This window comes from Thalassomonas sp. M1454, from assembly GCF_007097525.1.
Taxonomy (GTDB): Bacteria; Pseudomonadota; Gammaproteobacteria; order Enterobacterales; family Alteromonadaceae; genus Thalassotalea_A.
In genome coordinates, this window is sequence record NZ_VKDD01000003.1 from 1 (window position 1) to 57,671 (window position 57,671).

Here is a 57,671-nt window from a genome sequence, read left to right on the forward strand (position 1 = left end):
CGTTCGTTTATAACAAGAGCAAGTCGCATTCGCTTAACTCTTATTGCTTGTAGCTAACGTTGCCGTTTGCCCGAAGCAGGAGGCGCATTATAAGCACCTCAGTTAGGAAGTCAACAGCTTTTCAAAAAGAATTTTAAAAAATTTTTGTTGGCGTTAAATACTAAGTAATTCTTAACATCTAACCTTCTAACCGTTCTTTGGGTTGCCCCGAAGAAGTGGAGCGCATTTTATAGATTTGCAGGTGAAGATCAACACCTTTTTTCAAAAAACTTAAGATAAATGAACTGTTCGATTATTAAATAACCAATATCAATCGATATGTTCAATTGCTGTACAAATATTAGCGATTATATGAGCTGGTATAGATCCGTCATCTGAGTATTTACCAGATAAAAGTATACGATTATGAATACCAGCATTTTGTGCAGCTTTTATATCAGCGGCTTTATTGCCTAAATAGATACTTTGTTTCAAGTCTAACTTATGTTTTATGGCTGCTTTTAAAATCATACCTGGTTCAGGTTTGCGGCAATCACATTCAACTTTATATTGTTCCTTACCTTTTGTTGGATGATGCGGGCAATAAAATACATCAGTAATAATTATTTTTTCTTTTAAGAATTCATCTTTCATCCATGTAAATAATGTTGAAAGTTCTTTCTCAGTAAATACACCGCGGGCAATGCCGTGCTGATTAGTAGTTACGATCAATTGGTAACCGAGTTCTTGTGCAAAGCGACAAACATCAAAAATACCATCAACAAACTCAAACTCTTGGCTTTTATAAACATAACCACGGTCTATATTAATAACGCCATCGCGACTGAGGAAAAGAGCTTTATTCATTATGATGCCCTGCCATTATTGTTTTGCTTTTCTAGATTTTGATCTATAAAAACCAAAAAAGCGAGCTAAGCTCGCTTTAATGTAGTTTTACGGCGTTTAATAAAACTTAACCGTAACTAATAAGCAATTACATGCTTAAGCCACCATCAATTTCTACAACTCGGCCTGTAAAGAAATCATTTTCAAAGATGTACTGGGCAGTATGTGCTATTTCTTGGGCAGTACCTAGACGTCCTACTGGTTTCATTTTTTCTAAACGCTCACGCATTTCTGGTTTCATGCCATCTGTCATTGCTGTTTTGATCACACCAGGAGCAATTGCGCCAACACGAATACCATGGCGACCTAATTCACGTGCCCAAGTAGTTGTCATCGCTACTACGCCAGCTTTTGCTGCTGCATAGTTAGTTTGTCCCATATTACCGTTACGAGCGATTGATGACATGTTGATAATAACACCTTTATTACCATGCTTAATCATTTGCACTGCAGCTTCTCGGCCACATAAGAAAACACCAGTTAAGTTAACGTCGATAACTGATTGAAATTGAGCAAGTGACATTTTGCTTACGATCTCACCTTCTTTTACCTTAACGAAAAGGCCGTCTCGTAAAATCCCTGCATTATTAACTAAACCGTCAATACCATTAAAGTCGTTAGCGATAGTTGCAAACGTTGCTTCTACTTCTGACTCTACAGCTACGTTAGCAATATAGTATTTTGCTTTGCTACCAGTTGCTTCAACTAGCTGGACAGTTTCTGCAAGTAACTCTTCACCTAAATCTATCAACGCAATGTTTGCACCTTTTTTGGCAAACTCAATCGCCATAGTGCGTCCTAAACCTTGACCACCACCAGTAATTACGATTGTTTTATCTTGGAAATTCATTATTTTTCTACCTTATTGAACATATTAAATATACTTGAGAAATCTTTACCGCCATTACCTGCACCGGCATGGAGTGCAAATAAATTACGGGCTAGTGCGCCCATAGGTGTTGACGACTGGCTTTGTACCGCGGTATCCATGGCTAAACCTAAATCTTTAGCCATTAAGTCAACCATAAAGCCACCTTCATAGTTATTTGACGAAGGCACATTTTCGGATACATTAGGACATGGATTATACACTTCCAAAGTCCAGTTTTTGCCTGAACTTTGTAACATAATTTCAGATAATACTTTTGGGTCTAAGCCATTACTAATACCTAACTGTAATGCTTCAGATGTGCCAGCCATAAGTACAGCTAGCAGCATGTTATTACATACTTTAGCTACTTGCCCTGCACCATGGTCCCCAGCATGAAATATGTTTTTACCCATATTATCTAACACAGGTTTAGCGTTATTAAAATCTTGTTCGCTACCGCCAACCATAAAACTTAGTGTGCCAGCAGTTGCGCCGCCAACGCCACCAGATACAGGAGCATCAATAAAGTTTATTCCTGCAGTGTTTAATGCGCTAGCTACTTTTATTACTGTTTCTTTATCTATTGTTGAAGAGTCAATAACCAAAGCACCTTTAGCTATATGGTTAATTAAACCATTATCACCAAGGTATAAACTTTCTACATGTTTACCAGCAGGAAGCATTGAAATAATGAAATCGGCACCGGCAACACATGCTGCAACATCAGGTTTAGTTGTAGCACCTTGTGCAACAACACTTTCAACAGCTTGTGGAAATAAGTCAAATACACACACTTGATGACCAGCGTTAACTAAGTTTGTAGCCATAGGGCCACCCATGTTTCCTAGTCCAATAAAAGCTATATTCGCCATATCTAATTCTCCAATAATTTATTTTAATTTAACAATGCTAAAGGGTGCTCTGGTGCAAGCCATTTTGAGGTAATAAACCAATCTTTAGTTTCTTTGTCTATGTCACTTACAGAGGCAAATTTCCAAGCAGGACTATTGTCCTTCTCAATTAGCAAGGCTCGAACGCCTTCTTGAAACTCTCCAAACTTCCCACATTTTACCGCGGCGTTAAGCTCTAGTTGTAGGCATTGGGCTAAAGATAAACCTTTAGCTTTGTTTATTAACTGATGCGTGAGCCAAACACTCAATGCGCTGCCATGAGCAAGGGATTTTTGTGCTCGGTTTAACCACTTATCATCAGTTTTTAACTGCGCAATAGCAGCAACTATGTCTTCTAGTTTGCTAGAGTCAGTAACTTGGTCAATCAAAGCTTTGTGCTTATGTACATTTGATAATGGCATATGAACCTTACTTTTTTGCTCAAGCTTTTTCATTAACGATGTTAATTTTTCATTATTAAGGGCTATCGTATCCCCCCAACTAATTTGCTGTATTTCCTCGATAAATAATGATTTATCAGCATTAGATATAAAGTGATCTGCTAAGTTAATAAATTTAGCATCTGCGGCATTAATGGCAGCGCCAGTTAACCCTAAAAATAAACCACAATTATCAGGCATTCGATTTAAGAAATAACTACCGCCTACATCAGGAAATAATCCTATGCTTATTTCGGGCATTGCAATACGAGATGATTCAGTTACCACCCGGTGACTTGCTCCCGCCATCAGGCCAAGACCGCCTCCCATAACAATACCACTACCCCAAACAACAAATGGCTTGCTGTAGCTATGAATGAGATGATCAAGCTGATATTCATCGGTAAAGTATGACTCTATTGATGCAGAATATTCACCTGGGCATGCAGCCATATTTTCATATAAATTAACTATATCGCCACCGGCACAAAATGCTTTTTCACCTGCGCCTTGTAATAACACTAAAGCGATATTGCTATCTTCTTGCCACGCTACTAACTGTGGATAAAGCAGCGCAACCATTTCATGGCTCAAAGCATTAAGAGAACGCTCTGAATTTAATGTTGCTATAGCAATTTGTTTTCCTGATTGAGTTTTTAGTAACTCAAATAACACGACTTCTGACATGTAAAAACCTAATATTTTCTGAAAAGAATTACAGAAGCTGCCCTGCACCTTCAGTTAATAATCGTCTGGAAATAATCAAACGCATAATTTCGTTTGTTCCTTCCAAAATTTGATGAACACGTACATCACGGAAATGGCGTTCAATTGGATATTCTTTAATGTATCCGTAGCCGCCATGGATCTGCAGAGCGGCATCACACACTTTAAATCCTACATCGGTGGCAAATTGTTTTGCCATGGCGCAATAGGCCGATTTTTCAGGATCATTAGAATCGAGTTTAAATGCAGCTAAACGCACCATTTGACGAGCAGCAACAAGTTCAGTCGCCATATCCGATAATTTAAACTGCATGCCTTGGAATGCCGCAATTGGTTTACCAAATTGTTCCCGCTCTTTCATATAGCTAATGGCAGTATTAAGTGCTTGCTGCGCAGTACCAATAGAACAAGTAGCGATATTTATACGACCGCCATCAAGACCTTTCATAGCAATAGCAAAACCTTCACCTTCATTACCTAAAAGGTTCGCAACAGGAATACGTACATCTTCAAATGTAATTAATCTTGTTGGTTGCGCATTCCAGCCCAACTTTTCTTCTGCTTTACCGTAAATTACGCCAGGAGTGTTAGCCGGAATAACAACAGCCGAAATACCTTTAGCACCTTCGCCGCCAGTCCTCACCATAGCAACTAATACGTCAGTTTCACCGGCACCAGAAATAAACATCTTTGAGCCATTAATAACGTATTCTTCACCGTCTTTTTTGGCAGAGGTTCTAAGGGAAGCAGCATCAGAGCCTGCTCCGGGTTCAGTTAGACAATAAGAAGCGAGTTGTTGACCGCTAACTAACCCTTCACACCACTGGTTTTTTACTGTATCAGTACCCCATGTTGCTAACATCCAAGTAGCCATGTTATGGATAGTGATCATTGCCGTAGTTGCTGTACAGCCCATAGCAAGTTGTTCAAATATAATGGAAGAGTCTAAACGTGATAAACCAAGGCCACCAGCTTCTTCGGGAGAGTACAATCCACAAAAGCCTAATTCACCCGCTTTAGCAATCACATCTTTTGGGAAGATATGCTCGCTGTCCCATTTAGCTGCATTGGGAGCGAACTCAGCTTGAGAAAATTGGTTTGCCATATCAGCAAACATGGCTTGATCTTCAGATAAATTAAAATTCATGACTGTTCCATTAAGTTGATAAGCAAATGGTTATAGCATTTCGATAGCAACGGCTGTTGCTTCACCACCGCCAATACATAAAGTTGCTAGGCCTTTAGATAAACCTCGTTGTTTCAACGCATGAATTAATGTCACCATAATTCGTGCACCACTTGCGCCAATAGGATGACCTAACGCACAAGCACCACCGTGAACATTAACTTTTGATTCATCAAGTTCAAGTTCTTTAATAGCAAGCATAGTTACCATCGCAAAAGCTTCGTTAATTTCAAATAAATCAACATCTTCTTTGGTCCAGCCGATACGAGAGAATAACTTATTTACTGCACCAACAGGGGCAATAGTAAATTCACTTGGTTTTTGTGCATGATTAACGTGTCCAATAACTTTACAAATTGGTGTTAGACCGCGTTTTTGTGCTTCTGATGCACGCATCATAACCATAGCAGCAGCACCATCTGAAATGGAGCTAGAGTTAGCAGCAGTAATGGTACCGTCACGCTTAAACGCAGCTCTAAGTGTTGGAATTTTCTCAGGGCGAGCATTACCAGGTTGTTCATCAGTATCAACAACTACTTCACCTTTACGTGTTTTAATAGTTACAGGTACAATTTCATTACTAAAGTTACCTGATGAAATAGCCATATTTGCTTTAGTTAAAGAGCTGATAGCAAACGCATCCATATCTTCACGGCTAAATGCAACGTCATCAGCAGTATCTTGTGCAAAACAGCCCATAGAAATACCATCATAAGCATTTTCTAAACCATCAAGCATCATATGATCAATAACTTGACCATGTCCCATACGCATGCCAGAACGAGCTTTAGGTAGTAAATATGGTGCTTGTGACATACTTTCCATACCACCGGCAACAGCAACATCGATGCTACCTGCGGCTAAAGAGTCATAAGCATTCATTGTTGCTTTCATACCTGAACCACATACTTTACTCACAGTAGAACATACCGTAGATAATGCTAACTCTGCACCTAATGCAGCTTGGCGTGCAGGTGCTTGTTTTAAACCAGCAGCAAGTACACAACCCATAATAACTTCATCAACTTGATCGTTGGCAATTCCTGCTTGCTCTACAGCACCACGAATAGCTTGTGCACCAAGCTCTGGAGATGGAACATCAGATAAGCTTCCCATAAATCCTCCCATAGGAGTTCTTACTGCGGAAACAATTACGATAGGATCGGATAATGACATTGATTGTACCTTTATTTTTCTAAACTAATTTTGCAGTTAGGTTACATCAAAACATTTGTTTACGCCAACGTAAAGCAATGCAAAAGATAACTACAAGTGTACAGATTGCTAAACAAACCAGTAAATAAAAGCGATACAGACGAATTACCATAAAAGTACTTTTTCATTACCATTTGCATAATGAGTACATTATAGGGAAAAATGGACATTAAAAGTTTACCTTTACGTAAACTTCAACCTTAGTTATACTCAATGAAAATTTAATATGTAAAAAATAAAAAACTATGGAATCGACGAAAACTGCAACCTTCTCAATTGGTGATTTATCTCGTGAATTTGATATTACGACTCGTAGTATTCGATTTTATGAAGACCAAGGGTTGATTACGCCAACTAGAAAGGGCCAAACAAGAATATACAATCGTCGTGACAGAGTTCGATTAAAACTAATTTTACGAGGTAAACGTTTAGGCTTTTCATTAGCTGAAACCGGACGTTTATTTGAGCTCTATGACGCTGATAAAACTAGCACTAATCAATTAGAAACAATTAAACAATTGATTGCCGATAAAAAAACAGCGCTAACTCAGCAACTAGATGATATCAAAGTTGTGTTAATGGAATTAGATACGCTCGAACAACGCTGTGAAATGGCGCATAAAGAACTAACCCAGTCGGTAAATTAAATAAACATTAAGGCAGGTTCACAAAGATGCTTGCTTAAATAATAAATTAAATATTAAAGGTACTACCATGATTTCTACATTTTCTTCATTAAACTTCAATTTAGGCGAAACCGTGGACATGATCCGCGATACAGTTAATGCATTTGCTCGCGATGAAATAGCACCAAGAGCAGAAAAAATTGACCAAGACAATGAATTCCCTATGGATTTATGGCGTAAGTTTGGAGACTTAGGCCTACTTGGTATGACTGTAGATGAGCAATATGGTGGCTCACAATTAGGTTATTTAGAACACGTTGTGGCAATGCAAGAGATCAGCCGAGCTTCAGCTTCGGTTGGTTTAAGTTACGGTGCATGTTCAAATCTTTGTTTAAATCAATTAAATAAGAATGGCTCACATGAACAAAAACTAAAATACCTGCCAAAACTTTGTACTGGTGAACATATTGGTGCACTTGCAATGTCTGAACCAAACGCAGGCTCTGATGTGGTAAGCATGAAATTACGCGCAGACAAAAAAGGCGATAAGTACATTTTAAACGGTAACAAAATGTGGATTACTAATGGTCCAGATGCTCACGTTTATATTATCTATGCAAAAACTGATACATCAGCCGGTTCAAAAGGGATAACAGCCTTTATCGTTGAACGTGATTTCCCTGGTTTTAGCCGTCATCAAAAGCTAGATAAGTTAGGTATGCGCGGCTCAAATACCTGTGAATTAGTATTTGAAGATTGTGAAGTACCTGCAGAGAACATCTTAGGTGAAGAAGGACGTGGCGTTAAAGTATTAATGTCAGGTTTAGATTATGAACGTTTAGTTTTATCAGGTGGTCCGTTAGGTATTATGGACGCAGCGATGGATTTAGTCGTTCCTTATATTCACGATCGTAAACAGTTTGGTCAATCAATTGGTGAGTTCCAATTAATCCAAGGCAAGATTGCTGACATGTATACACAAATGAATGCAGCAAAGTCATACGTATATATGGTAGCGCAAGCTTGTGACCGTGGTGAAACCACTCGTAAAGATGCCGCAGCCGTTATTTTATACTCTGCCGAGCTTGCAACAAAAATGGCATTAGATGCAATTCAATTACTTGGTGGTAATGGCTACATCAATGAATTCCCTGCGGGTCGATTATTACGAGATGCGAAACTATATGAAATTGGCGCCGGTACTTCAGAAATTCGCCGTATGTTAATCGGTCGAGAGCTTTTCAACGAGTCAGTATAAAGCGTTAAAAACGATAAAATTTTGATGAATTCATCTTTACAAGATAACTACTTAGAAGGTTAGCAACGTGGCTAAAATAACGAGTAAAATTAATGTCCGCAGCCAAGATTTTTCTGATAATGCTGCTTATATGCAAGTACAGGTTGATGACCTGACTGAAAAACTAAATACAATTAAATTAGGTGGGGGAGAAAAAAGCCGAGAGCGCCACTTAAGCCGAGGTAAATTATTACCTCGTGATCGAGTTTATAACTTATTAGATGCCGGCTCACCTTTTCTTGAGTTTTCACAATTAGCTGCCGACGATGTATACCCAGATAATGTACCTGCAGCAGGTATTATTACAGGTATTGGCCGTGTTGGCGGTCAAGAGTGTTTAATTATTGCTAATGATGCAACAGTAAAAGGTGGTACTTATTACCCACTAACGGTAAAAAAACATTTACGTGCCCAAACGATAGCTCAAGAGAATAATTTGCCCTGCATCTATTTAGTTGATTCAGGTGGCGCAAACCTGCCAAATCAAGATGATGTATTTCCAGATAAAGAGCATTTTGGTCGTATTTTCTTTAACCAAGCGAATATGTCAGCACAAAATATCCCACAAATAGCCGTTGTTATGGGATCTTGTACTGCAGGAGGTGCATATGTACCAGCTATGGCCGATGAATCGATTATTGTTAAAGAGCAAGGGACTATCTTTTTAGCTGGCCCTCCTTTAGTTAAGGCAGCTACCGGGGAAGTTGTGAGCGCTGAAGATCTTGGCGGTGCCGACGTTCACTGTAGAACCTCTGGTGTTTCAGATCATTATGCACAAAATGACCACCATGCGCTGCAACTGGCAAGACAAGCAGTAAGTAATTTAAACCGAGTAAAACCGGTGCAAATGAAAATTGAACAAGTACAAGAGCCAGCATACGATCCAAAAGAGATCTACGGCATTATTCCAAAAGATCCTCGCCAACCTTACGATGTAAGAGAGGTTATAGCTCGCGTTGTAGATGGTAGTGAATTCGATGAATTTAAAGCCCTTTATGGCTCAACCTTAGTCTGTGGTTTTGCCCGTATTCATGGCTACCCTGTTGGAATTGTTGCCAACAACGGTATTTTATTTGGTGAGTCAGCCGAAAAAGGTGCTCACTTTATAGAGCTTTGTGCACAACGAAAAATCCCATTAGTATTTTTACAAAATATCACTGGTTTCATGGTTGGTAAACAATACGAAGCTGGCGGTATTGCTAAACATGGCGCGAAAATGGTGAATGCTGTCGCTTGTGCGAAAGTACCTAAGTTTACCGTATTAATTGGCGGTAGTTTTGGTGCAGGTAACTACGGCATGTGTGGTCGAGCTTACGACCCTCGCTTCTTATTTATGTGGCCAAATGCTCGTATTTCAGTAATGGGCGGCGAACAAGCAGCTGGCGTATTAGCACAAGTTAAACGCGACCAAAAAGCTAAAAATGGTGAAGATTGGTGTGAAACTGACGAAGCCAACTTCAAAAAACCAATTATTGATGTGTATGAAAAGCAAGGTCATCCATATTATGCCTCTGCCCGCCTTTGGGACGATGGCGTAATTGACCCAAGTGAAACTCGACAAGTATTAGGTTTAGCTATTTCTGCATCATTAAATAAAGAAATCGAAGAAACACGCTTCGGTGTCTTTAGAATGTAGAGGTGATTATGTCTTTAGAGCAAACAAAGCAAAATAAAGTACTAGTAGATATTAACGCTCAAGGTGTTGCTATCGTTACTTTAAATAACCCTGATAAGCATAATGCGTTTGATGATGAAGTCATCAGTCAACTCACAGAAATATTCACTACTATTGCCAATAACGAAAACGTGCGAGTGATGGTATTAGCATCAAATGGTAAAAGCTTTTCTGCAGGTGCTGACTTAAATTGGATGAAGCGCATGGCAGGATATTCTTATCAAGAGAATCTGCAAGACGCCAATGCCTTAGCCAACATGCTAAAAATACTAAACTTTTTACCTGTAACCACAATTGCTAAAGTTCAAGGTGCTGCTTTTGGCGGCGCTGTTGGCTTAGTAAGTTGTTGTGATATTGCCATAGCAAGTAGCAAAGCGAGCTTTTGCTTAAGTGAAGTAAAGCTAGGCTTAATACCGGCAACCATTAGTCCGTATGTAGTTAATGCTATGGGCTTAAAAGCGAGCCGTCGTTATTTTCAAACAGCGGAGCGTTTTTTTGCTGATAAAGCTCAACATATTGGTTTAGTTGATGAGGTCTGTGACCCACAAGAGTTAGATTTAGCAGTAGATAAAGTAATAGCTACGTTACTGCAAAATAGTCCTGCTGCAGTAAAGCAGGCAAAACAACTTGCTTTCGATGTTGCATACCAACCAGTTAATGATGATTTACTAGCAGAAACGTCAAAGCGCATTGCCGCTATTCGCGTATCAGATGAGGGCCAAGAAGGTTTAACTTCATTTTTTGAAAAACGCCCTGCTGCTTGGATAAATAAATAGGAACACAAAAAGATGTTTACTAAAATACTAATTGCAAACCGTGGTGAAATTGCTTGTCGCGTAATTAAAACGGCTCAACAAATGGGCATTCTAACTGTCGCGGTATACTCTGACGCCGACGCTGACTCTTTACATGTTTCTATGGCCGATGAAGCCATATACATTGGCGGGTCGCCATCTCGAGAAAGTTACCTTTTAGGCGATAAGGTAATTGAAGCAGCTAAACGAACCGGTGCACAAGCAATACATCCGGGTTATGGTTTTTTATCTGAAAATGCTGATTTTTGTCGCAACTGTGCCAAAGAAAATATTGTATTTATTGGCCCACCAGTACCTGCGATTGAAGCTATGGGCTCTAAGTCTGCAGCTAAAGTTATTATGGAAAAAGCCAATGTACCTTTAGTACCTGGCTACCATGGTGAAGATCAATCACCGGCAATAATCAAAAAAGCCGCTGATGATATGGGATACCCAGTTTTACTTAAAGCGACCGCTGGTGGTGGCGGTAAAGGTATGCGCCAAGTATGGTCTGCAAGCGAGTTTGACGAAGCATTAGCTGCAGCTAAACGAGAGTCACTATCATCATTTGGTGACGACACTATGCTTGTTGAAAAGTACTTAACTCAACCACGCCATGTTGAAATTCAAGTGTTTTGTGATAATCATGACAACGCAGTATATTTATTTGAACGTGACTGTTCAGTTCAACGCCGCCACCAAAAAGTTATTGAAGAAGCACCTGCACCAGGCATGACTGCAGAGCTACGTAAACAAATGGGCGAAGCAGCAATTCAATCTGCAAAAGCTATTGGTTATCAAGGTGCTGGTACAGTTGAGTTTTTATTGGATGTGGATGGCTCATTTTACTTTATGGAAATGAACACACGCTTACAAGTAGAGCATCCAGTAACCGAGATGATCTCCGGCCAAGATTTAGTTGAGTGGCAATTACGCGTTGCTGCTGGTGAAGTACTGCCATTAGCGCAAGATCAATTAAAACTTAATGGTCATGCTTTTGAAGCTAGAATTTATGCTGAAGACCCAAACAATGACTTCTTACCAGCAACAGGTAAATTAAGTTACTTACAAACACCTATTGAAAGCGAGCATGTACGAATAGATACTGGCGTGCGTCAAGGCGATGAGGTAAGTGTCTTTTACGACCCTATGATTGCGAAATTAATCGTTTGGGGTGAAAATCGCGAAAAAGCCTTACAGTTATTAGCTAAATCTTTAATGGAATATCGCATTAAAGGTGTCACTACTAATATAGACTTCCTTTATAACCTAGCAACCGCTAAGCCGTTTGTTGAAGCAGACTTAGATACAGGTTTTATTGAAAAGCACCATGACTTAATATTCCATGAAGATGAACAAACTTTAGCGGATGAATTGCCAATTGCAGCCTTGTATTTAGTATTGGCTCAAGCAGAAGCTGCAAAAGTACAAGCACAAACAACCAATGACCCGCACTCGCCATGGAATGCAACCAATGCATGGCGCTTAAATGAGGCCGATGTTCATACCTTCGAACTTGAACATAACGACGTAATTTATCCGGTACAAGTTGAAGAAAAACGTAAAGGTAGCAGCACTTACTACCTGATCAGCGTTGCCGGTAAAACTACAGACTGCCAAGGTAGAATAGAAGGAGATACATTATTTGCTAATGTAAACGGCTATCGTTTTAGTGCTAGTGTCGGAGAAAACCAAGGCCAATACAGTTTATTTAGACAAACTGGGGTTATTCATTTTTCTAAAGTAATTCCTGATTATGGAGATGCCGGAGCAGATGATGCTGCGGGTGGTTTAACCGCACCAATGAACGGCACTATGGTTACTTTATTATGTGAAGTAGGCGAAGCAGTTAAAAAAGATCAACCATTACTTATTATGGAAGCAATGAAAATGGAGCATACCATTCGTGCGCCAAGCGATGGTAGTGTCAGCGAGTTTTATTTCAATGTCGGTGATATGGTTGATGGTGGTGCTGAGCTATTAGCATTTTCGGAGGCTTAAATGGCGTCATTATTACCAAAGCAAGTAAAGATTGTTGAAGTTGGGCCACGCGATGGCCTGCAAAATGAGGCAACATTAATTAGCGCCGATGACAAAATATCCTTAATTGAACAACTTGCTAACGCAGGTGTTAGTTACATTGAAAGCGGTAGCTTTGTATCACCTAAGTGGGTGCCGCAAATGGCTACATCAACAGATGTCTTTAATGGTTTAAAGCGCCAACAAGGTGTTACCTACGCAGCGCTTACCCCTAACCTAAAAGGTTATGAAGGTGCTGTTGCAGTCAATGCTGATGAAGTAGCTATCTTTGGCGCAGCGTCAGAATCGTTTAGCCAAAAGAATATTAACTGCTCAATTGATGAGTCCCTAGAGCGCTTCATTCCAGTTATAGAAGCGGCAAAAAAACAAGGTTTGAAAGTTCGCGGTTATGTATCTTGTGTCGTTGGCTGCCCTTATGAAGGTGATATTGAACCTAAGCAAGTAGCAAAAGTTGCTAAGCAATTATTTGATATGGGCTGTTATGAAATATCTCTTGGCGACACTATAGGTGTTGGCACGCCAGATTCTGTGCAAAAAATGCTAACTGCAGTAAGCAAAGAAGTGCCTATGGCTAAGCTGGCTGTACATTTTCACGATACCTACGGACAAGCATTAACTAACATATATGCAGCACTTAACTTAGGCGTAAGCGTAATTGATAGTGCGGTAGCTGGTTTAGGTGGTTGTCCGTATGCTAAAGGGGCATCAGGTAATGTCGCTACCGAAGATGTAGTTTACCTATTAAATGGTTTAGGTATAGAGCACGGCATCAATTTTAATAAGCTATTAGAAGCCGGTTGGTTTATTGCTGATAAATTAGGTAAAGCACCTATTTCTAAAGTATCAAATGCCATACGCGCAAAACAATAGTTCACCATTAAGTTCATAATCTAAGTAGAGGGAAGTATTTACTTGCCTCTACTTTTGTCTAATTTCCAAGCTAGCGCTTTACATAAAATCGAATATCTATCATTATTAAACTATAGGTAAAAATAATTCTATAAAGTTGTTAGTAGATGGTTGTAAAGAAAAGCTACAAAGGATGTAAAACGGCACTATTACTTACCGGTGGTGGCGCAAGTGCGGCTTATCAAGTTGGTGTGTTAAAAGCCATAACCAAGTTTATGCCTCGCAATCATGGTATTCCCTTCCCTATTATTTCTGGTACTTCTGCAGGAGCAATTAATGCAACCACTTTAGCCTGCTATGCCTCTTGCTTCCATTTAGGTATGCGCCGTTTGGAGTATATTTGGAACAACCTCCATACTGATCAAATTTATGATAGTAGTAGTAGCAAGGTTTTTGGCCATATTATTAAAAGTATTTTAGGCAGTTATCAAGCTGGCTACGCTGCAAAAAAACCGGCTAGTTTATTAAATAACGACCCTTTACGCCGCTTATTAACGCAAGTGGTCGATTTTAAAAGAATAGATGGCAATATAGCCAATGGCTATTTATCTTCAATTGCAATTACTGCGGCAAGTTATACTAGCGGAGACTCGATAAGTTTTTACCAAGCGGATAAGTCTATTGCCCCTTGGCAACGTTCCAAACGCCGAGGTATTCAAACTCAGTTAAATACTGAACATTTAATGGCATCTTCTGCCATACCATTTATATTTCCTTCAGTAAAAATCAAAAAAGAACACTATGGCGATGGCTCAGTAAGTCAATTATCACCTCTAAGTACCCCTATTCATTTAGGAGCGGAGAAGATCTTTATTATTGGTGTTGAGCAACCGAGTCAGCAAATTCACCATGCGGTAGATTTTCATAAACCACCAAGTAGTGCATCAATTGCGGGTCATTTAATGGATACCGTATTTACCGAAGCGCTTAATAGTGATTTAGAAAGAATGCATAGGGTCAATGACACCGTTAAGTTAATTGATAAGGACGTTCTAGCGCAGCAATCAACACTTAAGCAAGTTGACAGTTTTGTATTAAACCCTACTAAGAATTTTCATGTATTGGCCAATGATCATTACGATGAATTAACTTGGGCCCTGCGCTTAATATTGAGAATGATGGGCGCAAAGAAAGACGCTGAAACAACGCTCACCTCATACATAATGTTTGAAAAAAATTATTGTAAAAAGCTTATTGCCGCTGGATTTGATGATGCAATGGAGCAAGAAAGCCAAATAAGAGAATTCTTGAATATTTAATAATCAGGCGTTTATCATCTTAGCGGCATAAAATCTTGATAGCATGTAAGTGCTAGTCTTGTTCAACTAATATTATCTCATCAGTATCAAAGCCAATAGATTTGGACATTGCCATAAACTTATCTAACACTTTTGGTGATACCTTAGATGTGCGTGATAATAACCATAAATAGTCTAAATTAGGGCCCGAAACAAACGCATATTGATAGTTTTCATGCTCTAATTCAAAAACTATATAAGAACCATAAAACGGACCAAAAAAAGAAACCTTTAAATAACCTTGATCGCTTTGGCCAACAAAAGCAGCTTTGCCTTCGGCTTCTTGCCATTCTTCATCATCATAAGAGTAACCACGATTAACGACTTTTACGCCACCATCTTCTTTAAGGCTATATTGAGCTGTTACCTTACTTAGCCCCCTTTCAAAAGAATGGTCCAAACGGGCAATTTCATACCAAGTCCCTAAATATCTACTCAGCTCAAAGTTTGAAACAGGCTTTACACCTTTAGGTATTCCTACGCAGCTACAAAGTAACAAGAGACTTGATAGAAATAAGACACGTTTAAAGTTAATCAATTAAGGCCCCTCCTGCAGATAACGCTCTATACGCTCAACCCGTCTTGGTTTACCTTGTAAAATTACCGTATCTTGAGCTTGTAAAACAAAACTTGGATGAACTTCATTAAATTCATCATCCCCTCGACGTATTGACGCTATATCAACCCGTCTTCGAGTGATATCAAGGTCCTTCAACGCTCGGCCATTTGCCCAAGCATCGTCGGTTAAAAGAATTGCATGCACAAATTCACGTTGCTCTATTGCATCAGCGCTCATATCAGTATCTACACCAGGATAAAAACCATGTAGTCTATGGTAATGACTTTTACGTTCAGTTTGGATCCTGCGAATAACTCGAGAAAATGGCACTCCAGTTAGATTCAATACTTGTGATACAAGCATCAAGCTACCTTCTAAGGATTCAGGAACAACTTCATTAGCGCCAGCTTCTTTTAAAGCAACTAACGCATCATCATTGCGTGTTCTTACTAGGATTTGTACATCTGTTGAGATCGAGCGAACTTTTTGTACCACATCAAGTGATTGCTCCGCCGCTCCGTATGAAATAACCACTAACTTAGCTTCTTTCAAATTGGCTGCAGCAAGTATCTCCGTTTGACGAGCAGAGCCAAACAATACATTTTCGCCGGCCTCCCTAGACTCACTTACGCGTAGGGGATCAATATCGATAGCAACAAATTCTATTTTTTCTTGCTTTAAGAATCGACTAACCGTTTGCCCTACTCGGCCAAAACCACAAATAACAACATGATCAGATAAATTTTTACTAACGTTTTGTTGCTCTAAATCGATCTCTTGTTGCTTACCATCATAAGATAAAGAAACGGCCCACTTACGTGCGTTCTTGATCATATACGGCGTTAATGCCATTGAAATAATACCAGAGCCTAATAGTATAGAAGTTACTTCTGTGGTTAAAACATCGACATTGGCAGCTAAAGAAATTAATACAAAACTAAATTCGCCCATTTGCGCCAGCATAAAAGCCGAAGCCCAAGCATCTTTAGATGACTCACCTGCCTTTACTGCTAAATAACGAATAATCGCTATTTTTATTAACATAAAGCCAATCACTAAGATTGCTATTGTACCTGGTGAAGTGATTAATAAACTCGGATCAAGCTTCATCCCTACCGTAATAAAAAACAAGCCAAGTAGAATATCTCTAAACGGTCTTATATCAGCCTCGAGTTGGTGCTTATATTGACTTTCACCTAGCATCATCCCAGCTAAAAATGCACCAAGAGCCATTGATAACCCGAAAAACTGAGTAAGTGCTGCTGCCATTAAAGTAACAAGCAAGGTTGACAATACAAAGAGTTCATCGGTGCGTACTTGCGCTATTTGATTAAACAATCTAGGTAGTAACCATTTACCCACAGATAATAATAAGGCAACAACAAACACACCTTTGAGTAAGGCAAAAAGTAATGCCAATAGCATTGAGCTATCACCATTATCAGATAAAAATGGAATGATAATTAATAAAGGTACAACGGCGATGTCTTGAAATAATAAGATAGCAACAGATATTTGCCCCGACTTTCTCTTGATTGAACCTGAGTCATTAAGTTGTCTGATAACAATAGCCGTTGACGACAAAGCTAATGCGCCACCAATAACCAATGAAACCTCAATACTAAAACCTAGAAGTAGAGAAATGACTAAAAAAGCGAGTAGAGTCAGAAGAAATTGTTTTGAGCCAACCCCCATAACTAAATGCCGCATGGCAAGCAGTTTTGGTAAAGAGAATTCCAAACCTAAGGTAAATAATAAAAACACTATGCCTAGCTCAGCAAAATGTTCATAGTTAAGGTGATTACCCGTTAAGCCAAGTCCGTATTCGCCAACAATAGTACCCGCAACTAAGTATGCAAGAATAGCTGGTAAGTGAAGTTTCCTGAATATCCAAACGGTAAAAACAGCGGCAACAAGAATAGCAAGAATTTCAAAAAAATGGCCCACAACATCCCTTAAATATAATTAAATACAAAAAATCGTCTTAAGTTAGCTTTATTGTGCAGGAGCACAAAAAAAACAACAACATCCTATTAACAATTTTACTTTATCATTTTTGCTGATAAATCTCATAAAATTCTTTAGAACATTAGCGAATTAGCTAAACACATTCCATACTGAATGAATGTACAAAAAAATATATCGTTAATTGGGAACACTGAAGTGAACTATGCCAGAGTCTAAAGATAAAAATTTAGATACTCATAATAAAGCCAACAATAAGAAAGCAACCATCAGGGTCCCCCCTCAATTTCATAAGGGATTTGCTTTAGGTAATATTGTTGTTGAACCAGATTTAGGCGTTATTATCAGAGATAATGAACGCTACCATTTGGCACCTAAAGCTATGGAAATTTTATTATTTCTGGCATCGGCAGATTGTGAAACGGTCACCAGAGATCAAATATTAGAGTTTGGTTGGGGAGATTTAAACGCATCTAGAACCAATATAACGCACATCATCAGTGAAATTAGACACGCTTTAGACGACCATAAGGAATGTCCTACTTACATTCAAACCATACCAAGAAAAGGTTATAGAATGATGCAGCCAACGGCTGCAAAACCGAGTAAAGGTTTCTTTGATTTCCAACAAGACCCTGAAGTATTTGAAACTAAACATCCCCGCTGGCATTTATCAATTGCAATATTAAAAAGCAGCCGCCTCTTTAAAGCAAGTGTGGGTTACTTGGTATTTTCCTGGGTTCTGCTACAAGTGCTAGCGATTGTATTACCTATATTTAATGCGCCTAGCTGGGGAATAAAGTTTTCCACTTTAGTGTTAATGATAGGTTTTCCGGTTGTGCTCGGGCTGCAGTGGATAAAAGAGTTAAAAATTAAGCGTGAAAAAGTAAAGTCCAAAAAACAAAAGAAATTATTTTATTACCAACAACTTTCCATTGACTCAGTTTTTGTATTGTTAATTATTGGCTGTATTTATTATCTATCAACGCACTTAATTACTTTTATTGAAAATGATAGCGAACAAGTTGTTCTGCAAAAAGTTGAAATCCCCTCTGTTAACGTCGTTGCAAATTCAATTGCTGTTTTACCTTTTAGCGTACAGGGAGACAATAGCTCCCCTTCCTATTTAATTGAAGGTTTACAAGAAGAGTTAATCAGCTTTTTAACCCATAAACCAGATATTAAAGTCGCTTCTTTGCGAGCAACGAAAGCATTAAAAGAGAATTCAAACATAGATGAAATACAGCAGCGCTTAGGCGTAAACTTTATTTTAGAAGGTAGCGCTAAGATAATAGCTGGAAAGATAGATATAACCGCTTCATTAATTGACACAACAACAGGTTTCCAAGTTTGGGATGCTGAATTTACTGGTAGCCCTTCACAAGCTCTTAAGCTTTTCGAGGAGATATCAAGAAAGTCTTTAAGTGCTCTGAATCTTTTAATTCCGGATTTAAGAACATCTAATAATAACGGCAAAGCGCCAACAACTAGCTTTGAAGCTTATGATGCCTACTTACATGGTAAGAGTGAGTATCGTCAGAGTAAAAGCATTCAATCTCTTAAAAAAGCTGAAACTCTCTACCTTAAAGCATTATATTTAGATCCTAAGTTCACGTTGGCATCAGGTGCACTGTGCACAACGTATATGGATTTATACCTTTTAACAAACGATGTTGAGCAATACCAAAAAGGTTTACAAGTTTGCGAATTAACCGCCAGTTACAAGGATGTAGGTATCGAAGGTTATATCGCATTAGGGCAACTTTATTTAACTAACGGTCGTTACCAAAAGGCTAAAGCTAATTTAGAAAAAGCCATTGTTATGGATCCTGACAACCCAATACCGTTACAACTGATGGCCAACGTCTATATAAAGTTGGAGCAAGTTGAGTTGGCTGAAAGTTTATTGCTAAAAGCTATCGAAATTGAGCCTGCCTATTGGCGAAATTATTATCAATACGGCATATATTTTCATCTAATTGGTCAATATGAAAAGGCAATACCATTATTTCAAAAGGTAAACTTATTAAATGACAATATTGCAGCATCATATAATGCCTTAGGCGCTTCCTACTATTTAATTATGGACTGGGATAATGCAATTATTGCATGGTCAAAATCATTAGCGATTGAGCCTTCAGCGCTTACCTATTCAAACCTAGGCACAAGTTTATTCTTCACTCGACAATTTGATAATGCGGTCGAAATGTATCAAAACGCCGTTAAAATGACTCCTGAAGATAATATAGTATGGGGCAACCTAGGCGATGCCTTAAAATTCTCAGCCAGCTATTCCTATGAAGACGCATTAAATGCTTATAATCAAGCCTTAATCCTGGCCAATAAGCAAGAGCAAATCAACCCTAATGACATAAGTCTAAAAGCACAAATAAGCAGGTATTATTCTGAATTAAATCAATGTGATAGTGCCAACTCATATAAAAAATCATCGCTAGCAATACAATCGCAAGATCCTTATCTTTATTATGATTTAGCTATCGTTGATTTAAACTGCAAACAGTTATCACAAGCCGACATCATGCTAGAAAATGCAATAAAATATGGCTACGAAAAAGAGCTGTTATTGGTAGATCCACAATTTTTGGTCTATAAAGAACAACTTAACCAGCTTTAAAAGTTTATACAAACTGATACCAATCTAGTTGTCTGGTATGAAAACTAAACAGTATCTTTGATACTCGTTCAACCCAAGTACAACAACTCATAAGGAATCACGTATGTACTTTATAGCCAAAAATAATAAGATGTTAAAATCAGCTACTGCAATTCTAATTTTAAGTTTCAGCTCTTTTTTTGTAAATGCGCAGCAAACCACAGAGGATAAATTTAAAGATCAATCCTTATCCGTTGCCATCAACGATAAAAGTTGTGCAAAGGGCGTGACAATCACCAGCCCTGATAACTGTAAAGCTGAATTTGGCGAAGGTAGAGGAGCTTGTGGTACTAAAAAAGATTGTGTCTGCAGCAAAAAAGATAAAACCATTACTTGGACACCAGATAAAAATAAAAAGATAGAAATAAAATTTACTACTGCGGCCACGCCATTTAAAGCGGACTGTGCGTTAAAGTCAGGAACAAGTGGCAAGGTGAGCTGTAAAATTAAAAACAAAGGCACGTTTGATTATGACGTTTATGTTGAAGGCTGTGCCGGCAAACCTTACGATCCAAGGATCGTAGTTCAATAAACAGCTATTAACTAAGCTCTTTTAGGGCTGCACGCTTTTCATTTGGCGTGTGGCCTATATAAAGTCGGCAAAATCTTATGGCATAGGCAAATCGGTCAATGCCCACTATTTTTACTACTTGTAATAAAAACTCTTTATCGAGACCATAAGTTGCAACATAAAAGTCGATTGCTTGGTATATATCGGTGTAACTGACACCATCAAAGATAAACTCTTTACCTTCGGTAATATTTTCTATCTGCTCGCCGTTACACCACAGCGGCCAACCTGAAAAATTAACTCTATCGCGAGCAACCTCAAAAACAAACCAAGCACTTTTAGCAAAACCGGCAAAATTTCCCCCTTCAAATTCACTATTAGCAAGCTCTTCTTGAGTCCAGTTTTTACCTATAGCTAAATCTTTACGGTACCTCTTCATTAAAGATTTTTTTACTGACTCTCGGCAAGTCCAAATAGAGTGTGCGTCGCTTTGTCTGGCAAAACGCTTACATTCATCACAGCAAGGTAATGAAATGGCCGGATGGGGACAGTCAATTAATAGCGATTTTTGTGAAGGGAAGTTTAGTTCCGCTGCAGCGGGTTCATTACAAAACCAACAGCAATGGCGAAAATGAAATGGTACATCGACGGCTTGATGTTCAAATTGCATAACGTGTTAGCTGAATGGTTATTTAACGAGATTGGTATTATTACAGTAGATAATAAAAAGCTAAAGTAAAAAATCACTTTAGCTTTTTATAGTGTTGTTTATTATAGGTTTATTAAAGGCTTATGATGAATATCGGCTTTTACGAGGTGCTTTGCCTTTAGTTTTAGCTTTATTCTTTTTAGCTACCGCACGGTTTTTAACTTGGGTAGCTTTATAACGATTCATCTTAGGTGCTTCTTTTGCTGCTTTTTTCTCAGCTTTAGAAGCGTAGTCTAGCGGATCAAAGGCATAAGCTTTTAGCTTAACTTGCTCTATTTGATAGCCAACAACTTCTTCGATATTAGCTAAGAAGCGGTTATCTTTTGGAGATACTAACGAAATAGCAGTTCCAGATTTTCCTGCACGGCCGGTACGACCAATACGATGTACGTAATCTTCAGCAAGGAAAGGTAAGTGATAATTAACCACATACGGTAAATCTGGAATATCTAAACCACGGGCAGCAACGTCGGTTGCAACTAGCACTCTTACTTTACCAGATGAAAACTCTTCTAAAGCACGGTTGCGATTACCTTGTGATTTATCACCATGGCAGATAGCTGTTTTTATGCCATCAAGCTTAAGCTCTTTAGCTATATCATTAGCACTTTCTTTGGTACCGGCAAAAACAAGCACCTGCTGCCAGTTATTAACGCCAATTAATTCTGCAAGTAACTCACTTTTGCGATGTTCTTCTACCGGGTAGACATAGTGACGAACTTTCGATGCAGTGGCATTTTGTTTCGCCGTTTCAATAACTCGTGGAGAAGTTAAAAATTCATTAGCTAAACTACGCACTTTATTTGAGAACGTAGCCGAAAATAATAACGTTTGATATTTATTTTTAGCACTGGCTATGATGTTTTCAATATCCGTTAAAAAGCCCATATCAAGCATACGATCGGCTTCATCTAACACTAAAAACTTCATTTGTGATAAAGATACAGAATGTACCGTTAGATGATCACGTAAACGCCCTGGGGTAGCGACTAAGATATCAACACCAGCCTTAAGCTGTTTCTCTTGGCTTGCTGTACTCGTACCACCATAAACAACGGCAGTTTTTAATTCTGTAAACTGAGTATATTCACGGATATTTTCAGCAATTTGCACGGCAAGCTCACGCGTTGGCGTTAATATTAACGCTTTAACTACATGCTCACCTGACATTTTACCCTTAAGTAATTGTTCAATAATTGGCAATGCAAAAGCAGCGGTTTTACCTGTACCCGTTTGTGCAGAGGCAAGTACATCTTGCCCGGTGCGAACAGCGGGAATAGCTTGCTGCTGGATTGGCGTCATGGTTTTATAACCACACTCTTTTACTGCTTTTAATAAGTCTTGTGGAAGGCCTATTGAATCAAAACTCATGGTATGTCCTAAAATAAGATACCTAGTATTAGGTAATTGCGCGGATAATAGCAAAATTAGCGATTAATACCAAACCCATTAAGCTAAATCAATTTGTTAATAACCACAGTTGTGCGCTATCAATATCATCATAGTTAAACCATTTAATTTCACTATGAACAAAGTGTCCCGATAATAAACTAGCAAAGTTTCCCAAGACCGAATCGGTAACAATAGCAATTCGCGAGACAAACTGATGGTGCTCTTTAATAAATTCCATATGCGAAGCCATTGCACTAAATGACTCCCAACCGGGAAAATCTTTACTAAAAATTAAAATGCCATTTAAGTAGCCATTAGCTTGCATGTAGGGATCGATAATACTTGCTGCATGAATAAAATCATCTTGAGTTAATGCACCTACAGGCTCCAACACCGCAATTGCATTTGCTCTTTGGATTGACACATTTAACATAGTTACCGCCTCTAATAACGCAACTAGACTCATTAAACTTAGTAGTTAGTTGATAATAAATAAAGAAAAATGCCTATCAAAGATAGGCATTTAAGCAATATAAATTAAGGTAGCTTTGTATTTTCTTCAGACCAAATACCTGGGGTAAGATTCATTTGCTTTTCTTGCTCTGGCGTTGCAATAAATCTTGGAATTTCATTTTGGTCTATATGTCTATTGTAATCTTTAGCAATAGTAACAAGGTGCTTAGTTAATAAAACGATTGCAACAACGTTAACGACAGTCATTAACGCTACAGCTAAATCAGCTAAAGCAATAACTTGACCTAGAGTTGCAATTGAACCGTAAAAAATCATACCAAGGAAAACCGATACAAAAATGATTCGGCCTACTTTATTATCCATTTTAATAAAGCTTAAGCTATTTTCCGCGTAGGCAAAGTTTGCCACCATAGAAGTAAAGCCAAAGAAAAATATCGCTAAAGAAATAAAATCGCTGCCCCAAGTACCTACTTCACCGGCTAACGCTTGTTGGGTTAATTCAATACCAACTTCTTGGTTTAAATCGACACCACTTAATAAAATAATCATCGCGGTACAGGTACATAAAACGATAGTATCGAAAAATACACCTAACATTTGCACATAACCTTGTGATGCCGGGTGTGGTGGATAAGGTGTTGCTGCAGCCGCCGCGTTTGGCGCACTACCCATACCCGCTTCGTTTGAATATAAGCCGCGTTTGATACCTTGCATAATTGCCGCGCCAACCATACCCGCGCCCGCTTCTCTTAGGCCAAGAGCAGAAGATACAATATCAACAAACACAGCTGGAATAGCACTTAAGTTAGTGATAATTACCCATAATGCTACTAAGAAATAAGCCAAGCCCATAAATGGTACAGTTATTTCAGCAAAGCGAGCGATTTGTTTTAAACCACCTAAGATAATCACACCGGTAAATATTGTTAAGAAAACACCAGTGTACATAGGGTCAAGATCGAAAGAATAAGAAAATGCTTCAGCAATAGAGTTTGCTTGAGGTGCACTAAAGATAATGCCGTAACCAATAAATAAACACACTGAGAAAATAACAGCTAGCACTGGGCTTTTTAAGCCTTTAAGCATGTAAAATGCAGGACCACCTCGGTACTCACCATCTGCATTTTCTTGCTTATAAAGCTGTGCTAATGCACTTTCGGCAAACGCCGTAGCCATACCAACTAAAGCAATCACCCACATCCAAAAAATAGCGCCGGGACCACCTAATGAAATAGCAACAGCTACCCCCATTAAATTACCAGTACCTACTCGAGCAGCAAGGGTTGTACAAAGAGCTTGAAAAGAAGAAATACCGTGACCGTCAGTTGAACGGCTATGCTTCATTACCGAGAACATATGAGTGAAATGGCGAAATTGTATACCTGCAAGTCTAAAAGTGAACCAAATTCCAGATAGGATCAATAAAGGAATTAAAATATTCCCCCATAACAACCCATTTAACCAATCAACTATATCGTATAGCACTATGTATTCCCGTTTTATCTAATTAAATAAAATACTTATAACAATTTGATTAAATCACCATAAGTATAAAGCTAGATAGTATTCTAGCATGTTAATAATAAGGGTACTGTGCTTTAAATAATATTTAACTTTTGTTGTTAAGTGTAATTAAGCGTTTCAACTCTGCTATTTCGCTCTGCAGTTGTTCTATTTGAGCCCTACTTGCTGGCTCTGCTCCCTCTGCAGTTTCACCATGAGATTGTGCACGTTCCTTTTCATGTTCTTGTGCCATTACCTCTAACACCGTACCAACCATCATATTTAAAAACACGAATGCGGTTAAAAAGATAAACGTAAGGTAGTAAATCCAACTTAATGGATGTACTTCCATAGTCTCGTACATTACATCAGTCCAATCTTCAAATGTGGCAACACGAAACAGTGTAAGTAATGAAACCGATACATCGCCCCAAAGGAATTCATTAATTTGATGGAATAAAATACTACCGATAGCGGCATAAATATAAAAAATCACAAACATTAATAAAGCTATGTAGCCCATTCTTGGTATGGCTTTAAGTAATGCATTAATTAACATTCTTAATTCTGGCACCATAGAAACAAGGCGCAGTACTCTAAATACCCTTAATAAGCGTGCTAATAATACGCCAGAGCCACCAGCAGGAATTAAGCTACCAACAACAATAAGAGTATCGAAAATATTCCAGCCATCTTTAAAAAACTTCTTAGGATCATTAGTGGCTAAAAATCTAATACTGATCTCAACCGCAAAAAATATAGTAATAGCAAAATCTAAGACACCAATGACAGTAACAAACTGACTTGGTAAATCATGAGTTTTTGCACCTATAAGTAACGCTGAAATAAGAATAACTGCAATAACAACACCTTGGAAAAGGTTACTAGAATCAAGACGTTTTAATTGCGTTTGCAAAAAGGGAATTGTTGCCATCATAAATATTTTGCCACTGTAAATAATAATATTAACTTTCTGATATTGGTCTGATTACGAAAATATCAACTATTTGACAAAAATACTTACAATTGAGCTGAGCTAGTGGTTTACTATAAAACACATAACTTAAATACTTTCACATTCATGACATTACCCCATTTATTTCAATTAGTTAGTCTTGCCGCCATATGGGGCTCGTCATTTATGTTTATGCGTATTGCTGCGCCTGAGGTAGGACCTATTGCACTCATTTTTTTTAGAGCAGCTATAGGATTTATCACCCTATTACCTTTCTTATTTATCTACAAACAACAATCACAAATACTTAAACACTGGAAAAGTATCGCTGTTGTTGGTTTAACCAATACCGCTCTACCCTTTGTATTATTTGCGTTTGCAACATTAAGTATTAGTGCCGGACTAACTTCAGTGTTAAATGCTACCGCGCCAATTTTTACCGCCTTGGTTGCCTTTATCTGGTTAAAGGAGCGCTTAGGTCGTAGTAAAGTCATCGGTTTACTAATTGGCTTTTCAGGCGTTATATTTTTATTTATAAGTAAAGGCAGCTTAAGCTTTGATGCCGCAGCCCTCGCAATTGTAGCTGCGTTAGTTGCGACTCTAAATTATGGCTATGCCGCATGTTATACCAAGCAACATTTAACAGGAGTAAGCTCTTTAGCAATAGCTACGGGGAGTCAATTATTTGCTAGCATCATGCTACTACCATTTTTAGGGTTTAACTTACCTGAGCATGAAGTTAGTAATACCGCCATATACTCAATTATAACTTTAGGCGTGCTATGTACAGCTCTCGCCTATATTTTTTACTTTAATTTATTGGCTAACTTAGGCCCAGCAAAAGCTATCACGGTTACCTATTTAATCCCTGTATTTGGTATCTTCTGGGGTATGGTGTTTTTAAACGAGCAAATTAATGTATCAATGTTAATTGGTGCAGCGCTGATCTTGTCTGGTGTTAGTTTAACTACTGGACTAATAAAAACTAATACCAATTCCATTAAGTTTGCGATCTACTTTTTCATGAGGAAAAAGGGATAAATACAAGGCATAAAATTTAGTAAGTAGTTATTCTACTTATAAATTTTATAACGCAGTAGTTATTCATTTTAACCATTAAAAATGAGCGGTTAATTAATGGACTTGGTATAACAAGCTCAGTTACCTTTTCAATCGTTCTTAAAAGGTAACTGACGTTTTGCTTGTTCGATATATTCAAGATGGTGGTGTTTTTCTTGTGCGATATAACTTTCAATTGCTTCATTAAAAGGCCCTTCATTAAGCAAATAATTACTCAAGGTTAACTTTGGTTCAAAGCCTCTTTTTAATTTATGCTCCCCTTGGGCACCAGCATCAAAGCATTGAATATTCTCGCTAATGCAAAACTCTATTCCTTGATAATAACAGGTCTCAAAATGAAGAAACTCAAATTCTTCTGAGGCGCCCCAATACCTGCCATATAAATGGCTAGATGAACGAAAAAATAATGCACATGCAATCACATCACCTTGTTCATTAATGGCTTGTAATAAAAGTACTTGTTGCCCTAATGCAAGTGATAGGCGAGAGAAAAAGTCATAATTTAAATAACCATCATGACCCGAACGTTTTAGGTAGGTATTTTTATAATATTGATAAAACTGTTGCCACGCCGATGGCGTTATTTCATCCCCTTTAAGCCAGTTAAACGAAATTCCTGATTTTATAACCGCATTACGTTCTTTATTAATGGCTTTTCGTTTTCTTGAAGTAAGTTTTGCGATGAAATCTGCAAAACATTGATAGTCTTTATTTTGCCAGTGGTACTGAACTTCAGTTCGAGTGGTAGCTTCTAGTTTAGCTAGCGCTAAATTTTGCTCTTGCTCAGCAAATAAGCATTGCCAATTAGAGGTTTTATAGGTGCTTTGTAACTGTTTTATAACCGAAACAAGTAAGGCAAGTAACTTATTAGTTTGTGAGCTGAACTTTGGGGAAATCCCAAATCTTGGCCCTGTTGCGGGGGTGAACGGTACAGCACTCACTAGCTTAGGGTAATAGTCAAGCCCATGGCGTTGATAAGCATCAGCCCAATTCCAGTCAAAAATGTATTCACCATAGGAGTGACTTTTTAAATAACACGGCATAGCTGCAGCAAGCTCAGAGCCTTGATAAATCAACACATGCAGTGGTTGCCAACCTTTTTCGGCACTAACACATCCACTTTGCTCTAATGCTTGCAAAAATTGATGACGATAAAAAGGATAGTCACTATTAAAAACCACATGCCATTGCTCAGGCAATATGTCATCAATAGAAGTAATTACTTTGGCAGAATATTCAGTCATAGTTCAAATACAAAAAAGCTGATATATAAACCATATCAGCTTTTGTATTTTATAAATATCTATTAACTCTAATCAGCGTTAGCTGAGCGTTATTGACTTTTATGAACCACACCATCTTTCATAACAAACTCAACATCTAAAAGTTGTGATATGTCTTGCAAAGGGTTTTCATCCATCGCAATAATGTCGGCGATTTTACCAACCTCTAAGGTGCCTAACGAGTCTGACTTATCAATTAAGTCCGCGGCATTAACGGTTGCAGACTTTAAAATATCCATAGGTTTCATGCCAGCATTAAACATTAGCACCGCTTCTTGGCCATTAATACCATGTTTTGATACACCAGAATCGGTACCGTAGGCTATCTTTACCCCTGACTCATAAGCCCTAGTAAAGTTTTTCAGCATGTCACCACCTACCCTAATCGCTTTAGCTTTAATCGCCTCAGACATAAAGTCGCTGGTTTTTGCCATATTAACCACGGTATCACCAGCAAGAAGTGTAGGAACTAAATACGCCCCAGAATATTTAAATAAGGTAATAGAGTCTTCATCGGCGTAACTGCCATGCTCAATACTATCAACGCCAGCTCTAAGAGCTGCATTAATACCTGCGGCTGCATGAGCGTGACTTGCTACTTTGCGACCAAGAGCATGTGCCGTATCTACAATTTCTTTGATCTCATCATCAGCCATTTGCTGACCTGTACCAGTATTGGTATCTGATAACACTCCGCCAGTAGAGGTGATTTTGATTACATCTGCACCATATTTAATTGCTTCGCGAGTAGCTCGGCGACAATCATAAGGGCCATCACAAATGGTTTTTGAAGTGTACTTTTCCATTAAGTCATGACGCATACCATCTACATCACCATGACCACCTGTAACGGATACCCCGCCAGAGCCAATAATTCTTGGACCAACAACCCAACCTTTAGCTACCGCATTTCGAAGTGCATATAAATACTGAGGGTTTGCACCTAAATCTCGAACAGTAGTAAAGCCAGCCATTAAGGTTTTATTAGCAAAATGTACACTTTGCATCCCCACATCTTGGGCAGACATTTTTAGGGTATCACTCGCATTTGTTGGCCCTAGTTCGCCTTGTAAATGCACATGCATATCCATTAAGCCAGGCATAACAAAGCTATTTTTTAAATCGATTAGCTTGGCTTCTTTACCGAAAGTTTTAGCACTGACAAAACCATCTTGTAAGTCAGTAATTTTATTGTCGGTAACCACTAAGGTTTGTTTTTTAAGAACGGTTTTCCCTGGAACGGTTAACAGCTCGCCAGCATGTATTACCTGAATGTCTGCAGCAGTAGCACACAAAGGTAGAAGAGAAAGCATTAAAGCAGGTAATTTTAAGGCTGATAGTTTATTTTTATAATTTTTCATGATTCGCCATAATCTGTTGGTTTAATTTATATTATTAACATAAACAGATTAAAAGCGTAATACTTTTAAGGAATTTATAGAGCAGAAGTAATAGCGAGAAAAGTGATTACAACATTGCCTATATTGCGAATGCTAGAAATAGGCAATGTTGGAATATTAAAAATTAGTGCTGATGACCGCCTACGCCGTGTGCGTGACCATGAGAAATTTCTTCCTCTTCTGCAGCTCTTACCTCAAGAATATTAATATCAAAATTTAATACTTGCCCAGCTAATGGGTGGTTAGTATCTACTGTGATCATAAACTTGCCTACTTTTAATACTGTTACTTGGCGTTGACCTTGCTCAGTATTAACCACACCTACCATGCCTGGCTTCCAAGTTTTTGCACCTTGTAAATGTTTAGCTGGAATGCGTTGGATTGCTTCTTCTAAGTATTCACCGTAACCATTTTCAGGATTAACCGTTACAGAGAACTCTTCTCCGGCTTCTTTACCTTCCAGAGCATCTTCAACACCTTGGATCATATTTTTATGGCCAAATAATAAAGCGATAGGGTCGCTTTTAGATGAGTCTTCTATAACATCACCTTCAGCTGTTTTTAGTACATAGTGAAATTTTACAACGGTATCTTTGGTTACTTTCATGGGGGGTTCCAGATGGATAAATAATTGTTGGCTAGTATAATCCAGGATGCGATTTAATGAAAACAAAAAGGCCTACTGATCAGTTAATCAGTAGGCCTTATTCATTTTAGCCATTAAAAAAGTTCTAATTTAATGGGTTTGTGTCGTTATAACGCCTTGTTAATCTTATCAACACTGTCTTTAGCATCGCCAAATAGCATCACAGTATTTTCTTTAAAGAATAACGGGTTTTGTACACCAGCATAACCTGTACTCATAGAGCGCTTGAACACAACAACTTGTTTAGCATTCCACACTTCACAAACTGGCATACCAGCGATAGGACTTGTTGGATCTTCTGCAGCTGCAGGGTTAACCGTATCGTTAGCACCAATAACAAGTACAACATCAGTCTCAGGGAAGTCATCATTAATTTCTTCCATGCCAAGCACTACATCATAAGGTACTTTAGCTTCTGCTAATAATACGTTCATGTGACCAGGTAAACGACCGGCTACCGGGTGAATAGCAAAACGAACTTCAACACCACGTTTTTGTAGCTCTTGGGTTAACTCATATACAGGGTATTGAGCTTGTGCAACGGCCATACCGTAACCTGGAGTAATGATTACTGATTTAGCATCTTTTAGTAATTCAGCAGTTGATTCTGCTGAAATTTCTTGATGTTCACCGTAATCAACATCAGATGAGACTTGCACGTCAGTACCAAAGCCACCAGCAATAACACTAATAAACGAGCGATTCATCGCTTTACACATGATGTACGATAAAATAGCACCTGATGAACCAACTAATGCACCAGTTACAATAAGTAAATCGTTACCTAGCATAAAACCTGCCGATGCAGCAGCCCAGCCAGAATAAGAGTTAAGCATAGAAACAACAACAGGCATATCAGCGCCACCGATTGATGCAACTAAATGCCAACCAAATGCAAATGCAATAATTGTCATAACTATTAATGGTAATAAGTCGCCGCCAGTGTTAACAAAATTAACCATTAAGTAAGCACTAACTAAACACGCAATTAAGTTTAATTTATGGCGATGTGGAAGCATTAATGCCGACGTATTGATAATACCTCTAAGTTTAGCGAATGCGACAACTGATCCGGTGAAAGTAACAGCACCAATAAATACGCCTAAAAATACTTCTACGTTATGGATAGTTTTAGCTGCGCCAAAAATTAATGAGCTGTGATCTAGTGAGCTATTGTAACCAACAAAAACAGCAGCTAAACCAACAAAGCTATGTAAAATAGCAACAAGTTCAGGCATTTCTGTCATTTCAACTTTTTTAGCTAAACGTAAACCGATCACAGCACCAATAACCATACACACAACAATTAATGGCACGCCTGTAACCGCAGGGTTAGCAATGGTCGCGATAAGAGCAATACTCATACCAATAATACCGTACCAGTTACCTGCTTCCGCTGTTTCTTGCTTACTTAAACCAGCCAAGCTCATAATAAATAGTAGAGCGGCAATGATATATGCTGCGCTAATAATTCCTTCAGTCATATTTCAATCCTCTACTTTCTAAACATTTTAAGCATGCGTTTAGTGACAAAAAAGCCACCAGCAATATTGATAGTTGCAATGAGTATTGCAATACCTGCGAGTATTTGTACAACCAAATTATTCGATCCTACTTGCAGTAGTGCGCCAACAATAATAATACCCGAGATAGCGTTGGTTACACTCATAAGAGGTGTATGTAATGAATGACTTACGTTCCATACCAAGTGATAACCAACTACACAAGCAAGCATGAAAACAGTAAAGTGAGATAAAAATGCTGCAGGTGCAACACTTGCAACCCAAGTAAAACCAATAGCACCCGCTGCCATTGCAGCATATTTTACTACTGGAGACTTAGGCTCTTCAGGTTCAGCTACTACAGGTTCGGCTTTCACAGGAGCCGCAGGAGCTGCAGAAACTTGAATTGGCGGTGGTGGGAAAGTAATATCGCCATCTTTCACCACAGTCATATTGCGAAGCACTACGTCTTCAAAGTCGATATTAATATTGCCGTCTTTTTCTTTGCATAATAACTTCATTAAATTCACTAAGTTATTTGCATATAATTGACTAGATTGGTTTGGTAAACGAGAAACAAAATCGGTATAACCAATGATTTTAACTTGGTTTACTTCATTCACTTCACCTGGCACGGTTAGTTCACAGTTACCGCCACCTGGAGCGGCTAAATCAACCACTATGCTACCTGGTTTCATCGATTTAACCATTTCTTCGGTGATTAGCTTAGGAGCTGGACGCCCTGGGATCATCGCCGTAGTTATAATGATGTCGACATCTTTAGCTTGCTCTGCAAACAATGCCATTTCAGCATCGATAAAGGCTTGGCTCATTTCTTTCGCGTAACCATCACCGCTACCAGTATCTTCTTCCTCATAATCCATCTCAAGGAACTCGGCACCCATACTTTCAATTTGCTCTTTTACTTCAGGGCGAGTATCAAAAGCACGAACAATTGCACCTAAACTACCTGCAGTACCAATTGCAGCAAGACCAGCAACACCAGCACCAATAATCATTACTTTAGCTGGTGGTATTTTACCTGCCGCGGTAATTTGGCCAGTAAGGAATCGACCAAAATGATTTGTCGCTTCAATAACAGCTCGATAGCCGGCAATATTTGCCATTGAACTTAGCGCATCCATAGACTGAGAACGCGTCATACGAGGAACCATTTCCATCGCTAAGGTAGTCACTTTTTTAGCGCTAAGCTTTTCTAATAATTCTTGATTTTGAGCCGGTGCGATAAAACTAATTAAGTTAGCACCCTCTTTTAATAAATCGACTTCAGCAGACTCAGGCTGATTTACCTTCATCACTATATCAGCTTGCCAAACCTGCTCTTTAGCAGCTATTTGTGCACCAGCTTTGGTATAAACATCATCGTTAAAACTGGCTTTATCACCAGCCCCTTGTTCAACCACTACATCAAAGCCTAATTTGATTAAAGCTTCGATAGAAGATGGTGAAGCAGATACGCGGTTCTCATTGGCAAGAACCTCTTTAGGTATTCCGATCAGCATAAAATCTACCTTCATTAAGTTATTGTTTTAAATTGAATTAACAATTTTAAAATTATTCGCCTGCTAAGTGTGCAGATCTATTATAGTTGCTCAATTTAGTGCAACCTCTGGTTATACTATAGTTAAGCTTTGTACAAATCTGTTAACTATTTGTGGTTATTGGTAACACCACGCAATTAACATTTTTATAACACTATCTAACTTAATCTAGTTCAACATTAAAGTAAATACTCTAAGAGACTGTTCAAACCAGTTTATAATTTGCAACTACCCAAATTAGTTGAAATAGGTTATCTTGTACTTATAATTATAAATTCGTTAATTATCGAACTTAGTATCGTATTTGAACAACAAGAATAACGTCCCTTTCAGCACACGCCATATTGAGACTTGGGAAGTAGTAATACTTCGTGCTAACGGAAGCGAATAATAAGTAGGGTATGAAAAAACTTTTTTTGTTGCTGATGATAATGCTGCCTCTAAGCTTTACTGCCTATTCGGCTGAAGACTTATCTGAAGAAAGCATTAATCATATAGCACAACAATTTGTCGCCTTTCACCAAACAGAAGCTGCAGAGCTACTGACTGCTGTGCTTGCACCTGATCTAGAAGTAGTCATAACTCAAGGCTCTTCTGGTTACGGTTTCATTCTTAATTACAATAAAACCGAGTATATTGAATATTTACAGCAAGCTCATAAAAGTAAATCAAGAACTGGCACCGATGTATCTTTTATTTCTTCAGAGTTTTTAGGAGACAAAGAAGCGAAAGTTATTGTTCGTTACCGCTCTAAAAAATTAAAAAAATACGTGTGGGTAGAAGCTATCATCAGCTTAGTGAACAATGAAGCATTAGTTACTCAAATCGAAGAGTACACATAACAACAGTTCATTGTTAACTTTCAACGCCTAAATTCCAGATAGTAAAAAGGGAACATGCGCTCAAGACATTAAGCGTTTTGGGGCAAATTCAAAAGACTCTAGATTATAGGGTCTTTTTTCATTGTTATATTGGAAATATCACTATTAGTCAGTGGTCGCGGTGAATTCAAATAGGTTTTTGGGCTGTGTTCTAGATACTGAGACTAAATTAAATACGCACTTCTATGACTGTTTTGTGCCAATAGCGGAAGTAGGAATACAGCCTTGAAGATGTTGTTTTTAATCAGGGATTATTACAACTTCAGCGTGAGGAAGTAATTCTTTAGCTTTCGAAGCAATGCTTTTTGCATCACCATCTGCGACTGCAATATCAATAGCATGACCTCCAGAATAAAATAATGAAACACAACTAGCTTGTTGTATCTTCACTATTTTACATTTAGGAACTCTTTTGGGGGAGATATTAAAAAACCGAGAGTCGACACTTGTTCTTATCCCTATATCATCACCCAAATCAACAAATACTCTATCAGGGTCATTTACGCGCTTAGATTGTGCGACACGTTTAATTGCTATCATGGTTAGAAGGCCAGTGATAAATGTTATAAATATAGTCAACTTAGCTTCCAGTTTTAAGTCCGTTCATCGCTCTTAACTGCCGTTAGGCTTTTGATTTAACTTACGTTATTTTCTTGTGTGACGCAAATGTGCCAATCAGAGACAGTCATTCAACGATAGCACGTATATGGCTATCCTATACGCATGTTCCAACAGAGCTTATAGAATGACCAATTGAAACCTCATTATCATCTAATTGAATCTCTAAAATAATATTCCATTCTGAACATGGAAAGCCTATTCCTGAATCAGCTATAGTCTCTACGTTAGCATATAATCTTTTTGTTTCAGGGTTCTCAAAAAACTCTATAGAATTCTTTAATGCCCATTGTTTTATCGATTCTCTTGAAGTTCCTTTAGTCACATTACTTTCGAGAGTAATCTCCCAATATTGCATTCTCTCATCAAGAAGAGGGTTATTATTTTCACTACAACCTGAGAGAAGTATGATAATGATTAATATGACAAAACACTTCATTTTAATTTAGCACCTAACCCTAATGATGGACGTAAAATTGTTGTCTAAAGTCTAGAAGAACGAAAGGAGTCAATTTCCGCTTATCGCTCTTAACGGTCGGTTACGACCACTAAAAAAACTGTGCAATTACAATAACATCATGTATTGTAGATTTACAAATAATTAACCTGCCCAGGGCGGTTAAAAGCGAGCAAAGGACATATTAAAAGTTAAGACCATATAAGGAAATAAATGAAAAATAATACTATTAACTCACTAGACGAAACCACTGAAATTCACCCTCTCCAAGAAAATGAACTAGCAAGTAGAGTTGATCGGCTTGGTGCCGCATTAATCGACATGTTAATTATATTACCGATTACATTATCATTGATGTACTTTACTGGTGGTTTCGATGGTATATCGGAAGGGGTAAGCCCCTCAACTGAATACTCCTTGCTTATCAGCTTTGTTGGTATAGTTTTTTTTATCATGATTCATGGATATCTTCTTATCAAGAATGGTCAAACAATAGGAAAAAAAGTGGCAGGGATAAAAATTGTTACCTTAGATAATAAATTACCTACACTATCGAATTTAGCAAAACGGTATGGGTTTTATTGGTTAATTCCACTAATACCTATCATTGGTCAACTTATTAATTTGATTAGTATCCTTTTCGTTTTTACTAAATCCAAGAGATGCTTACATGACCATGTTGGTGGTACAAAAGTGGTACTGAATTAATTAAAGTGGAATATTAGCTTCTTATTGGCATTGCAGGCAGCGAATGACACACTTGAGACCGATAGCAATATAACGTAATGTAATCAAAGCTCACTGACTGTTTTGAGCGAATCGCAGACGATGGCTACTTTCCATAAACGGGTGCAAGGACGATTTCCAAATTGAAAATATTAATAATTGTGGTTTTTATGTCACTGTCTATGCAGAGTCTTGCCTCGGAATCATCCGTACAACAAACAGCAGGCAAAATATTTATTTTTAATAAATTTATAAACCTCGATATGTCTTGTGTACATGCACCTAGTAATAACTCTTATCAATGCGATAGAAATATAATTTTATTTCCAACACCTGAAACCGTTAACGCTTTAGTGGTTAAATTCAAAACCACTAACGATAACACCAATTTCGAAACATATTCTCATTCGACTGAAAATATTGAATTTACACTAACAAAGAATAATGGTTTATTAACTCAATATATATGTGACTCTGGCGAGTATGGTTGTTTAGAAATAATTTCAAAAGAACACCAATTTATTAATGCTATTGTTCAACAACTTAACTAGCTAATAGGCACTAACTTGACCATAAGCTATTGAAAAAGTTAAGGTTGGATAAGAGTTATAAGCGGAAATAAAAGATTTTCACGGAAGGATTAAAATGTTATGAAATACATAATTATTATTGCCTTTACTCTGGCTCTAAACGGTTGTCTTCCTTCTGTTGCTTTTTACGCTTTTAACAACTCCAATTTTGAAATTGTATTCTCGTATAAAGGCGGCGAAATGTTAAACATTCCCGCAAAGTCTGTTGGTAAATTTTATAAAGGGTATAGCGAGTTTGTAATAGTAATGGGTGAAACTACTTATTATTACGATTCAATGATTAACTTTGCAGATGTACCCGATGATTATGTAAATAGTGTTTTCCCTATGGGAATGGAACTAAAGTTGCAATTCAATCAAGATGGTAAGATATTTATACTTCCATTTGAAAGTGAGTTTCCTCAGTACGAAATTGTCAATCAACCGAGCAGGTTTCCCATAATCCCATCGAGAGTTGGAAGTTAAATAATTGGTAGCCGACTGTCTCTGAATGGCACAAAATGCTCGTTCCAATCACCTTAAAACTCAAGGAAATTCCACCCAAATCACGGTGGGATGACGGAGTATTTTTGTAATATGATATGGAGTCAGTTGGTACTAAGCAACCATACAAAAAAAGGGCTATGAATAGATTATTCATAGCCCTTTTGCTTAATAATGTTTAGTAATAACTAATCGATTAGCTTTTCATCTTCTCTCGCGTTGATTGAATTAACACATAACATACTGGAATAATCAAAGTACCAATAAACAGGGCAACAAACATCCCACCAAATACAGTGATACCTAGCGATTTTTGGCTAAACATACCTGCACCAGTAGCCATAACTAATGGAATAATACCCGCGATAAACGACACCCCAGTCATACATACAGCCCTAAAGCGTAAATCAGCAGATATTTGCGCAGCATCAGCAATAGACTTGCCTTCATCTTCACGTAGATTACGCGCAAACTCGACGATTAAAATCGCATTTTTAGCTGCCATACCTATGAGTAATATCAAACCTACCTGAGCAAATAAATTTAACGGTAAACCAACCACATTAATTGCTAACAACGCGCCCGCAATGGCAACAGGAACAACAAGAATAATAGAAATAGGGACTGACCAACTCTCATATTGACCAACTAAAAACAGGTATATAAATATCAAGGCTAAGGTATAAGCATAAATTGCCATATTACCCGCTTCTATTTCTTGATAGGTCATGCCTGTCCACTCATACTGAAACCCTGCAGGTAAAACATTAGCAGCAACTTCTTCCATTGCTGCAATACCATCACCAGAGCTGTAGCCAGGTGTTGCAGATGCTCGAATACTTACAGAATTAAATAAATTATAGCGTTCACTTATATCAGGACCATGAATCGGTTTAACTTCGGCTATGGTTGAAAGCGGGATCATATCGCCTTCTTTATTGCGTAAATAAAGCATCTGAATATCTGAGATATTACTACGAGAAGATGCTTTTGCCTGCATTATCACTTTGTAAGTTTGACCAAACTTATTGAAATCGTTTATGTACACAGAGCCTAATTGAGCCTGTAAGGTACTAAATACACTATCAATATTCATTCCTAATGTTTTGGCTTTTTTACGATCAATATCAATTAAATACTGAGGCACATTAGCACGATAAGTACTATAAACCTTGGTTAGAGCTGGGTGCTGATTAGCTTCTGTGACAAAATTATTTAGCACTGTAGCAAGCTCAGTTGCCGAACGTCCTAACTTATCTTGCATTATAAATTCTAGTCCGCCAACAGCTCCCATACCAGGTACCGCAGGTGGTGCAATAGCAAATACTTGTGCCTCAGGTACTTGCATAAAGGCAATGTAATTAACCTTTTGGGTTATGGCAAAAACAATATCTTTGCGCTCGACCCGCTCATCCCAATGCTTAAGTACAATAAACATTGAACCAGCATTACTTTGCGCTGCACCACTTAAAATACTAAATCCAGATACCGAGGTAATACTCTCGATACGAGGGTCTTGCTTTAATGTTGCGGTCATCTTAGTTAAGACATCTTCTGTTCGCCCAAGCGAACTTGCATCAGGTAACTGCACACTAACAATAAATATGCCTTTATCTTCAGAAGGTACAAAACCTGTTGGTGTTTTAATAAAGCCGAATATCAGCGCAGCGAATATAAGCACCATCGCCAAAGCAACAGCTATGGATTTGCGAATAAGAACCGCAACCGCTTTACCATATTTATCCTTAATCATATTAAAGAAGGCATTAAATTTAACAAACCAAGTCGCTTCTTGAGTATGAGGTTTTAATAACAAGCGACATAATGCAGGGCTTAGCGTTAAAGCATTTAGCGAACTAAATAATACCGCGACACAAATAGTCACGGCAAATTGACGATACATTATGCCCGTTAAGCCAGGGAGCATAGCCACCGGAATAAATACCGCGAGTAATACTAATGTAGTTGCAATAATTGGCCCGGTTACTTCTTCCATGGTGCGAGTAACGGCTACTTCTGCATCAATACTCTTATCCTCAGCCATATGCCGCTCAGTATTTTCCACCACTAATATGGCATCATCAACAACGATACCTATAGCTAAAATTAGGCCAAATAACGTAATGGTATTAATCGACATTCCTGATAAATAAAGTACCGCAAATGAGGCTATTAAAGACACCGGAATAGCAATTGAAGGCACCATAGCAGCACGCCAGTTACCTAAGAAAATAAACGTTATAATGATAACTAAACCAATGGCTTGTAGTAATGATATTACTACTGTGGTTATAGATGTACTTACATAGCGAGTCGTATCGTAACCAATTGAATAATTTATACCTTGTGGAAACTCTTTCGCCATTTCAGCGACAAGCTCTTTGACCTTAGTCCCTGTTTCTAATGCGTTAGCTCCTGGTAATAAATACAAAGCAACGGTACTGGCATCTTTACCATCAACTTGGCTGCTAATTGCGTAATCAGCTTGGCCGAGCTCTATCTCTGCGACATCTTTAAGGTAAATAAGTGAACCATTAGATTTTGCTCGCAATACTACTTCTTCAAATTCATCGACTTCAGACAACTTACCTTGCGCTTGTAAGGTATATTGGGTTTGGATATTACGATCAAATGGAGGCGCACCTACTTTACCCGCCGCAACCTGTATGTTTTGTTCTTGCAATGCTGCTTTAACGTCAGATGGTGTAACTTTTAAGCCAGCCATTTTTTGAGGATCGAGCCAGATCCGCATTGAATACGCTGCCTCCCCCATTATGGTTGCTTCAGAGATACCATCGACGCGTTTAAGCGCATTAAGTAAGTTTATTTTTACGTAATTCGAAATAAATACACGATCGAATTCACCATTTTCAGCAAATAAATTCACTAAAAACAGCATATCTGGAGATTGTTTTTTTATCATTAAACCCGCAACACGAATATCTTGCGGTAGTTTAGGCTCGGCCATAGCAACTAAGTTTTGCACTCGTACCAAAGCTAAATCTGGATCGGTTCCTACCGCAAAAGTGACGGTCAGTTTATAACTACCATCATTGGCACTTTTAGATGACATATAAATCATGCCTTCTACACCATTAACTACTTCTTCAATCGGCTGGGCAACACTTTGTTTTACTACATCGGCTGACGCGCCTGAGTAATTTGCTGAAACAACTACTTGCGGTGGCGCAACTGAAGGATACTCAGCAACAGGTAAGTTTATACCTGAAATGATCCCAGCAAGCGTTAAGACAATAGCTATAACTAATGCAAGCTTAGGTCTGGTTATAAAGGTTTTACTAATCATAATAATCCCTTATTGTTGCGCATCAGCAGTAGGCATAGCTTTAGTTTTTACTGTTTGTCCAGGTCGTATTCTTTGCACCCCTTGTACAACTAAGGTTTCACCACCTTTTAAGCCTTTATCGACAATCACTAAAGTGCCAACTCTTTTTCCTAAGGTGACATTTTGACGGTTAACTGTATTATCTGCAGAAACTAACATAACAAAGTCGCCTTGTTGATCCGACTGCACAGCCCCCTGCTCAATCATTAAGATTTGATTTTCAATAGGAGACTCTAGAATAACTTTTACATACTGACCCGGGCGCAGTGAGCTGTCTGGATTAGGGATAGTCGCTCTGATCTCCATGCTACCAGTTTCAGCATCGACTCTATTTGAGACAAAGGTAATAACCCCTTCGTATGGATAAACTTCTTCATTATTCAAAGAAATCTTTACGATAGGTTTCATATTTTTTAATTTTTCAGCATCTGTTTCATTTTGCGCGCGGCGTACAATTTTCCAATAAGTGTTTTCACTTATCTGAAAAGGCACTTCCATAACATCAACAGCAACAATAGTCGTTAAGGCTCCTGATTCAGGGCTAACTAAATCACCAACACTAAAGTTACTACGATCAATTTTACCGGATAACGGCGCTGTAATGTGGGTATAAGCTAAGTTAACTTCAGCTGTTTCAAGTTTTGCTTGAGCTGATTCATAACTCGATTTAGCCTCATCAAATTTTGCTTCTAAATTATCAATTTCAGAACTTGAAATATAACCATCAGGCTCTAGTTCTTTACCTCGTTGATAGTTTTTTCGAGCTGCTTTTAAAGCTGAATTGGCACGTGACACCTCAGCCTTAGCTTGTTTGAGCTGTGCTTGTAGTTCACTGTCATTTAACTTAAATAAGATGTCACCCTCTTCGACATCAGTACCATCAGAAAAATTAATTTCAGTTATCTTGGCTTTAACTCTAGCCTGTATTTTTACATCGCTTGCTGCATTCAAACGGCCAACATAATTAGAATTAGATTTGTATGGATAAGCTTTTACTTGATTCACCAAGACTTCAATATCAGGCTTTACTTGTTGTGGCTTTTCACAAGCCAACAATAAAAAGGAAGTAAAAAATAAAAACACCAACTTATAATCTTTCATAAAATTCATAATATTCTCAGGGGGTTAAAGGTAAAACAAACAATATTTTTAAGTATAGATTACAAATATAGAAAACAAAGTTTTAAATAATTAAATCAATATTTAACAACACTACCTACTTAATTAAAGGTTTGGTAACATTTTGGCGCACAATTTAACATCCATTGAGCTCGCAACTTGTAACAAATAGTTACTAAGCTGTACTTTATCGTAAATAAACTTCACTCTAGCTTAATTGTTTTGTCCCATGGCCTATTTCAAGCGATGATAAAACATCTGTTAATATAAAAATTAATGAACTAATTTAAGCTGGACCCATCAATGAATATAACTCGTAGTTCAATAAAGAATCCTGCCGCCATACTCGTTATCGTTGCCCTTTTCTTTGTCTTTGGTTTTATTTCAATAATGAAGTTACCAATTCAATTAGTTCCAGATATTGAACAACCTCAAATATCCATATCTACAGGTTGGAGAAGTGCTGCTCCTGAAGAGCTAGAGTCGGTAATTATTGAGCCGCAAGAAAACGTGGTTAAAAATACTCGTGGCGTTACCGATGTTACAACAAATATAAACAGTGGCTTTGGCAATATCACTTTAACCTTCGATGTTGGCACCAATATGCAGCAAGCTTTGTTGGATGTTATCAATAACCTCAACCAAGCCCCGCCATTACCTTTAGATGCATTTGAACCTGTCGTAGCTATTGGCGGTGGACGAGGCGGACCAAATGCAGCATCTTTACTAGTTAAGATTTTAACTGACACTCCTAATCAAGACATATCTAGTTATCAAAAAGTTATTGAAGACTATATAGAGCCTAGATTAACTAGGATTTCTGGAATTTCACAAGTAAACCTAAATTCACAACGCCCGAAAGAATTAAGAATAAGTTTCGACCCATACAAAGCCGCGTCTATGGGAATAGAGATAGGTAAAATAAGTTCAACAATCGCTCGTTCAAATGATATTTCGGGTGGCTTTACCGATGTTGGTAGGCGCCAATATACGGTGCGTTTTATTGGTCAATATGACGTTACCGACATCACAGAGATGGTTATTGGCTATCAAGACCAACGCCCTATTTATTTAGGCGACATAGCCAGTGTTGAAGAAACTTTAGTGGACCGATTTGGTTTAACATTGCGTAATGGCGCTCCTGCTTACTACATAACAGTACAACGTAATAATGATGCAAACACAGTAGAACTATTAGATGAAATCAATGCTGCCATAGTTGAATTAAACCAAGGGGTTTTATTAGAAAATGGTTTAAAAATTGACTTAAGTTTTGACTCCTCGGTGCATATTCGCAACGCGCTAACCTTGGTAAAAAGTAACTTAGGCTTAGGTGTATTTTTAGCATTAACAATTTTGTGGTTATTTTTAAGAGGGTTAAAACCTACATTAATTATTGCAACCACAATCCCTATTTCTTTAATGGTCTCGTTTTTAGGTTTAAGTATTTTTGACCGCAGTTTGAACGTTATATCTCTTGCGGGTTTAGCTTTCGCTGTAGGTTTAGTTTTAGATGCCGCGATCATAGTGCAAGAAAATATCGTACGCCTCAAAAGTGAAGGTACAGATAATGCTAAAGCAGTTTTAAAAGGGGCAATGCAAGTAACTGGCGCCCTGTTTGCTTCAACAGCAACAAGTGTAGCTATTTTCCTACCGATTTTATTTATGCAAGGTATTGAGGGGCAGTTATTTTCTGATTTAGCCTTAACGCTATCAATTGCAGTTATAGCTTCTTTTATATCAGCCATTGTAGTCATACCAATTGCCAGTAAATATTGGCTTTCAGCCTTGCCTAAAAAAGATCCATACGAAAAGTATTGGCACAAATTAACATCCTTGGTAATGAAGGCTACTAACTCCGTTTTTAAACGTTTGGTTTGGATAGCTTTATTATTAGGTGGCTCTTTAGCATTATCTGTGATGTTGATGCCTAAAACTGACTTTATGCCAAGAGCACCTATCGATGGCTTCTTTTTTAATATTAGCTTACCACCAGGCGGCACATTCTCCTTTGTCGAAGATGAAATGGCTGTATTAGTAAAAGCTCGTTTACAACCTCACCTAGATGGCTCAAAACTACCACGTATTAAAAGTTATAATTTCTATTCATTTGGCGCATCAAACAGTGGTGGTTTTATTTATGCTCACGATCCAAGCAAGGTAGAAGAGCTAATGATGTTAGTACAAAATGAGATATTAGCAGGCTTACCCGACACGCAAGTATATTTGTTTAGGGGCTCGATGATTAATGTAAGTGGCGGTGGTGGTGGTCGCTCAATTAGTGTTGATATCCAAGGACCTAATTTAGATGATCTTATGCTGACAGCAAAGCAAGGTTTAGACTCTATTAGCCAACATATGCCAGGTATTGCGGCTCAGCCCACACCAGGTCTAAGTATGGCAGAGCCTGAGTTGCAATTAATTCCAGATGATATTCGCATAGCCCAAGCGGGATTAAATAGAAATGATATAGCTAATGCAGTGAGAGCTTTTACTGATGGCCTATTTGTTAGTGAATATTTTGATGGTAATGAACGCATGAACATCATATTAAGAGGAAGTGAATGGACTAACCCTGATGAACTTGCTGCATTACCTATATACACGCCTTTAGCGGGGATTCAAAACCTAGGAGAACTTACCCAAATAGTTCGAACCGTAGGCCCTACTCAACTGCGTCGAGTTGATGGTAAAAGGACTGTGAGCCTTACCTTATATCCACCAGAAGACATGTCGATGGAAGAAGCCATTACTATTTTAAATGACAAAATAATAACCGATATGAAAAAAACATTACCCGTGAATGCAAGTATAAAGCTTAACGGTAATGCTAATAAAATGAAGAACGCGATCAGTGATATGATCAACAACTTCATTTTAGCCCTTATCATTTTATTTCTCTTAATGACGGCATTGTTTAAATCAGCAAAGGATAGCTTTTTAGTTTTATTAGTTATGCCGATGGCTGTTGCTGGTGGTGTTTTAGCTCTTACTATATTAAATATATTTAGCTTTCAATCATTAGATCTATTAACCATGATTGGCTTTATTATTTTATTAGGTTTAGTGGTTAATAATGCCATTTTATTAGTTGACCAAACCCGCGTTGGCGAACTTGCAGGCTTAACTAGAGACGAAGCTGTCGCGCAAGCAATTAGAATAAGGGCAAGACCGGTTTATATGAGCACTCTAACGAGCATATTCGGCATGCTACCGTTAATTTTAGTACCTGGAGTCGGGGCTGAGATTTACCGAGGTTTAGCAACAGTTATTGTTGGCGGTATGGTCGTGAGTGCATTATTTACCTTAGTATTATTTCCAAGTTTACTTAGAATGAAGCTAAAAGCTCCTTTATTTAAACAAAAGACACAAAACAGTTTAACCATAGAAACGGTAAACGTTTCAGCAAGTGAGAAGTAACATTATGAATCAGTATAAAATTTTATTAAGCGCTTTTATCGCATCTACTTTTATGTTTAATTTCGCTAATGCTGAACAACAAGCAAGCCCAGTTGAAGTGTTAACGGTTCAACATAAAACATTGTCACCAAAAGCTAAATTGCTAGGCACTGTTAACAGTCGTAGTAATATTGCAATTACAGCCGGAGTCAGCGGACAATTACAATGGTTGATTGAGCCAGGAAGTCACGTAAATAAAGGTGATGTTATCGTTAAAATGGACACCCTACCTTTACAACTTATGCAGCTTGAAAAACAAGCTCAAATAAAACGAGAACAAATCAACATCAATTATTTAAAACGTGAATGGGAGCGTTTAACTAAGCTAAAAGCGCAAAACAACACAGCAGAATTTCAACTTGACCAAACCCAGTCAAAATATGAATTGGCCTTGGCTGATTTAGAAATCGCAAAATTAAAGTTAAAACAAATTAACGACCAATTAAACCGTGCTGAGATAACGGCGCCATTTTCAGGAGTTATTACCGAACGTTTAGAGCGAGAAGGAACTGATGTTAACCGTGCACAAGTACTTTTAAGAATGCTAGATACTGAAAACTTAGAAGTACATTTATATGTGCCAATTAAATATTTAGCTTATATTTCAAAGGGTTCAGAGTTAAACGTGACTACCGATAAATTTAATAGTAAAGCAAAGATTAAAGCCTTAATCCCTGCAGCAGATCCACGTTCACAAACTTTTGAATTAAGGCTTACGCTAAATAATGACTCAGTAAATGCCTGGTCGGCAGGTCAACAAGTTAAAGTAGAAGTACCTATTAGCGGAGACAAACAAGCTTTAACTGTACATAGAGATGCCTTAATTCTTCGTAAACAAGGCCCTTATGTTATGCAAATAGACACTGACAATATTGCCCATAAAAAAATGGTTACCGTTGGTACAGGTCAAGGCAATTGGGTTGCTATTGAGGGTGACCTTAAAGATGGTGATATCGTAGCTATCAGAGGTGCAGAAAGATTAGCCGAAGGACAGAAAGTTAAAATTAGAACTAAATCTTAAATACAAGGAATACTATGGTTAATATCAATAATTCTGAGCGCCTTAGTTATCAGTTAGCTACTCGTAAAGATATTCAGTGTTTGTTTGAGCTAGACCAAGACCCTTTAGTGATGAAATACATCAATGGGGGAATTTGTACTTCTATGGATACTATTAAAAATGTATTTATGCCAAGAGTTGAAAGTTATACCAACCAAGAAAAAGGCTGGGGACTATGGAAGATAAGCATAGAATCAACAAATACATTTATTGGTTTCGTACTCGTTCGACCTATGGACTTCTTTACTAATAATCCGCAATTTAATGATTTAGAAATTGGCTGGCGTTTTATGCAAAAATATTGGGGCAAAGGCTTTGCCTCTGAAGCAGCAAAGCACATTATGCATAGCATAGCTAAGCAAAGCCAAGTTAATCAATTTTCGGCTATAGCCCTTAAAGACAATATAGGTTCAATTAATATTATGAAAAAACTTGGCATGAAGCATATCAAGGACTACCTTGATGATTGCCAAGGAACAACGCGCAAAGCAGTTCACTATCAAGTTAACCTAACAAACTAACGCAAGACTTTTCATAAATATAATGTAAAGCAATTAGTAGTCTATAATTTTGAATAAATGGACGATTAAAGGCATACAGATATGAAGCTTAAACTTGCACACAATAAAAAAATCAGCACATCATTACTATTTGGCACAGCGGTTTTACTTCTGAGTTCTTGTGCTTCAGAGCCCGAAGTAACACCACTTCCCTATTGCAGTTACGCTAGTCATATGAGCGTTAATGAGCAAACTCGAGAGTTTATTTGGCGTGATAAGAACCATGCAACGTTTAATGTAGATTGGCGTGAGAGCTCATTAATTGAAGTTGCTAATCGCTATACCTACCTTGAACGTAAAGACTTACCAGATGCTGTTAAAGCACAAAACGATGTGAAATGGCTAAAGGCTAAGTTGAATGACCTATTAACGATTAACAATAACTTGCTAAATGAAATAGAAGTTAATAGCTGTGACAATAAACAAGCCCCTGAAACTCCTGATGGATTAAAAAGACAAAATGAAGGCATTAACTATATCATTAGCGGGCTAGCTAAAATATCAGATGATATAGCAACTAAAAAAGCTAAAATCGTTGAGAAGATAGAAGGTCAAAAGAGTTAATTACTTATTACTTAAAGCAATTTGCACGCTAAGACGATGTACTAATACCATGTTCGCAGGGATGCGAAGGAATGGTCCATGGCGTTTCGGCATACCCCATGTCCTTTACTACAAATCTAAAACCATCCATGGTGATTTGCATACCTACATACATACTACCGAAACTACACCATCCATGGTGTTTCGGCATACCCCACGTCCTGTACTACAAATCTAAAACCATCCATGGTGATTTGCATACTTTCATCCATGAAAGCAAAAAAAAGCCCCGCAATGCGGGGCTAAAAATGTTAGTCACAGGGGTGAACTAACCTACACTATTAAACTGTGCGTTAAGCTATTTCCAGCTTTCTATTTTATGGCCTTTAACAGCATAAAATAAGATAAATAAATAACATGGGAACATCACCATGTAACCACCTTGTTGACCAAGGTCAGTTGCAGAGCTTGTGATCCCCCAAAACAATGGTCCAAAAGCACCACCAGCAATACCCATAACCAGTAAAGCTGAACCTGTACTAGTTAATTTACCCATGCCTGATAAAGCCAATGGCCATACTGCCGGCCATACAATAGCGTTGGCTAAACCTAAGAAAGCAATCATCAGTAGAGTGTCAGGTAATGCAACACCGCCAAATGGTACAAGTAATGCTTCTGATATTGCATAGCTCGAGGTATCACCAGTAACAATAAGAACCGTAAGTATTAATCCTAATACAGCTGAAATCGTTAATGCTGTCGCCTGTGATATAAAGCGAGGGATTGTAATAATACCAATAACATAACCTATAACCATACAAACCATAGTGTAAGATGTCATAACACCGTAGCTTTCAACGCCTAAAGAAAGGGCAAAACTACCAATGGTATCTCCGGCAATAACTTCAACGGCTACATATAAAAATATAGCAACTACACCAAGAGCTAGACGTGGATGAGATAAAGCTTCTTTGATGTGCTTTTTATCTGCACCTTCGCTATCTGACTCTTCTCTTTCTAACTCAGGTAAAGGCGATTTTTTAACTAAGAAACCTAATAAACCAATGAAAAGCGCCATACCTAAATAAGGGAAAACTAAGCTATCAGCCATAGTGTTAATTTGTGTTTGTGTTAACTCTGTACCAACAAGATCTTTAAAGCTATCTAAAATTAAGGCACTAAATACAATAGGAGCAACAACACCTGCGCCTTTATTTAGAATTCCCATAATACTTACGCGAGCAGCAGCAGACTCTTCAGGACCAATACGAACGACATAAGGATTAACGGCTGTTTGCAGTAAAGTTTGACCAGCGCCCATAACTAACTGTGCAAATAAGAACAAAGCAAAAACTTGGGTTTTAGCGGCAGGTATAAATAATAAACCCGCAATCATCATAACGGCCATACCAAGTGCCATACCATTCTTATAGCCTACTTTACGTATCACCCACGCCGATGGCAGTGCAGTGAAAGTAACGGATATATAGAAAGAGAATATGATCAAAGATGCTTGGAATGCATTTAAGTCTAGTATTTGTTTTAGGTATGGCATCAAAGAGCCATTTAGCCAAGTCGCAAAACCTAATATAAAAAACAAACCAGCGACAATTGCCATAGGCACTACACTGTTTTGTTGAGTTGATGTATCTGTTGAAGTAGTCATTTGCTCGCCTTTTGTGATCTGCTATCGTTTATTGGAGTTATTGTTATTATTTGTTGATCATACTAAATTATTTTTTGATAATTATTACAGGTTTGTAACTAATGTACTCGCTTTCCAGCGATCCAAGTTTGCGTTACGTTATAATCTGTATCTAACATGACAAAATCTGCACCATATCCTGGTTGTAAACGTCCTAGAGAGTTATCTAATTGTAAAAAACTCGCAGGATATAAAGCGGCCATACGCAAAGCTTCATCAGCTTCAATACCTATGTACTTAATGGTATTTATTACCGCACCAGCCATATCAAGACATGAACCTGCAAGTTCACCCGTTAATGCGTTCAATCTGTCGCCGGTACGGATAACTTTTGAATCAAAAAACGGGAAACTTTCATCTGTGGTACCAACTGGAGGCATAGCATCAGTTACTAACATCATCTTGCCTTTTTCTTTAGCTTTAATCGCGAGCTTTGCAGCATCGTAATGCACATGATGGCCATCAATAATAATGCCACACCAACTATTTTCATCGAGTAACGCAGCGCCAACCATACCTGGCTCTCTAGCTTGAAATGCCGACATTGCATTAAATAAGTGAGTAAAACCTGTAGCGCCAGCGCTTAATGCATTGCATACAGTGGTAAAATCAGCATTTGAATGACCAAGACAAACCCTAACCCCAGCATCAACAAGTGTTTTAATGTCCTCAACAGCAACATTTTCAGGGGCTAAAGTAACAATAACTTTGCCTAAATCTTGACGAGTAAATACCGCCATTTCTTCATCACTAATCTTGCGAATAAATTCAGGGCTATGCACACCCTTTTTAGGAATAGATAAATGTGGACCTTCAAAGTGCACACCAAGTACGCCTGGAGCATTTTCATTAATCGCTTGGCTTACTGCGTCAGCTGCTTTTTGCATAACTTCGACTTTATCAGTGATTAGCGTCGGTAAAAATCCGGTTGTACCAAATTGTGCATGAGCTGCGCCAATAGTTTTGATAGCGGCAACCGTAGGAGAGCTATTGAATAATGCCCCACCACCACCGTTAACCTGTACGTCAATGAAGCCAGGAGCCATTAGACCAGATATTTTTTCAGCTTGTTCATTACCAGCAGGAGCTACAGCAACAATTTTCCCATGCTCAATACTCACACATATATTTTGGCGAATACTTTGACCGTCAAAAAAGTGTTCTGGATGAAGGTGGCAGATCATAATTTATACCCTAATTACTTAGTCGAAATATACTTACAAATGGATGCAAACATTAGGTTTTATTTTCTTCATTTATCGCAAATAATACCGCACCAACCTCTGGTGGGTTTTGCGCATCAACGATATTTTCAGCAACCTCACTTGGCAGCCATTGAACTAATCGAGGCTTTAAACCACCAATTAATGATAAATTAACGTCGCCTTTGGATTTTAATTTATTGAATACACGAACAAAGTACTCACAACCTTCATTAATAATAGCTTTAGCAACATCATCACCAGCATCAGCGGCATCAAAAACGCTAATAGCTAAGCGGCCGTAATAAGTGGCACCATGACCCGCAATAGTTTCAACCAAAGTGTTTGAGTCGGTACAGTTAAGTTGCTCAAAGACTTTATCGGTAAGTAGAGTTGGTTCAATAATGCCATCATACGATAGTAAAACCTTTTCTACCGCTTGAAAGCCTAACCAAGCACCACTGCAGATATCACCATGAGGGAAACCATGACCGCCGATAATTAAAGAATCACCACCAACACTTACATAACCACAAGAGCCGGTGCCGGTGATCATAATAGCACCATCACTACCATTGTGTGCGCCAAGACAGGCAATATGTAAGTCTGTTGCTAAGTGCATACTTTTGAAAGGATGTTGCCATGCATTCATTAATTTAAAGTATTTAGGAAGATTAACACCCGCTAAACCAATACCTGCAATTAAATCACTTACTAAACTTTTATCTAGATTAGCATCATCTAAGGCCAATTCAGCTGCAGCGACAATAGAGCTTTGGGCTTTTTCTAAGCTATGAAATGGATTGGCTGCACCCGCAATGCCTTCACCAAGGATTTGCATATCTTTATTTAAGATAACGGCTTTGCATTTACTGCCACCACCATCAATACCTAAATAGAGCTGTTGTTGTTTGCTATCCATTAATGCCTCTTTATTCATAAACTGATGAAAACATTGTTACATCAACTTTTACTATACTTTGATATTACTAACAAATGACAGCGCTGTCATTATGTTTTTTATATTTTTTTTACTGGCCATTTACATCTGGCCAGTAAAAACCAATTATTTGTTTAAAAACAAGCTCCTACCAGCCCTTTTTAAATCTATAGAGCGTGCTCTGACTTCAACTTCACCATTAACCTTTACAGGTTTTGTCCACTGTTGCCACTCGCCCTGAGCAACTCGATACTCTAATGGCAAGCCAGTAAAGCTATTATTGATATGTAGCTCCCCTGCAATAACCTTTGCACCTACTGTAGGAATGCGATAGAAAATCTCAGCTTTATCTAACTTAGCCAACTCTTTATTGCTAATAACATTGGCAAAATTAGCCCATTGTTGATCACGAGCAGTGCGCATGTCTTTAGTAAAATTGTTTGATTCCTGGTTATAAATGTCACCGCTGTATTTATAGTCAACCGACCAATCGGCTTTATGCCAAGCTCGTTCAGCTAAAGAGAATAAACGTGGGAATATTTTGTATTCAGCTAAGTTATCGTTACGAGTATTCTCACTCCATAACTGCCCTTGTATTCCAACAAATTTATTTCCTGTTGCTAAAGGACCAGATTCGATGACGCCATCTTCTGAGATTTTTACGCTATCGTCGGCAATAAATGGCTTATCTTCACGATCTAACCAAATTTCTGCATGCACAGGTAAGTTATCAGGCATAAATTGAAACAGTTTTTCAGTGTTCGAATGACGAATCGCCCAATAGTAACCGTGCTCCTTAGGATCAGCTTCATATGGAAAATCAAAATAGGTAACATCAGGAGTTGAAACTACAACTTCCCAGTTTCGATTTGCCAATTCATGAGCAGCTTTATGCCCTTCCCACGACAAAACGCCCCATGAGTTTGCTTGTACAACTTTAGGCATATTGTCAGCATTAGTATGCATCATGCCATCGTTCCAGCCCGCAGTTTCAATGTTTCTGTCAGATAATATTTTTGCAACTCGCTCAATAAAATAGCTACCAAGTTGCTCAGCTTTGGTGATGCCTTGATCATTATTAGCTAAAAACTCTTTACATACCGGTGATTCAACCCATGCACCTGCAGTTTCATCGGCACCTATATGATAACGAGTTAATGGCTGACCAGCATCTACATGCATTGCTTTTACTTCATCCATAACTTTTGCAACAAAGTCATAAGACGATTCCATACAAGCATTAATGGTATTGTCATTGTAGTACTGTACTGATGAATAAACGGTTTTATCATTTTCATCGTGTAGCAAATACTGTTTTGCACCAATTTCATCGCCAGCAGCCATTAAGCGGTTATAACGAGCTTTCATCGCTACAATAGACGAGCGAGAATGTCCTGGCATATCTAATGAAGGAATCACTTGAATATGACGAGCACTAGCAAATTGTAAAATTTGTTTATAATCTTCTATTGAGTAATAACCATTTACCTTAGATGTCGGGTCTACACCTGCGCCTAACTGCGGTAGTAAACAGCTTTCTTCTTGTAAATCAAAACAGCGTTTGCTGCTTAGCTCTGTTAGCTCAGGAAGATCTTTGATCTCAAGACGCCAGCCTTCATCATCACCTAAATGTAAGTGCAGTTTATTTAGCTTATAGGCAGCCATTTGTTCCATTAAATCTAAAATAAACTGTTTTGAATGGAAATTTCTGGCTACATCAACGAGTAAACCACGGAATTGATAATGTGGAGCATCGATAACTTCTAACGTTGGTAGAGCTTTATCGTCAAGTGAAATTAAGCCACTTATCGATTGCAGAGCATAAAATGCGCCAGCATCATCAAAAGCGTCAATACTAATTAAATCAGGAGCAATAGAAAGTTGGTAACTACCCGGTAATGGGCTGATATTTGCTGATTTTGTGATAACAAGTTTGATGCCATTGTCATTTTGCTTAACGCCAAATTTTGCTAGGCGTGCAAAAGCAGCATTTAACCCACCAGTTGCAATACCATTAACTTCAACATTAATACCTTGCGCTAAATTAACGCTTTGCTTGGCATCAATAACTTTCAGTGATTGTGGTGTTGGTATTAATGAACTATTAAGCTGATTTGTGGCAGCACTATTTTTACTGTTGCGCTCAAATAAATACTCACTCGTTGCCCACTTAGTTTGATCGCTTGGCGTTCTTTTAAAGTGTTTTTCAACACTGCTAAAGTCACTAACAAACGGATATTCCTCTAAACCAGTTTCTTCATTAATAACTGTTTGAGTACTGGTAATAACTTGTGCAGGAGCCCCATCAGCTTTGAAAATGTAATTTGGCAGAGCATCGGTTTCAGATAAAGTCCAAAAGTCAACGCGATACGGCAAAGTGTATGTTTGACCAGCAACAAAACCTTTAAAGTTTTCGGTTGGAGTAATTTTATGCAAATCGCCATTTACATGGCTTATATCAAATTCATCACTTGCATCTGATTGTACAGGGTTAATTTGAGAGTAATAAATAGCCCAATCAGAGCTAGTAAAATCTTGTTCAGGGGTAAAACTCAATTCAACTAAAAAACAATTACCTTCTGCTCTTTGGGCATTACAGTTTTCATCGGCAATATTTGAAATGAGTTGATAATTAACTTTAAGTGAGTTTGAAAAATTAATTACTTGCTCTTGAGAGTTTGCACTCGATGTTGAAGCACTATCTGCAGAGTTATTGATGTCTGAGCAACCAGCCATCAACATTCCTGCGATACAAGCATTGGATAAAAATAATTTTTTGTTCATAGTGTTTCCATTAACTTAACTGTAAATATTTAAAGTGACGCAGTAATTAACGCTTCTGTAAACCAAAACGATGGATCTTATTAATAAGCTCTCGGTGCTTAGGTAATTTTGTAGTCAGCATATCTGCATGTTGCTTAATTTTGTTAAAAAATTCGGTTGCTTGTTTAGTATTTTGAAAGCGAAAATCCATTGACTCTATGTTGGTATTAAAATCCATACCGTATAGAACATATAAATAATTTTCTAAATTAAAAATTTCAAAACCACTCGCAAAGTCATAGGCACTTGGCACTTGATGCTGCCATAGTTGTAATCTTTCTTGTAATGTTTGCGAGCACTTAGTTATGTCGCGATTCTCTAGCCAAAAATCACTATCATCTCGCTTTGAAAGAACATAATGTAATTTAATAAAATCAATTACTTTCTCCCAACTTGAACTCACTCGTTCATTAAATTTTTTGGCGAGAATATCCATGTGCCCACGATTACTTGGAAATTGTTGTGCTAACATTTTCGCGGTAACGTCAAACACCAATAACCCTGTTGCTTCTAATGGTTCAACAAAACCTTGAGAGAGTCCGATTGCCACACAGTTTTTATGCCAAAATTTTTCCCGATAACCTATATTCATGGCTATTTTACGAGCTTCTAATGAATCTGCCGCAGGGCCTATATAGTCTCGAATAGTTTGTTCGGCTTCATCATGTGTTGTATGAGCGCTAGAATATACATAACCAGTACCACGGCGTTTAGTTAAGCCTATATCCCATATCCACCCAGCTTGTTTAGCCGTTGAAATTGTGAACGATGGTATATCCTGTTCGGGATCCTCATAAGGTACTTGCATAGCCATAGCGTGGTCAGCAAATAGAACGTCACTTTTATCGATAAATTTAACGTTTAACGCTTTGCCCAATAAAATGGAATCAAAGCCACTACAATCAACAAAAAGATCGGCACTAATAATACCTGCTACATCTGTGTGCAACGCTTTGATATCGCCATTAAGATGTAACTCAACATCATCTACTTGTGCCAAAATATGCTTAACACCTAAATTATTACAGGCGTGTTTAGTTAATAGCTTGGCAAATTTAGCTGCATCTAGATGGTAGGCATAACTATTATGGCCTTGATATTCAGCTTGCGTTATATCTTTAGGCGCTAGGCCAAAATCACAAATTTTCCCTTGAAAAGCGGTTGCATCAACAAAAGATGTATTTTCTCCTGCTAAGCCTTTTAACCAATAAGCGGTTAAGTGGTCAAACTCGTTAATTAGTGGGTAATCAAAAATATGATGATAATGATGAGGTTTGCCAGCGATAGGGTTATTTAACCAATCGACAAACTTTATACCTTGCTTAAAGGTAACATCACATTCTTTAATAAATTCTGACTCACTAATACCTAGCTCAGCTAAGCTTTTTCGTATTAAAGGTACAGTGCCTTCTCCTACCCCTATGGTAGGTATATTAGGTGATTCAATTAAAGTAATACTTATTTCATCGCAATGCTTAGCATTAAGCTGCTTAGCTAAATGGTTTGCTGTCAACCAACCTGCAGTGCCACCGCCAACAATGACAATATTACGGATAAGTTGAGTTGAATTATTTAATTGTTCACTTGCTTGCATTAATTTATCTCGACAGACTTAAGGCCTAAAATAGTTTTTAGGCTTTATTCATCATTATTGATACATTACTACCGGATTGAGCTGAGTGCAGAGTCTCTAAATATTTTTTATGAGACAAGCTCACTGATTTCGCTTTCTCTGCCATAAAAGAGAATCGATCAAAAATCTTCTTACATGAGCTCTCTTCATAAGGCATGTGTAACTCTGGTATATGTCCCATGCCATAGAGGATATAGCGATAATTTTCATCGGTAAAAGTAGTGGCATAGCCACCGGATAAATCCATAAACTCACAGGTTTTATGTTGCCATACAGCAAGTTGACTTTGTAATTCAGGGCAGTATTTCACGCTCTCTTGCGCTTGTTGCCAAAATTCAGTGTCGTTTCGATCAGTTAAGCAATAATGTAATACGATAAAACGTTTTAGATCATCATATACACCGTTCATTAAACGGTTATAAGAGTCTCTACTTGCTTGTTGTATTTGATTTGAAGATATATGAGTAGATAATAACTTTACTCCGACATTAATCAGATGTAGGCCCGTTGACTCAAGAGGTTCAATAAAACCACCAGCAAGTCCAATAGCGATACAATTACCAACCCAGAACTCTTTACGGCAACCAATCTTCATATTCAGGTGCAGGGTTTTTAATACATTTGCATCAGCCCCTAAATGCTGTTTCAGCTCTTCTTCAGCTTGTTCTTTAGTAAGCCTAGAGCCGTCATATACATAGCCAGTACCACGACGAGAAGTTAAATCAATCTCCCAAGCCCAACCATTAGATAAAGCGGTTGCTGTAGTATAACTACGAGGCACCTGTTGCTCTTTATATTCAACTTGCATAGCAACTGCTTTATTACATGGAAGCTCTTGCTCAAACGACTGCCAATTATCTTGTTTAATGGCGTCAATGAGCAAACCTTTAAAGCCGGTAGAGTCGATAAATATATCGGCACTAAATTCACCTTTATCGGTATTGATAGATACTATTTTATTATCGCTTACATTAACTTTGTCAACAGTGGCTTCAATGTGAGTTACGCCAGCTTGAGTCGCTTTTTTACGTAAAAACCTAGCCATTAAGGTAGCATCTAAATGATAACCATAAGGAACAATACCTTGATATGGTGCTGATGCTGGCATTTTAGGTGAAAGGTTATCAACCATTAAATGTGAAGATAAGCTAACGCCCTGATCGTAGCGCTCAAATAAGTGTCTTGAACTTAAAATCCAAGCAGAAGAGATATCAAGAATATTGCCTAAAGATTGATGTTCAAAAGGATGGAAATATTGATGTGTTTGTTGATTAACTGGTTTCATCCAGTTACGAAACATAATGCCAGTTTTAAGTGTGGCATTTGTTTCTTTTAATAGTTCATTTTCATCTAACCCCATAGCAGCGAAGAAAAAGCGAATAGAATGAACTGTCGCTTCTCCAACGCCAAGAATGCCAATATCTTTACTTTCAATTACTGTGATGTCTATATTGGCTTGGGTGTGGTTATATAGTTTATTTAAATATAACGCCGTCATCCATCCAGACGAACCACCACCAACGATAGTAATAGAATTAACATTCTTTTTTTTCATAAGGCCTTCTTAACTAGATGGGCAAGCAGCCTTAACTAGTTTATTTTGCAGCTAAAGCTGCCTTTTTTTGTATTAAACGATGCATCTGATGCATAGAGTTTAAATGCGCGTAAATAGGAGCTAAGAAGCCACGTTTACGTAACGCTAAGTAATCTTCATCAGATAATTCATTTAGCTTTTTCTCATCTACTAAATAAATACCATTAATGCCGATTTTTTCTTCACCAACATTAATATCAAGGTTTTGTTGAACTAGTAAATCTTTGTCAGCTAACTCTTTAGTAAAAGCACGAGTAATATGAGCGTGCTCATAATATGTACCTAATGCTTCTTTACGTTTTGCTAAGTACTCTGTTTCTTCGCCGTTTTCATCGAATAAAGCATTACCTTCTTCTTCATTAACGACTGCAGTTTCAGTTGCGATAACAACCATAAACTTATCATTTTCTGCACTTTCTGGTACTAGTGCTAAAGGAAATTGAGTTACCGATGCTGGAGCATAAGTACCTTCCCACTTCTCTGTTGCTGTATATAAATTTTCACCTGGCTTAACACCAAATAATGCTACAGCTTGGTAAACGCCTGTTTCAGCGTTTTTAACGAAAACTACTGGAAACTCAGCTGCTGCTCGTGAAAATTCATGAACCACTACTGGTGCTAAATGCTGACCTGCAGCGTGTTCGAAATTTTTAAGTGCTTTAATTTTTGTATTTGCATGTGCCGTTTTATTTAACGGTTGAATATTTTGTTGGCTCATTTTACTACTCCCAAAATGTAGGCCTGATTTATGAAGTTGATAGACTAAACTGAGGGATTAAACCATTACAAGTTAAAATTGAATTTATTTATAAAAAAGGGGAGAAAACTCCCCTTTTTTTTATAGTTTTGTTCAATATTAGAACTT

General features: G+C 38.0%; 48 protein-coding genes (1 of these 48 running past the window's edge). 18 read left to right on the forward strand and 30 right to left on the reverse strand.

Annotated features, from left to right (window positions below):
- Nucleotides 1-309: 309 nt before the first annotated feature.
- From FNN08_RS08320 to FNN08_RS08345, 6 genes are all read right to left on the reverse strand, one after another.
- On the reverse strand, nucleotides 310-846 hold the full coding sequence (locus tag FNN08_RS08320) for a D-glycero-alpha-D-manno-heptose-1,7-bisphosphate 7-phosphatase (RefSeq protein WP_143584664.1): 537 nt from the start codon (nucleotides 844-846) through the stop codon (nucleotides 310-312).
- Nucleotides 847-973: 127 nt separating this feature from the next.
- Nucleotides 974-1,735: an SDR family oxidoreductase gene (locus tag FNN08_RS08325; RefSeq protein WP_143584666.1), complete on the reverse strand. Its 762-nt coding sequence runs from the start codon at nucleotides 1,733-1,735 to the stop codon at nucleotides 974-976.
- The gene (gene mmsB, locus FNN08_RS08330) at nucleotides 1,735-2,628 is read right to left on the reverse strand and encodes a 3-hydroxyisobutyrate dehydrogenase (RefSeq protein WP_143584668.1); all 894 of its coding nucleotides are present in this window, start codon (nucleotides 2,626-2,628) and stop codon (nucleotides 1,735-1,737) included. The genes FNN08_RS08325 and mmsB overlap by 1 nt, the downstream gene beginning before the upstream one ends.
- Before the next feature lie 23 nt (nucleotides 2,629-2,651).
- Nucleotides 2,652-3,773 (reverse strand): enoyl-CoA hydratase/isomerase family protein, encoded by a 1,122-nt coding sequence (locus tag FNN08_RS08335; protein ID WP_143584670.1) that lies wholly within the window; start codon nucleotides 3,771-3,773, stop codon nucleotides 2,652-2,654.
- Nucleotides 3,774-3,801: 28 nt separating this feature from the next.
- Nucleotides 3,802-4,959 (reverse strand): acyl-CoA dehydrogenase family protein, encoded by a 1,158-nt coding sequence (locus FNN08_RS08340; RefSeq protein WP_143584672.1) that lies wholly within the window; start codon nucleotides 4,957-4,959, stop codon nucleotides 3,802-3,804.
- Nucleotides 4,960-4,989: 30 nt separating this feature from the next.
- A complete protein-coding gene (locus tag FNN08_RS08345) occupies nucleotides 4,990-6,174 on the reverse strand; it encodes an acetyl-CoA C-acyltransferase (protein WP_143584674.1) in 1,185 nt (394 codons plus the stop codon).
- A gap of 284 nt (nucleotides 6,175-6,458) precedes the next feature.
- Here FNN08_RS08345 and FNN08_RS08350 point away from each other — a divergent pair, with 284 nt between their 5' ends.
- From FNN08_RS08350 to FNN08_RS08380, 7 genes are all read left to right on the forward strand, one after another.
- Entirely contained in the window at nucleotides 6,459-6,860 is a 402-nt protein-coding gene (locus tag FNN08_RS08350) for a MerR family transcriptional regulator (protein WP_143584676.1), read from the forward strand.
- Between the two features lie 67 nt (nucleotides 6,861-6,927).
- The gene (locus tag FNN08_RS08355) at nucleotides 6,928-8,097 is read left to right on the forward strand and encodes an isovaleryl-CoA dehydrogenase (protein ID WP_143584680.1); all 1,170 of its coding nucleotides are present in this window, start codon (nucleotides 6,928-6,930) and stop codon (nucleotides 8,095-8,097) included.
- A gap of 67 nt (nucleotides 8,098-8,164) precedes the next feature.
- Nucleotides 8,165-9,772 carry a carboxyl transferase domain-containing protein gene (locus tag FNN08_RS08360; protein WP_143584683.1) on the forward strand — a complete coding sequence of 536 codons (1,608 nt, stop codon included), beginning with the start codon at nucleotides 8,165-8,167 and terminating at the stop codon, nucleotides 9,770-9,772.
- 8 nt (nucleotides 9,773-9,780) lie between these two features.
- Nucleotides 9,781-10,587, forward strand: a complete 807-nt coding sequence (locus FNN08_RS08365; RefSeq protein WP_143584686.1) for an enoyl-CoA hydratase/isomerase family protein — start codon at nucleotides 9,781-9,783, stop codon at nucleotides 10,585-10,587.
- 12 nt (nucleotides 10,588-10,599) lie between these two features.
- Nucleotides 10,600-12,606: an acetyl/propionyl/methylcrotonyl-CoA carboxylase subunit alpha gene (locus FNN08_RS08370; protein WP_143584689.1), complete on the forward strand. Its 2,007-nt coding sequence runs from the start codon at nucleotides 10,600-10,602 to the stop codon at nucleotides 12,604-12,606.
- Nucleotides 12,607-13,515, forward strand: coding sequence for a hydroxymethylglutaryl-CoA lyase (locus tag FNN08_RS08375; RefSeq protein ID WP_143584692.1), 909 nt, complete (start codon nucleotides 12,607-12,609; stop codon nucleotides 13,513-13,515).
- A 146-nt stretch (nucleotides 13,516-13,661) separates the two neighbouring features.
- Nucleotides 13,662-14,813 (forward strand): patatin-like phospholipase family protein, encoded by a 1,152-nt coding sequence (locus tag FNN08_RS08380; RefSeq protein WP_143584695.1) that lies wholly within the window; start codon nucleotides 13,662-13,664, stop codon nucleotides 14,811-14,813.
- 52 nt (nucleotides 14,814-14,865) lie between these two features.
- Here FNN08_RS08380 and FNN08_RS08385 read toward each other — a convergent pair whose 3' ends face one another.
- Entirely contained in the window at nucleotides 14,866-15,390 is a 525-nt protein-coding gene (locus FNN08_RS08385) for a lipocalin family protein (protein WP_143584698.1), read from the reverse strand.
- The gene (locus FNN08_RS08390; RefSeq protein WP_143584701.1) at nucleotides 15,391-17,358 is read right to left on the reverse strand and encodes a monovalent cation:proton antiporter family protein; all 1,968 of its coding nucleotides are present in this window, start codon (nucleotides 17,356-17,358) and stop codon (nucleotides 15,391-15,393) included.
- A gap of 223 nt (nucleotides 17,359-17,581) precedes the next feature.
- Between FNN08_RS08390 and FNN08_RS08395 the strand changes: the two genes are divergently transcribed.
- Both FNN08_RS08395 and FNN08_RS08400 read left to right on the forward strand, forming a co-directional pair.
- A complete protein-coding gene (locus FNN08_RS08395; RefSeq protein WP_143584703.1) occupies nucleotides 17,582-20,011 on the forward strand; it encodes a tetratricopeptide repeat protein in 2,430 nt (809 codons plus the stop codon).
- Between the two features lie 103 nt (nucleotides 20,012-20,114).
- Nucleotides 20,115-20,582: a hypothetical protein gene (locus FNN08_RS08400; RefSeq protein WP_143584706.1), complete on the forward strand. Its 468-nt coding sequence runs from the start codon at nucleotides 20,115-20,117 to the stop codon at nucleotides 20,580-20,582.
- A gap of 7 nt (nucleotides 20,583-20,589) precedes the next feature.
- On the opposite strand, the gene FNN08_RS08405 is transcribed toward FNN08_RS08400, so the two are convergent.
- The 5 genes from FNN08_RS08405 to FNN08_RS08425 all read right to left on the reverse strand — a co-directional run bounded on the left by FNN08_RS08405 (nucleotide 20,590) and on the right by FNN08_RS08425 (nucleotide 25,576).
- Complete coding sequence (locus FNN08_RS08405) at nucleotides 20,590-21,231, reverse strand: hypothetical protein (RefSeq protein WP_143584708.1); 642 nt, start codon at nucleotides 21,229-21,231, stop codon at nucleotides 20,590-20,592.
- 120 nt (nucleotides 21,232-21,351) lie between these two features.
- Nucleotides 21,352-22,641 (reverse strand): DEAD/DEAH box helicase, encoded by a 1,290-nt coding sequence (locus FNN08_RS08410; RefSeq protein WP_143584710.1) that lies wholly within the window; start codon nucleotides 22,639-22,641, stop codon nucleotides 21,352-21,354.
- An 88-nt stretch (nucleotides 22,642-22,729) separates the two neighbouring features.
- Nucleotides 22,730-23,095, reverse strand: coding sequence for an STAS/SEC14 domain-containing protein (locus FNN08_RS08415; RefSeq protein ID WP_143584712.1), 366 nt, complete (start codon nucleotides 23,093-23,095; stop codon nucleotides 22,730-22,732).
- 104 nt (nucleotides 23,096-23,199) lie between these two features.
- Nucleotides 23,200-24,621 (reverse strand): alanine/glycine:cation symporter family protein, encoded by a 1,422-nt coding sequence (locus FNN08_RS08420; protein WP_143584714.1) that lies wholly within the window; start codon nucleotides 24,619-24,621, stop codon nucleotides 23,200-23,202.
- 124 nt (nucleotides 24,622-24,745) lie between these two features.
- Nucleotides 24,746-25,576, reverse strand: coding sequence for an ion transporter (locus FNN08_RS08425; protein ID WP_143584716.1), 831 nt, complete (start codon nucleotides 25,574-25,576; stop codon nucleotides 24,746-24,748).
- A 144-nt stretch (nucleotides 25,577-25,720) separates the two neighbouring features.
- Here FNN08_RS08425 and FNN08_RS08430 point away from each other — a divergent pair, with 144 nt between their 5' ends.
- Nucleotides 25,721-26,635: a DMT family transporter gene (locus FNN08_RS08430; protein WP_143584718.1), complete on the forward strand. Its 915-nt coding sequence runs from the start codon at nucleotides 25,721-25,723 to the stop codon at nucleotides 26,633-26,635.
- Nucleotides 26,636-26,763: 128 nt separating this feature from the next.
- On the opposite strand, the gene FNN08_RS08435 is transcribed toward FNN08_RS08430, so the two are convergent.
- From FNN08_RS08435 to FNN08_RS08455, 5 genes are all read right to left on the reverse strand, one after another.
- Nucleotides 26,764-27,918, reverse strand: a complete 1,155-nt coding sequence (locus FNN08_RS08435; RefSeq protein ID WP_143584720.1) for a GNAT family N-acetyltransferase — start codon at nucleotides 27,916-27,918, stop codon at nucleotides 26,764-26,766.
- Between the two features lie 89 nt (nucleotides 27,919-28,007).
- The gene (locus tag FNN08_RS08440; protein ID WP_260679315.1) at nucleotides 28,008-29,270 is read right to left on the reverse strand and encodes a metal-dependent hydrolase family protein; all 1,263 of its coding nucleotides are present in this window, start codon (nucleotides 29,268-29,270) and stop codon (nucleotides 28,008-28,010) included.
- 211 nt (nucleotides 29,271-29,481) lie between these two features.
- A complete protein-coding gene (locus tag FNN08_RS08445) occupies nucleotides 29,482-29,964 on the reverse strand; it encodes a peptidylprolyl isomerase (protein ID WP_143584726.1) in 483 nt (160 codons plus the stop codon).
- 146 nt (nucleotides 29,965-30,110) lie between these two features.
- On the reverse strand, nucleotides 30,111-31,487 hold the full coding sequence (pntB, locus tag FNN08_RS08450; protein ID WP_143584729.1) for a Re/Si-specific NAD(P)(+) transhydrogenase subunit beta: 1,377 nt from the start codon (nucleotides 31,485-31,487) through the stop codon (nucleotides 30,111-30,113).
- A gap of 11 nt (nucleotides 31,488-31,498) precedes the next feature.
- The gene (locus tag FNN08_RS08455) at nucleotides 31,499-33,028 is read right to left on the reverse strand and encodes a Re/Si-specific NAD(P)(+) transhydrogenase subunit alpha (RefSeq protein ID WP_143584733.1); all 1,530 of its coding nucleotides are present in this window, start codon (nucleotides 33,026-33,028) and stop codon (nucleotides 31,499-31,501) included.
- Between the two features lie 440 nt (nucleotides 33,029-33,468).
- Between FNN08_RS08455 and FNN08_RS08460 the strand changes: the two genes are divergently transcribed.
- A complete protein-coding gene (locus FNN08_RS08460; protein ID WP_143584736.1) occupies nucleotides 33,469-33,909 on the forward strand; it encodes a hypothetical protein in 441 nt (146 codons plus the stop codon).
- 279 nt (nucleotides 33,910-34,188) lie between these two features.
- On the opposite strand, the gene FNN08_RS08465 is transcribed toward FNN08_RS08460, so the two are convergent.
- Together FNN08_RS08465 and FNN08_RS08470 are read right to left on the reverse strand one after the other, a co-directional pair.
- Nucleotides 34,189-34,527, reverse strand: a complete 339-nt coding sequence (locus FNN08_RS08465) for a hypothetical protein (RefSeq protein ID WP_143584739.1) — start codon at nucleotides 34,525-34,527, stop codon at nucleotides 34,189-34,191.
- A gap of 136 nt (nucleotides 34,528-34,663) precedes the next feature.
- Entirely contained in the window at nucleotides 34,664-35,005 is a 342-nt protein-coding gene (locus FNN08_RS08470; protein WP_143584742.1) for a hypothetical protein, read from the reverse strand.
- Nucleotides 35,006-35,236: 231 nt separating this feature from the next.
- Here FNN08_RS08470 and FNN08_RS08475 point away from each other — a divergent pair, with 231 nt between their 5' ends.
- From FNN08_RS08475 to FNN08_RS08485, 3 genes are all read left to right on the forward strand, one after another.
- Entirely contained in the window at nucleotides 35,237-35,731 is a 495-nt protein-coding gene (locus FNN08_RS08475) for an RDD family protein (protein WP_143584745.1), read from the forward strand.
- Nucleotides 35,732-35,919: 188 nt separating this feature from the next.
- On the forward strand, nucleotides 35,920-36,300 hold the full coding sequence (locus FNN08_RS08480) for a hypothetical protein (protein WP_221931782.1): 381 nt from the start codon (nucleotides 35,920-35,922) through the stop codon (nucleotides 36,298-36,300).
- Nucleotides 36,301-36,399: 99 nt separating this feature from the next.
- On the forward strand, nucleotides 36,400-36,804 hold the full coding sequence (locus tag FNN08_RS08485; protein WP_143584752.1) for a hypothetical protein: 405 nt from the start codon (nucleotides 36,400-36,402) through the stop codon (nucleotides 36,802-36,804).
- 214 nt (nucleotides 36,805-37,018) lie between these two features.
- Here the strand turns inward: FNN08_RS08485 and FNN08_RS08490 are convergent, their stop codons facing one another.
- Nucleotides 37,019-40,129, reverse strand: a complete 3,111-nt coding sequence (locus FNN08_RS08490; protein WP_143584754.1) for an efflux RND transporter permease subunit — start codon at nucleotides 40,127-40,129, stop codon at nucleotides 37,019-37,021.
- A 9-nt stretch (nucleotides 40,130-40,138) separates the two neighbouring features.
- The gene (locus tag FNN08_RS08495; RefSeq protein ID WP_143584758.1) at nucleotides 40,139-41,278 is read right to left on the reverse strand and encodes an efflux RND transporter periplasmic adaptor subunit; all 1,140 of its coding nucleotides are present in this window, start codon (nucleotides 41,276-41,278) and stop codon (nucleotides 40,139-40,141) included.
- A gap of 312 nt (nucleotides 41,279-41,590) precedes the next feature.
- On the opposite strand from FNN08_RS08495, the gene FNN08_RS08500 reads away from it, so the two are divergent.
- The 4 genes from FNN08_RS08500 (at nucleotide 41,591) to FNN08_RS08515 (ending at nucleotide 46,930) form a co-directional block, all read left to right on the forward strand.
- A complete protein-coding gene (locus tag FNN08_RS08500; protein WP_143584760.1) occupies nucleotides 41,591-44,707 on the forward strand; it encodes an efflux RND transporter permease subunit in 3,117 nt (1,038 codons plus the stop codon).
- A 4-nt stretch (nucleotides 44,708-44,711) separates the two neighbouring features.
- A complete protein-coding gene (locus FNN08_RS08505; RefSeq protein ID WP_143584762.1) occupies nucleotides 44,712-45,767 on the forward strand; it encodes an efflux RND transporter periplasmic adaptor subunit in 1,056 nt (351 codons plus the stop codon).
- 14 nt (nucleotides 45,768-45,781) lie between these two features.
- Nucleotides 45,782-46,327: a GNAT family N-acetyltransferase gene (locus FNN08_RS08510; protein WP_143584764.1), complete on the forward strand. Its 546-nt coding sequence runs from the start codon at nucleotides 45,782-45,784 to the stop codon at nucleotides 46,325-46,327.
- 81 nt (nucleotides 46,328-46,408) lie between these two features.
- Nucleotides 46,409-46,930 (forward strand): hypothetical protein, encoded by a 522-nt coding sequence (locus FNN08_RS08515; RefSeq protein ID WP_143584766.1) that lies wholly within the window; start codon nucleotides 46,409-46,411, stop codon nucleotides 46,928-46,930.
- Between the two features lie 337 nt (nucleotides 46,931-47,267).
- Here FNN08_RS08515 and nagP read toward each other — a convergent pair whose 3' ends face one another.
- The 8 genes from nagP to FNN08_RS08555 form a co-directional block, all read right to left on the reverse strand.
- Nucleotides 47,268-48,575 (reverse strand): N-acetylglucosamine MFS transporter NagP, encoded by a 1,308-nt coding sequence (gene nagP, locus FNN08_RS08520; protein WP_143584768.1) that lies wholly within the window; start codon nucleotides 48,573-48,575, stop codon nucleotides 47,268-47,270.
- Nucleotides 48,576-48,673: 98 nt separating this feature from the next.
- On the reverse strand, nucleotides 48,674-49,798 hold the full coding sequence (gene nagA, locus FNN08_RS08525; protein WP_143584770.1) for an N-acetylglucosamine-6-phosphate deacetylase: 1,125 nt from the start codon (nucleotides 49,796-49,798) through the stop codon (nucleotides 48,674-48,676).
- Nucleotides 49,799-49,850: 52 nt separating this feature from the next.
- Nucleotides 49,851-50,738, reverse strand: coding sequence for an N-acetylglucosamine kinase (nagK, locus tag FNN08_RS08530; protein WP_260679298.1), 888 nt, complete (start codon nucleotides 50,736-50,738; stop codon nucleotides 49,851-49,853).
- A 144-nt stretch (nucleotides 50,739-50,882) separates the two neighbouring features.
- A complete protein-coding gene (locus tag FNN08_RS08535; RefSeq protein ID WP_143584774.1) occupies nucleotides 50,883-53,540 on the reverse strand; it encodes a family 20 glycosylhydrolase in 2,658 nt (885 codons plus the stop codon).
- Between the two features lie 46 nt (nucleotides 53,541-53,586).
- On the reverse strand, nucleotides 53,587-55,173 hold the full coding sequence (locus FNN08_RS08540; protein WP_143584776.1) for a tryptophan halogenase family protein: 1,587 nt from the start codon (nucleotides 55,171-55,173) through the stop codon (nucleotides 53,587-53,589).
- Nucleotides 55,174-55,210: 37 nt separating this feature from the next.
- Nucleotides 55,211-56,767 carry a tryptophan halogenase family protein gene (locus FNN08_RS08545; RefSeq protein ID WP_143584778.1) on the reverse strand — a complete coding sequence of 519 codons (1,557 nt, stop codon included), beginning with the start codon at nucleotides 56,765-56,767 and terminating at the stop codon, nucleotides 55,211-55,213.
- 40 nt (nucleotides 56,768-56,807) lie between these two features.
- Nucleotides 56,808-57,524: a SapC family protein gene (locus FNN08_RS08550; RefSeq protein ID WP_143584780.1), complete on the reverse strand. Its 717-nt coding sequence runs from the start codon at nucleotides 57,522-57,524 to the stop codon at nucleotides 56,808-56,810.
- A gap of 138 nt (nucleotides 57,525-57,662) precedes the next feature.
- Nucleotides 57,663-57,671: the 3' end of a TonB-dependent receptor gene (locus FNN08_RS08555; protein ID WP_143584782.1), read on the reverse strand. It continues 2,604 nt past the right edge of the window; 9 of the gene's 2,613 nt are visible here — the last part of the coding sequence; the start codon falls outside the window, past its right edge; it ends in the stop codon at nucleotides 57,663-57,665.

Excerpts from the sequence above, each read along its gene's own strand:
- FNN08_RS08320 (WP_143584664.1), bottom strand. The coding sequence starts at position 846 with ATGAATAAAGCTCTTTTCCTCAGTCGCGATGGCGTTATTAATATAGAC.
- FNN08_RS08325 (WP_143584666.1), bottom strand. The coding sequence starts at position 1,735 with ATGAATTTCCAAGATAAAACAATCGTAATTACTGGTGGTGGTCAAGGT.
- mmsB (WP_143584668.1), bottom strand. The coding sequence starts at position 2,628 with ATGGCGAATATAGCTTTTATTGGACTAGGAAACATGGGTGGCCCTATG.
- FNN08_RS08335 (WP_143584670.1), bottom strand. The coding sequence starts at position 3,773 with ATGTCAGAAGTCGTGTTATTTGAGTTACTAAAAACTCAATCAGGAAAA.
- FNN08_RS08340 (WP_143584672.1), bottom strand. The coding sequence starts at position 4,959 with ATGAATTTTAATTTATCTGAAGATCAAGCCATGTTTGCTGATATGGCA.
- FNN08_RS08345 (WP_143584674.1), bottom strand. The coding sequence starts at position 6,174 with ATGTCATTATCCGATCCTATCGTAATTGTTTCCGCAGTAAGAACTCCT.
- FNN08_RS08350 (WP_143584676.1), top strand. The coding sequence starts at position 6,459 with ATGGAATCGACGAAAACTGCAACCTTCTCAATTGGTGATTTATCTCGT.
- FNN08_RS08355 (WP_143584680.1), top strand. The coding sequence starts at position 6,928 with ATGATTTCTACATTTTCTTCATTAAACTTCAATTTAGGCGAAACCGTG.
- FNN08_RS08365 (WP_143584686.1), top strand. The coding sequence starts at position 9,781 with ATGTCTTTAGAGCAAACAAAGCAAAATAAAGTACTAGTAGATATTAAC.
- FNN08_RS08370 (WP_143584689.1), top strand. The coding sequence starts at position 10,600 with ATGTTTACTAAAATACTAATTGCAAACCGTGGTGAAATTGCTTGTCGC.
- FNN08_RS08375 (WP_143584692.1), top strand. The coding sequence starts at position 12,607 with ATGGCGTCATTATTACCAAAGCAAGTAAAGATTGTTGAAGTTGGGCCA.
- FNN08_RS08380 (WP_143584695.1), top strand. The coding sequence starts at position 13,662 with ATGGTTGTAAAGAAAAGCTACAAAGGATGTAAAACGGCACTATTACTT.
- FNN08_RS08395 (WP_143584703.1), top strand. The coding sequence starts at position 17,582 with ATGCCAGAGTCTAAAGATAAAAATTTAGATACTCATAATAAAGCCAAC.
- FNN08_RS08400 (WP_143584706.1), top strand. The coding sequence starts at position 20,115 with ATGTACTTTATAGCCAAAAATAATAAGATGTTAAAATCAGCTACTGCA.
- FNN08_RS08405 (WP_143584708.1), bottom strand. The coding sequence starts at position 21,231 with ATGCAATTTGAACATCAAGCCGTCGATGTACCATTTCATTTTCGCCAT.
- FNN08_RS08410 (WP_143584710.1), bottom strand. The coding sequence starts at position 22,641 with ATGAGTTTTGATTCAATAGGCCTTCCACAAGACTTATTAAAAGCAGTA.
- FNN08_RS08415 (WP_143584712.1), bottom strand. The coding sequence starts at position 23,095 with ATGTTAAATGTGTCAATCCAAAGAGCAAATGCAATTGCGGTGTTGGAG.
- FNN08_RS08425 (WP_143584716.1), bottom strand. The coding sequence starts at position 25,576 with ATGATGGCAACAATTCCCTTTTTGCAAACGCAATTAAAACGTCTTGAT.
- FNN08_RS08430 (WP_143584718.1), top strand. The coding sequence starts at position 25,721 with ATGACATTACCCCATTTATTTCAATTAGTTAGTCTTGCCGCCATATGG.
- FNN08_RS08435 (WP_143584720.1), bottom strand. The coding sequence starts at position 27,918 with ATGACTGAATATTCTGCCAAAGTAATTACTTCTATTGATGACATATTG.
- FNN08_RS08440 (WP_260679315.1), bottom strand. The coding sequence starts at position 29,270 with ATGCTTTCTCTTCTACCTTTGTGTGCTACTGCTGCAGACATTCAGGTA.
- FNN08_RS08445 (WP_143584726.1), bottom strand. The coding sequence starts at position 29,964 with ATGAAAGTAACCAAAGATACCGTTGTAAAATTTCACTATGTACTAAAA.
- pntB (WP_143584729.1), bottom strand. The coding sequence starts at position 31,487 with ATGACTGAAGGAATTATTAGCGCAGCATATATCATTGCCGCTCTACTA.
- FNN08_RS08455 (WP_143584733.1), bottom strand. The coding sequence starts at position 33,028 with ATGCTGATCGGAATACCTAAAGAGGTTCTTGCCAATGAGAACCGCGTA.
- FNN08_RS08460 (WP_143584736.1), top strand. The coding sequence starts at position 33,469 with ATGAAAAAACTTTTTTTGTTGCTGATGATAATGCTGCCTCTAAGCTTT.
- FNN08_RS08470 (WP_143584742.1), bottom strand. The coding sequence starts at position 35,005 with ATGAAGTGTTTTGTCATATTAATCATTATCATACTTCTCTCAGGTTGT.
- FNN08_RS08475 (WP_143584745.1), top strand. The coding sequence starts at position 35,237 with ATGAAAAATAATACTATTAACTCACTAGACGAAACCACTGAAATTCAC.
- FNN08_RS08480 (WP_221931782.1), top strand. The coding sequence starts at position 35,920 with ATGTCACTGTCTATGCAGAGTCTTGCCTCGGAATCATCCGTACAACAA.
- FNN08_RS08485 (WP_143584752.1), top strand. The coding sequence starts at position 36,400 with ATGAAATACATAATTATTATTGCCTTTACTCTGGCTCTAAACGGTTGT.
- FNN08_RS08490 (WP_143584754.1), bottom strand. The coding sequence starts at position 40,129 with ATGATTAGTAAAACCTTTATAACCAGACCTAAGCTTGCATTAGTTATA.
- FNN08_RS08495 (WP_143584758.1), bottom strand. The coding sequence starts at position 41,278 with ATGAATTTTATGAAAGATTATAAGTTGGTGTTTTTATTTTTTACTTCC.
- FNN08_RS08500 (WP_143584760.1), top strand. The coding sequence starts at position 41,591 with ATGAATATAACTCGTAGTTCAATAAAGAATCCTGCCGCCATACTCGTT.
- FNN08_RS08505 (WP_143584762.1), top strand. The coding sequence starts at position 44,712 with ATGAATCAGTATAAAATTTTATTAAGCGCTTTTATCGCATCTACTTTT.
- FNN08_RS08510 (WP_143584764.1), top strand. The coding sequence starts at position 45,782 with ATGGTTAATATCAATAATTCTGAGCGCCTTAGTTATCAGTTAGCTACT.
- FNN08_RS08515 (WP_143584766.1), top strand. The coding sequence starts at position 46,409 with ATGAAGCTTAAACTTGCACACAATAAAAAAATCAGCACATCATTACTA.
- nagP (WP_143584768.1), bottom strand. The coding sequence starts at position 48,575 with ATGACTACTTCAACAGATACATCAACTCAACAAAACAGTGTAGTGCCT.
- nagA (WP_143584770.1), bottom strand. The coding sequence starts at position 49,798 with ATGATCTGCCACCTTCATCCAGAACACTTTTTTGACGGTCAAAGTATT.
- nagK (WP_260679298.1), bottom strand. The coding sequence starts at position 50,738 with ATGGATAGCAAACAACAACAGCTCTATTTAGGTATTGATGGTGGTGGC.
- FNN08_RS08535 (WP_143584774.1), bottom strand. The coding sequence starts at position 53,540 with ATGAACAAAAAATTATTTTTATCCAATGCTTGTATCGCAGGAATGTTG.
- FNN08_RS08540 (WP_143584776.1), bottom strand. The coding sequence starts at position 55,173 with ATGCAAGCAAGTGAACAATTAAATAATTCAACTCAACTTATCCGTAAT.
- FNN08_RS08545 (WP_143584778.1), bottom strand. The coding sequence starts at position 56,767 with ATGAAAAAAAAGAATGTTAATTCTATTACTATCGTTGGTGGTGGTTCG.
- FNN08_RS08550 (WP_143584780.1), bottom strand. The coding sequence starts at position 57,524 with ATGAGCCAACAAAATATTCAACCGTTAAATAAAACGGCACATGCAAAT.